This is a genomic window from Photorhabdus kayaii, from assembly GCF_025384895.1.
GTDB lineage: Bacteria > Pseudomonadota > Gammaproteobacteria > Enterobacterales > Enterobacteriaceae > Photorhabdus > Photorhabdus kayaii.
The window spans coordinates 1-56,188 of record NZ_JAJAFZ010000028.1; the positions used below are offsets into that span (position 1 = coordinate 1).

Genomic DNA, 56,188 nt, shown 5'->3' on the forward strand with positions numbered 1-56,188 from the left:
CTATACCCGTCATCTTTCAAGCTGCTTCTTTGTTGGCTGCACTCGCTCACCCCGGTCACATAGTTATCTATGCTCCCAGGGATTCTCTCCCTTGCCGTCGCGATGCAACTTGAAATCTATTGGGTATATGCTCCCGGGGATTCTCTCCCTTGCCGTCGCGATCCATCTTGAAATCCATTGGGTATATTAACTTGTAAATGAAATCAATAGAAATAATTTTAAAAAACAACTAATACACGGGATATATGTTTCAGCGAACAGAGAACAAAAGATAGAGCCAGCTCAGCTATTGGCAAAGGGCGCCAAGATTTGAATCCTAACGCCCCAAGTTTGCCTAGCACATATTTTCAGATAAATAATGAGCCACAGACTCTTCACAACAAGAACCAATAATATCGGCATCAGGAAGCGCTTGTTTTACCCTATTATGCGCCGTTCCCATGATGACCCCTTTAGCTACGGTTGAAAGCATTTCCACATCATTCATACCGTCACCAAATGCAATCGTTTTATTCATTGGGATACCAAGAAAACCAGCGAGCTGAATTAAAGCTTGCCCCTTCGAAACACCACTCCCCATTACCTCCAGACACCAAGGGAATGAAAAAGCAATACTGACATTATCAGAAAAGAGATCAATTAAATGGCGTTCTAATTTAACCAATGCATCATGATTTCTACTCTTATGAATGAAAAAAACTTTTTCAACTGCATCACAAGGCATTTCATCAACACACTTGAATGTTGGATTAAAATTATCATTCTGGCTAAAATCGCTAAAATTATGATTCACTTCATTGGTTAACCATTGAGAACCACAATACATATTGATCACTAAATCATTATCCGCCTGAGTTTCTTCAATCACTCTTTTTACGACGTGACTTGGCAAATGTTGTCTGATATCCAAGTTCTTACAAGCACTGGTTAATCTGGCACCATTCGAAGTAATCAAATGCACAGGTATATCAAAATCACCAATAATGGAATTTACATCAGCATGGTGCCTGCCGGTGGCAAATACAATTTGCTTTCCCATACTTGATAAATCAGTAAGCACTTTACGGGTAAACTTACCAATTGTATCTCCTTGAAGGAGAAGCGTTCCATCAAGATCTGTGGCAATGAGGTTATGCATAGAGGGCGTTCCAGTATTTAGTTATACCCGTCATCTTTCAAGCTGCCTCTTTGTTGGCTGCACTCACTCACCCCGATCACATCGTTATCTATGCTCCCGGGGATTCGCTCCCTTGCCGTCGCGATGCAACTTGAAATCCATAGGGTATATTATCTAAGCTTTATTAAGCAATTCGAGCGATGCCTGCTTGGTAAATGTCATCCTTTCTTCCAGACTATGATTATCCTTTTCATAATAAATTGTTGCCTCTGAATCAATCTGAGGTCTTGGTGTTATTTTTTCCAATATTAGCATCGTGTCAAGGAATAATTGTCTGGCATAGCAAATAGCCCGTGTATAAGTATCAATGACCTCTTCAAATTCAGGATAAATAGAAAACGAGATCTGATTCACAATCGGCCCAGCATCAATACCTTCGTTGATTTCATGGATCGTCACGCCATGCGATTGATCTCCATTTTTCAAAGCCCAATTAACCGGTCTTACGCCTCGATATTTAGGTAAATAAGACAAATGGATATTTAATATTTTCTTACACGAATTAATGAATTTTAAAGGCAATATCCGCTTATGAAATACGACAAAACATAAATCGCAAGTGAAATCACCATTTTCATAGCCGGGTAGATTTTCAACCTTATTATCTTCAATAACAGCAATATTATTTTGATAACAGAAATCAATTAACGTCTGATCAGTGCTTACAGGTTCGAATTTATCTGCCACCACGTGTGATATTTTATACTCTTTATGATTTAAGAAATATTGACAAATGAAAATTGCCAATTCTCCTTTACCACAAATTACCACTGTTTTGGGATTATTCATTCGCAAACCTCTTTAACTTTCTTGATCGCTTTAATATCATTAATGTTTATTTGCCATTGCATAATTGTACGTAATGTATTTATTAAAATTTCATTATCGCTTGGTGTTCTGCAAGAAATACGTAAATAGAGATCAGAGCCTGCATTCCCTTTACCAGAACACTCTTTCACATACAGCCCATGAATATCTAAAAGTAACCGTGATATCGTCTTCGCATCAGAAATATGTAATTTACAGTAAACAAAATTAGAGTCTGTCTCAAATGCGGTAATACCCTCTATTGAGTTTAATTCTTGCTGTAATTTTAACGTATCACTAATCACTTTTTCACAGCTTAATTTATAACTCTCTCTATATTGAGGTAATCTCAATAAAAACTCTTCAGCAAAACCATTAATATTCCAAATTGGTAACACAGCTCTTATTTTACCAAGTAATTCCTGATTTGCAGTGGCAATATACCCAATACGAATACCACCAATCCCAAAGGTTTTGCTCATGCTTCTAATAACAGATAAATTCTTATAGTTATCTAAATGCGTTAACATTGTGTCATCACGCATTTTAGAGAAATCCAAGAAAGATTCATCAACAATTAAGTGGATATTTAATGCCAACAATTCGCCAGCCAAATATAACAGACTATCAATAGGTGTCAATTTACCTGTCGGATTATTAGGTGATTCAATAACAACCACGCCTGGCTGTTCTTCCTTTACTAATGTTAATACTTCATCAATATCTATCTCAAACTGCCGATGCTCTTTGGTATAACTATATATTGTCCTTGCTTTTCCAAAGCAATTAGCATATTCATTAAATGATGGCACAGTAACTAATACTTTACCGGTATAAACATCAGGAAGCCGTTTAATTATCTCCGCAGCACCATTTGAAATACATAATTGCGTTCTTTCTATCCCGATAAATTCAGATAAAGCATGCTCGACTAAACGATTCCCGCCAGGATAATTTAACAATATTTCATCAAAATTATTCTTTATTTCATCTTTCAATTTTTTAGGTGGAAAGTTGAAATTGTAAATTAAGCCAAAGTCAATAATAGGGTAACGCCAGTATCCACCATGCCTATTTTGAACAAGATCTAATTTATTATTACTTGAAATGAAGTCACAAATAGCAAGATCATAAGTATTATCTACCTCATACCATTGAGAATGATCAACAATACTTGCTTTAAATTCAGCCATATTATTCAGTAAAGACTGTTTAAATATATCCTCATAATATAGCCCAGTCGATCCACCATTAATGTAACTTTCTAACTCTTTAGTAACATATTCAGCAAAATTAGCGGTGCAAATATTATAAATATTTACTGTTTTATATTGACCATCTTCAACCTGATAATGACTATCCTTAGTAGAATTTAATGCAATAATATTATCTTTATCTATTTTTGCATAAGTCCCTTCCATATTGCCACTAAGAGGAGAAACAAGGACATTGAGATCTCCTGCTTTTAACATGACAATTTCCAAACATTTCTTAGTAAAGAAGATATCCCCTTCAAGGATCAGCGTATCTTGCTTAATCCAATTCCTGGCAAGGTATAAAGAATAGATATTATTGGTTGATTCCCACTTTTCACTATTAACAAATTCAATATCCAAATTATATGTCTTTTGTTTAATATGAGACATTAAAACATCACTTTTATAACCCACCACAATAATCACTTTTTTAATACCGACAGATTCGATATTCCTCAGCGCATTATCGATAAATGATATCTGATTTGTTTCTACCAAAGGTTTTGGTTTATTTGATGTTCTAGTTGATAATCTACTGCCTCTTCCGGCACAGAGAAGTATTACTGTTTTCATATGCATAGTCTTAATAAATTATTTTATACCCGTTATCTTTCAAGTTGCCTCTTTGTTGGCTGCGCTCGCTCACCCCGGTCACATAGTTCGCTATGCTCCCGGGGATTCACTCCCTTGCCGTCGCGACGCATCTTGAAATCCATAGGGTATAAATGGCTGTTAAAAGGTTATTTTTATTGTTAAATAGGAATTAACCTAAAATATAGTTCATTAATGATATAAAATTTATTTTGAATTAAATATCAATTAAATACGATGTCATATATAACATGCTGATATACCCAAACCCCGTCAATTCTTCCATGAAAACTCGCCTCTCCACCATTTTCACCCCCCGTCTTGACACCCGATCCCAGACCAAATGTGTGAAAATTATTAAGTACTTCACCTGACGTCGATATAGGACTTAATTTTTCATTAGTTAGCAAACCATATCTATCACTTTTAAATTCAAAAGGAATATTATTTTTATCAATAATTTCGACAAGTTTTGAGTGATATCCCGTACAGTGAATCAATAAATCATCACAATTAATGAGTTTAATAACTTCATCATCAGAAATTTCTGAAATATTCAAGATAGAAATATTTTTATATTTTCTTTCTTTAAGTTCTTGTGCAAAAGCAAAAGAATCATATCTTAAACCTGAATATCTATTAACTCGGTTACTTAAAGGGCAAATATCTTCCTGTGTAAAATCGTAGTCGTAAGATTCTGCGCTTGAAGGCGAATCAAAAAACAACTTGAAATCTTTATTCACAAAAACATTTATTTTTCCTGCAAATTCTAATTGCTCAATAAGTCTAATCAAACAAGAAACTGAACTGTGTGATGAACCCAATATTGATATACTTTTTACATCACCTTTATTTATAACCTCATCATAAAAACCTTTAATAAAATCACCAGAGGTAATATTATTGCTATTATGCAATAATCTGGATTCGTTTGGATTTCCACCTATATTAAACAGTACTTTTCGCGCGGATACAATATAATCTTCATTATTTTTATGATAAGTTATATCATAGTTACCCTCTTCATTCTGCTTAATTTTTTTCACTTCCGCTTCAGTCAAAATATTAAACCAATCACCATATTTGTTTTCCTGAATAAAGCGGGCAATTCTCTCCAAATATTGGCCGACAAATCTCAATTCAACGGGCTTATCTTTATTGGCACTAAAATGTTCCCATTCCGATGTTGATCTTATATATTGACTAAGCTCATCATCACAACCGTCAAATTTCTCTAAAAATACACTACCTAAAGAGTTCGCGGTAATTTTATATTTCTTTAATGAACCAGAACCCACCATCTCTGTTTTTTCTAAAATCAGGCAATTTTTTATAGCTTCATCTTTTAATAAATCCGGGATTAATGAAATATTTGCAGGACCTGCACCACACATTACCACATCATAAAACTGCTTATTCATTGACAAACCCTAACATTTTTAACGAAATTTGTGTTTCAATAACATTCCCGGCAAACTCATGACGAGTCTGTTTATAACCAAGAGGTTGCTTATCTAAACCCGCCTTAATAACATCACGATGATTAATTGTTTTATTCTCATTGCGGGAATAAACCAACAGCTCCTTCTCATAATCAAATGCCAGACAAGGAATACAACTTAATTTTAGTGTCTTGGCTAATTCCAGTCTATGATGACCATCAATAACCACATACGTTGCTTCATCAATCCAGATTGGTTGAGTCCAAAAACCTTCAAGTTTAACTTTCTCTATTAACTGCTCAACACGAACAGGACAATGTAATTCAGTTGGTCTAAGATTTGAGACTTCTTCTAATATTAATTTCATGTTTATCCCTTAGTTTAAACATCCGACAGAAAATTACCAACATCAATACACTTAATATCGCTAATAATTGAAATAACACTCCACCATTAAATAATTGGATAACAGTACCACCAACCAATGGAGATATAGAAAAACCGATACTATAGAGTGACGCTGCACCAAAATATGCGCCACGTAAATCATTTGGTGCCAAACGATCAATAAAAACATTCACACATGGAAACAAAATAGTTTGACTGATACTCATGGTAAAAGCAGCTACATACCACAATAAATAAACATCATAATACTTGAATGAAATAAAGAACATTAATTCAGATAAAATGAGTAACACCGACCCTATATTTATTTTCGTTTCTAACTCCATTTTTTGCGTTAACATGGAAAACGGTAACTGCATAACGACAATGGTTATCGCATGTAACATAATAAGCGAAGCAATAAACTCAGCATACCCATTAAACCCTAATGAAGTAATTAACTGTGGCAAAGTTGAATCAAAATGACCAAAAATAAACATCATGAGAATATTATTGATGACCAACATCAAAAACACACGGTCATTTAATAAAACCTTCATCGTTCCTTTAAAGTCATCATTATTTGTTAAGTTTATTTTTATTTTCTTACCAAATAAATAAACAGGGATCATAAAAATGACATAGGATATCGAAACAATCAGAAAAGAGATAGAATGAATATCCATGCTTAATTTTACGCCTAAATAAGGCCCGACTACCGCACCCGCATTAAGAAATAAATACCTTAAGTACATGGCATTCTCTCTTACCTGCTTCTCCTCGATAACATCGCCGATAACGGCTTTTATTGGATTATTCACAAGCGCCCAAGAAATATTCGCTAATAAAGTACCAATAATAAAACCAGACTGATGTTCAGATAACCATAATATTAAATATGCCAATGAAGATATAAGACATCCAATGATGATTATCTTAGCCCGGCCAACTTTATCAGAGAAGTAACCAGCATAAAAACTTAATATTGATGAAATCGCAATGGATAAAGAGAGAACTAATCCAATCATCGATGCAGTAAAATGAAACTTGGTATATAGTATGATGGATATAAAAGGCCATACCATCATTGATGTTGATCTTGTTACAAAAGTCCCAAGAAATAGACCCCATATACATGCCGGTATGGATGTATAACTATTAAGAGAAAAATTTTTCATTGTTATTTTCTTATATTATTTATATTGGTATCTTTTAAACCAAGAACTTAAAATATTTATGAGAGCACATAAGATCCCCTTGCCTCTACAAAAATCAAATGTAGAAGCAAGAACTAGGATAATCTGTACGATAAAGTAAATTCAATGATATATAATTTATTTTTAATATATTATCAAACCAGATATTAATTGCAAACTAAATATGACATTTTTATTACATATTAAACGTAGATCAAATGCTGGTGATGTTAGTAAGCAACATAATGACATAAGTACTTAGCACTTTAACAGGCAAAAAAACAGGTAAAAAGGGTCCTTAATCTCAGATAAAAACCTTTCAGTTCAATCTTTATCTATACCCTATGGATTTCAAGATGCATCGCGGCGGCAAGGGAGCGAATCCCCGGGAGCATAGATAACTATGTGACCGGGGTGAGTGAGTGCAGCCAACAAAGAAGCAACTTGAAAGATGACGGGTATATTCAAATAGTCATCAATTAACTGAAAAACTCAGCTTAATTTAATCCCAAAATAAACTGTAATATTATGTTCAAAGTGAAACATATAAATAAAACTGTATTTTAGTTTAATAGCTAAACTCCGGTGGGGATAATTATTATTTATAGATTTATATGAAGTATCCGAGATTAAAACTGGAAACTATCTCACGGGCCCAAAATATTCACTAACTAAAATGGGGATTAGTAATGAGTTTATTCTTTAATTTATTTAATGAAGGTAATATACCCTATAGATTTCAAGATGCATCGCGGCGGCAAGGGAGTGAATCCCCGGGAGCATAGCAAACTATGTGACCGGGGTGAACGAGTGCAGCCAACAAAGAGGCAACTTGAAAGATGACGGGTATATAGGATTTATTCGCAATGAGCACCTGGCTTATCTATGCCTTATTATCAGCGTTTACTGCCGCTTTAGTCGCTATCTTCGGGAAAATCGGGTTGCAAAATCTTGATGCCAATACAGCAACAGCAATACGCGCAGTCATTATGGCGTTGTTTCTTGTCGGTGTCGTTGTAGTACAAGGAAAATTACATCTGGTTAGTGAAATACTGGCAAACCGCAAGGCGTTACTTTTTATCGTTTTAAGCGGTGTGGCGGGGGCATTGTCATGGTTGTTTTACTTTCTGGCAATTAAAAACGGTAACGTTTCTCAGGTTACCCCAATTGATAAACTCAGTGTCGTATTTGCCGTCATTCTGGCCGTTATCTTATTTGGTGAAAAGATATCACTGATGACCGCAGGTGGTGTTGCACTGATTACTGCCGGTGCATTAATGGTTGCTCTCGGCTGAAAAATAAAAAATCCGCAAAAGTTGTTATCACTGTTGCGGATTCTTTTTAATCAGCCAAAAAGATCAACCGGCGGCAAAAACCTGGTTAACGATATCCAGTGCTTCCTGCTCAATTTTCTGCCGGTGTTCAGGGCCAAGGAGGCTTTCACAATAAATTTTGTAGGCTTCTTCTGTCCCCGATGGGCGAGCAGCAAACCAGCCGTTTTCTGTTATCACTTTTAGACCCCCTATTGACGCTCCGTTACCAGAAGCTTTTGTCAACCGGGCTGTGATTGGATCACCGGCAAGCTTATCCGCTTGCACCATTTCTGGTGATAACTTGGCTAATAATGCTTTCTGCTGATAAGTTGCCGGTGCCTGGATGCGGCTATAGCTTGGCGTACCGAAGCGAGCTGCCAACTTATTGTAATGCTGCTGCGGATTTTCCCCTGTCACTGCGGTCATCTCTGCCGCCAGCAAACACAAGATAATCCCATCTTTATCTGTAGACCACGGCGTACCATCAAAACGCAGGAAAGAAGCCCCCGCACTCTCCTCTCCACCAAAGCCTAATTCACCTTTATGTAATCCATCAACAAACCACTTAAAACCCACCGGTACTTCTACCAATTTACGGCCAAGATCGGCGACGACCCGATCAATCATGGCACTGGATACCAATGTTTTACCTATCGCAACACTTTCTGACCATTGCGGACGATGGCGGAATAGGTAATTTATCGCCGTTGCCAGATAGTGGTTCGGATTCATCAAACCAACGGGAGTGACAATACCGTGGCGGTCATAATCAGGATCGTTTGCAAAAGCCAGATCAAACTTATCACGCATGGCTAACAAACCCGCCATTGCCCAAGGGGATGAGCAATCCATACGAATGACGCCATCATGATCCAAGTGCATAAAACGGAATGTCTGATCAACTTGATCATTCACCAATGTCAGATCCAAATTGTAGCGCTCACCGATACGCTGCCAGAACGCAATGCCAGATCCCCCCAAAGGATCAATACCGATTTTCAGCCCGGCCCGCTGGATAGCGGCCATATCAACCACATCACCCAACGCGCTAACATATGGTTCAACTAAATCCTGCTGATGCAAATATTCGCTGTTCAATACCTGAACAAATGGCAAACGTTTAACGCCTTTCAGACCTTCTGTAAGCAACTCATTAGCACGACGTTCTATAATTGCTGTCAAATCCGTATCTGCGGGACCACCATCAGGTGGATTATATTTAATCCCCCCGTCTTCTGGTGGATTATGGGAAGGGGTAATAACAATCCCATCAGCCAACGCTTTCCCCAAGCGGTTATAACAGAGGATGGCATGAGAAATCGCAGGTGTTGGCGTAAATCCATTATTTTCCTGCACAATCACATTCACGCTGTTAGCCGTCAAGACTTCCAGTACGGAAATAAATGCCGCTTCTGATAAAGCATGGGTATCTTTACCCACATAACAAGGGCCATTGATTCCCCGTTGCTTGCGAACTTCCGCAACAGCCTGAGTAATTGCCAGAATATGCGCTTCATTAAAACTGTGACGCTGAGAACTGCCACGATGACCGGATGTACCAAATTTAACTTTATGCTCTGAGTTTTCCGGCTGAGGATGCAAGGTGTAATACTGTGATGTAAGCTGCGCTACATTTATCAGATCACTTTGGCGGGCAATCTGCCCCGCACGCGGATGATTTACCACTTTAAATCTCCCCTGGACAAGAGCTGCACTAAACTTTATCCGTCAGCACAGCCTCAATCAGTTAAATTGTGCCACACACCTTGTCGATAAAATTGGCTGAGAATTTCATATCCTGCATAATTTGCTCAACCATACTACGCTTACGGTCAGTGTTAGTGTTAGTAATGACCCAAAAAGGCGTGCCCGGAATGTGACGAGGTTTGGTTTGTTTGCCACTGGCGAGCAATGTCTGTACATCACCGGCAAAATAAACACGGGTACGACCGTGCATGGCATCAGTCGTCTGGGAAAAACTTTCACTGTTCAAGCTGTATAATGTAGACAGGATCAACATAAAACGCTCAACAGATTTTTTCTTGTCAGAATAGTCATCTGAAAGTAATAATTCGCGTATCACACGGACAGAATCACGCTGGCGGGCGACTGGCGCTTTCTCCACAGCACTGATAGGCTGCACATTTTGTACTGGCTGCTCGGCGTTAAATTTCAACATTCGCCGTAAAATATCAGATGCACTTTCACCAATATGTTGTGTGTGGCTGGCAATATAGCGGTAAAGGTCTTCATCAACTTCTATCGTTTTCATTTCTATCCAGTACTGTTCTAAATAAAAAATTTTGACAGATTATAAAGTATAAAAAGAGAAAACAAAACAATTAAAATTTCAATAAGTTAAAAGTATTTAAACATGAAAAACAGCATAATAAAATATCCGCTTTTCATCTAAAATAAATCAATCAGTTACATAAATATTGTGAATATAAATCTCATTGTCATGTTAAATACTTCCCACAATTAGCACTTAAAAATGAAATAGATTTTCATAGCTTTCAATATTAATATAAATTTTCAATGGCGATATTTTAAAAAATTCCAGTCAGATATATACAATCATTAATGTCAAGATGTATATACCCGTTATCCTTCAAGTTGCCTCTTTGTTGTCTGCACTCGCTCACCCCGGTCACATAGTTACCTATGCTCCCGGGGATTCACTCCCTTGCCGTCGCGATGCATCTTGAAATCCATAGGGTATATATCTGCCTTATAATTTAATCAATAAGTGAAAGTTGTTGCCGTAAATAGGTACCTGAACCTAATAATCCTGGTTGTGGATGAGTAATCAAATAAACAGGAATCTGCTGTACTAACGGTTTAAAGCGCCCTTTATCTTCAAATCCCTGAAGAAAGTTCGATTGCTTAAAGAAATCAAGAAACCGCGGCACTATACCGCCAGCGATATACACACCACCAAAAGTCCCCATATTTAACGCTAAATTGCCGCCAAATCGTCCCATAATTTCACAAAATAGTGTCAGAGCACGATGGCAATATTGGCAACTTTCATCCAATGCCCGTTGCGTCACGGTTTCTGGTTCTAAATCTTCCGGCTGACGATGATCCAAAATGGCAATGGCCTGATAAAGGTTTACCAACCCACTACCGGACAAGATTCTTTCTACCGAAACATGTCCAAGTTTACGACGTAAAACAGCCAATATTGCATCTTGTTCTTCACTATTCGCGGCAAAATCTACATGACCACCTTCACCAGGTAAACTGACCCATTGCTTGCCTGCTTTGATCAAATGAGCTACACCAAGGCCAGTCCCCGCACCGTAAACCGCTATCGGTTTGTCTTTAACCGCTTCTCCTCCTCCTAATTGAACCTTGTATTCTTCTGTTAACATTGGAATCGCCATAGATACAGCCGTGAAGTCATTAATCACATCTAATTTTTCTAGCCCAAGTGTCTGTTTCAGCTCACGAATAGAAAATGCCCATTGGTGATTGGTCATTTCTACCCAATCACCATTTATCGGGCAAGCAATAGCAATACATGCATAAGTCACCACTGTTTTTTGCGCAGCCAAATAGTGACTGATAATAGATTCTAATCCGGTGTGTTGTTTTGCACTATACGTTTCGATCCACTCAATAGCCCCATTTTCCAAATTGCAAAGTGCTAATCTGGCATTAGTGCCGCCAATATCAGCAACAAGTCCGTAGAGATTCATTTTTATATCCTAATAATCAGCTAGTACAACAATTAGGTGAAGCTTATCCTATCTGGCATTATTGGTATAGATCGTTTAACCAACCTCACCAGTTGGTTTTTTACATTTATATACTATGCAGCTAAGACTATATGGTTAAGCAGCTTTATGACGTTTATTGGATTTTCTTTTTTCACTTTTCATTGCCTTGCTGTGAGCTTCGGCGAGTACCCGTTTTTTCTCACTATTGGCAAAACGATTTAAAACTTGCCTGATTAATGGCTGATAACCTAGGCCATTAAGGTCTGCTATCATTTTCAAGTCTTCAATCAGAGACCGATTTAATCTGATTGAAATGGGCTGTAACTCCAGCGCTTCGTTAATCAGATCTTCTGTTACATCATCAGATACTTTAACGTGAGCTTCACTACAACCAAGCTCACCGTTCTCCCATGCTTCATCAGTGGAAGCTATCAGGTTATTTGCTCGCTTATCAGTTTGTTTGCTCATTTCTCTGTTCCCAAACCGTATTTTCGGTAAATTCTCAATTCATCTTCATTAGGTGTATAAGCTGTCTTTAACAGGCGGTTTTTGCCTGCTAATTTCAATTTGATGTTTGATGATATCAAGAGCTTCATGTGCTTCGGAGTTTTTAACTCATGGTTAATCTGTATATACAAAATACTCCGCCAGACAGATCTAAGCAACTCAAAATGACTCACAAAATAGCAATGGACTTTGTATCACTAATAGATAAGATATATTATTTTAGCGTGAAATTTGTATATACATATAATGATGAAGCTCATGCTAAGAATATTGATACTATTCTGCAATTTCACAGCACAAATACAGTACACGAAAATCTAGCCGTGGTAATAAAATTACTAAAAGATGAGGTGTAACATGAATTTTTTTGACGAATTGAAAGCATCCCTAGAAGAAGCAGTTGAAATTAAACAAGGTAATAAAGCCGCAGCGCGTGTGACCCGATATGAAGTTGCCGACGTTAAAGCTATCCGTGCTCAACTTAACATTTCACAGGCAGAGATAGCGGAGGCTTTAAGCACCAGCCTTGATACAATTAAAAGCTGGGAGCAGAAGCGTCGAAATCCGACAGGACTAGCGGCAAAAGTGTTAGCTATCATCCAAGAAAACCCTAATTTCTATAAGGCTCTGGCGACCCATTGATTAAAAGCCAACTACTCTACCGACTGAGCTGACGACTTACTCTAGGGAAATTGGTTTTGAATGAAGCTTTAAGATGGTGGGTCGTGCAGGATTCGAACCTGCGACCAATTGATTAAAAGTCAACTGCTCTACCGACTGAGCTAACGACCCATCTATAGGAGAACTACTCTGAATATCTTTTGGAGTGGTGGGTCGTGCAGGATTCGAACCTGCGACCAATTGATTAAAAGTCAACTGCTCTACCGACTGAGCTAACGACCCGCACCAAAGATATGTGATACCGCCTGAAACAATCTTAATGAAGTGGTGGGCGATACCAGATTCGAACTGATGACCCCCTCCTTGTAAGGGAGATGCTCTACCAACTGAGCTAATCGCCCACTTCATGATGACTATTACTGCTTCTATACCACTGAATCTATGATTGGTGGGCGATACCAGATTCGAACTGATGACCCCCTCCTTGTAAGGGAGATGCTCTACCAACTGAGCTAATCGCCCAATCATAAAATCATTCTTATCACAACGAGATGGTGGGCGATACCAGATTCGAACTGATGACCCCCTCCTTGTAAGGGAGATGCTCTACCAACTGAGCTAATCGCCCCGTCGTGATGGAGTCGCATTATAGGGATAGTTCAGAGTGAGTCAACGCTTTTTCTAGAGAAAAATATCGTTCGTCTCAAAATTAAACAAGGGTGAGATAATTATCGTCACTATAGGGTGCAGTTTAGACAAATACACTGACTTTCCTCAATAACTTCCCGTTAACAGCATTGAGGAATTAAGGTGCAGTGATAAAATGACCCCCACTTTTATTACTTTAAATCACCAATAACGTTCATTGAAAAGTGAAACGTAATTAAGGCAATCCCCGATGAGTAAAATTAAAACCCGTTTCGCACCAAGCCCAACTGGCTATCTCCATGTTGGTGGTGCTCGTACCGCACTTTATTCCTGGCTGTATAGCCGCCATAACAAAGGCGAATTTGTATTGCGTATCGAAGATACTGACCTTGAACGCTCAACTCAGGAAGCTATCAATGCCATTATGGACGGTATGAACTGGTTAAATCTGAATTGGGATGAAGGCCCTTATTATCAGACGAAACGTTTTGATCGTTATCATCAGGCAATTGATCAAATGCTAGAACAAGGGAGTGCCTATCGCTGCTATTGTTCTAAAGTGCGTCTGGAAGAATTGCGGGAAACTCAAATGGCAAATGGCGAGAAACCGCGTTATGACGGCCGTTGCCGTGACAATCTGTGTCAACATAACCCAGATCAACCCCATGTCGTCCGTTTCCGCAATCCACAGGAAGGTTCTGTTGTTTTTAATGATCGTATCCGAGGCCCCATCGAGTTCAGTAATCAGGAACTTGATGATCTGATTATCCGTCGTACCGATGGCTCACCAACGTATAATTTCTGTGTTGTTATAGATGACTGGGATATGGAGATCACCCATGTCATCCGCGGTGAAGACCATATCAATAATACACCTCGCCAAATCAATATCCTGAAAGCACTAGGCGCTCCCGTGCCAGAATATGCACACGTTTCGATGATTCTAGGTGATGACGGTAAAAAATTATCCAAACGTCACGGTGCAGTGAGCGTTATGCAATACCGTGATGATGGCTACCTGCCAGATGCACTGCTGAATTATCTGGTTCGTTTGGGTTGGTCGCACGGCGATCAAGAAATTTTCAGCATTGAAGAAATGACTGAGCTGTTCAGCCTGGATGCCATCAATAAATCCGCCAGTGCATTCAATACCGAAAAATTGCAATGGTTGAACCATCACTATATTAATACCCTGCCGCCAGAGAAAGTTGCCGTTCATCTAGCATGGCATATTGAGCAACAAGGTATTGATACCCGTCATGGTCCACAGTTGGTTGATCTAATTAAATTACTGGGCGAACGTTGTAAAACTCTAAAAGAGATGGCGGAATCCTGCCGCTACTTTTATGAAGATTTTGCTGAATTTGATGCCGATGCGGCGAAGAAACATTTGCGCCCAGTTGCCCGTCAGCCTCTTGAAGTTGTCCATGCAAAGCTGGCTTCAATTACTGATTGGACACCAGAAAATGTGCATCATGCCATTCAATCCACCGCTGATGAGCTAGAAGTCGGTATGGGTAAAGTCGGTATGCCATTGCGTGTTGCAGCTACCGGTGCAGGTCAATCCCCAGGTGTGGATGTCACTATTCACGCTATCGGGCAAACCCGTACTCTCTCCCGTATCAATCAAGCGCTGGAATTCATTGCTCAACGTGAAACTCAATCCTAATTAATGCACCCAAGGCATCACTTATCACATGTGATGCCTTTTTATTTCAACCCATTGCTCAGTCTCTATTTTGCTAATTGATTATAAAATTGATGGCTTTTTCAACGCTTGTTGTGAGAATGATAAGTTAGCCGTTGACAGTATTTGCAGGGTTTCATATTATGCGCCCCGTTCCATAATTTTGATTGGGGCTATAGCTCAGCTGGGAGAGCGCTTGCATGGCATGCAAGAGGTCAGCGGTTCGATCCCGCTTAGCTCCACCAAATCCTTTATATTGAAATAAGGTATTTGGTACTAAATTAGGAAATACCACACTCGTGGGGCTATAGCTCAGCTGGGAGAGCGCTTGCATGGCATGCAAGAGGTCAGCGGTTCGATCCCGCTTAGCTCCACCAAAATTATCAGGCCCTGAAAGCTATGCCTTCAGGGCCTTTTGGTTATTACCCTATCTAACCACCATCATCGATTAAAAAACAAACGCCAACCTTAGCTAGCCTTTTTTCAATGGCTTCACCAACGAATCTAGTCCCTCTAGTTTTATTGCTAAAGTCATCTCCATCAGCGCACCCAATTTACCTTGTGGAAATTCACCCTTACGAGCGAACCACAATAAATACTCTTCCGGTAAATCAATGAGCATACGCCCTTTGTATTTACCGAACGGCATTACAGTATTAGCAATTTCTATCAGGTTCTCTTTTTCCATAATTTGCACGTCTATAAGGAGAAATAGGTGAAAAGGAAATGGCATCATCCATGATGCAACATTCCATGATAAAACGTTATCTTTTACAGTACCAAACCTGCAATAGCCGCAGACAAGAAACTGACAAGCGTTGAACCAAACAGTAGTTTCAAACCAAAGCGGGAAACGACATTACCCTGTTTCTCATTCAAGCCTTTAATCGCACCTGCCACAATCCCAATGGAAGAGAAGTTAGCAAAAGAAACCAAGAATACCGACAAAATACCCTGTGAACGAGGAGAAAGTTCTGTCGCAATTGATTGTAAGCTGTGCATTGCTACAAATTCGTTAGCAACTAATTTGGTTGCCATGACGCTACCAACCTTCAATGCTTCATCTGTAGGAATCCCAATCACCCAAGCAAATGGATAAAACACATAACCGAGCATTTCCTGGAAGCTCTTCTCAAACACCATGCTGAACAACGCATTAACAGCCGCAATCAGGGCAATGAAACCAATCAACATAGCAGCAACAATGAGCGCCACCTTGAAACCCGCCAAAATATATTCACCTAGCATTTCGAAAAAACTTTGGCCTTCGTGAAGATTGCTCATCTGAATATCTTCTTCACTGTCAACAGCATACGGATTAATCAATGATAGGATGATAAAGGTACTGAACATATTAAGCACCAATGCTGCTACAACATATTTAGGCGCTAAAATTGTCATGTAAGCACCAACGATTGACATAGAAACCGTTGACATTGCAGTCGCCGCCATCGTGTACATACGGCGCTCTGACATTTTTCCCAGTACGTCTTTATAAGCAATAAAGTTTTCAGACTGCCCAAGTATCAGAGAACTCACTGCGTTAAATGATTCCAGTTTACCCATACCGTTGACTTTAGACAGCAGAGTACCAATAACACGGATGATGATTGGCAATAGTTTGATATGCTGCAAAATACCAATCAGCGCAGAAATAAAGATAATCGGGCACAATACATTCAGAAAGAAGAATGCCAGTTTTGCATCCATCATGCCGCCAAAAATGAATTCAGTCCCTTCACCCGCATATTTCAATAAATGCTCAAACAAACCAGCAAATCCCATGACAAATTCTTGACCAATACCAGAATTCAGGAAAAACCAAGCCAAGATAAGTTCAATAACAAGCAATTGAATAACATAGCGAGGGCGAATACTTTTACGGTCACTACTCGCCAAAATAGCAAGGCCGCCAATGACAATCAAAGCTAAAAAGAAATGCAGGATCTGAGACATATCAACTCCAAACACGACAGAAAGCGAGTTTTTATCAACGCATTCTATGTAATAAAAGGCGATCAAATAAGGATAGATATCACATTAGACTGAAATAATTCTTACTGTAAACCTTTACTTAATGTATCTGATCACATTTTTAGCTGAATCGTATAACATAAGCTTTAAAGAAACCTTATCGCACATAACTGATTATTGAGAAAAGCTCTCAATAATCAGTATGTAAACAAAAAGTTATTCACCCAACAAACGGATCATTTCTTCTTCATCAATAACCGGAATATTTAACTCATTAGCTTTAGCTAATTTTGAACCGGCGGCTTCACCCGCAATCACCAAATCTGTTTTCTTAGAAACGCTGCCCGTCACCTTTGCCCCAAGTGCAACAAGTTTAGCTTTGGCTTCATCCCTAGATAGCTGATGCAATGAACCTGTCAGTACAACTGTTTTACCCGAAAATGGACTATCAATCTTCTCAGCTTTCGTTACGACGACCGGTTCCCAGTTGATACCGATATTATCAATCAGATCGTCAATAACTGTTTGGTTATGAGGTTCAATGAAAAAGTTAACAACATGTTTCGCCACCACTTCGCCAACATCCTGAACCTCTTTCAATGCTTCCTCATCAGCGGAACGTAAGTTATCCAGTTCGCCAAAGTGAGCAGCCAAATTAGCAGCGGTCGCTTCCCCAACTTCACGGATACCCAATGCATAAAGGAAACGGGCAAAGGTAGTTTTTTTAGCTTTTTCTAACGCATCTACTACATTCTGGGCAGATTTCGGCCCCATGCGATCAAGCCCAGTCAACTTGCCCGCCGTCAGCCTGAAAAGATCTGCTGGGGTTTTGACATACTCTTTATCCACTAGCTGATCGATAATCTTTTCGCCCATACCGTCAACATCCATCGCCCGACGGGAAACAAAATGCCTAAGCGATTCTTTACGCTGAGCACCACATACCAATCCCCCCGTACAACGCGCGACAGCTTCCCCTTCAATCCTTTCAATATCTGCCCCACATACCGGGCAATGTTCAGGGAAAACAACGTCATTACTGTCCTGTGGCCTTCTCTCTTCCAAAATACCGACAACTTGTGGAATCACATCACCAGCACGGCGGATAATAACCGTATCGCCAATCCGCAAACCTAAACGTTCAATCTCATCCGCATTGTGCAATGTTGCATTACTGACAATTACACCAGAGACCTGCACTGGCTCCAGACGTGCTACCGGTGTGATTGCGCCAGTACGACCAACCTGAAACTCAACATCACGAACAATCGTCATTTGCTCCTGTGCAGGAAATTTGAATGCCGTAGCCCAACGGGGCGCACGAGCAACAAAGCCTAATGTTTCCTGCAATTCCAGCGAATTGACTTTGACAACAACACCATCGATATCAAACCCCAATGCGGAACGCTGGTTTACAATATTATGATAAAAATCAATAACCTGTTGACTATCGGTACAAACTTTAACTTTATCGCTGACCGGCAATCCCCATTTCTTAAACTGTATCAATCGCTCGTAGTGACTGGTTGGTAACTCGCCCCCCTCCAATATACCAACACCATAACAGAAGAAAGCCAATGGGCGTTTAGCCGTAATACGAGGATCGAGCTGACGTAGAGAGCCCGCCGCCGCATTACGTGGATTAGCAAATACTTTTGCACCCGTGCGGCGTGCTTCCTCATTCAGTTTCTCAAACCCTTTTTGCGGCATGAAAACTTCACCGCGAATTTCAATACGAGCTGGAATATTTTCGCCGAATAGACGCAGTGGAATTGCGCCGATAGTCCGTATATTTGATGTAATATTTTCCCCTGTTGTACCATCACCACGAGTTGCAGCCCGTACCAATTCACCATTTTCATACAACAGGCTAACCGCCAAGCCATCCAGTTTCAGCTCACAGCACACAACTAAATCCTGGGTCTCTTTCAGGCGGTCACGCACCCGCTTATCAAACGCCAGATAACTCTCTTCATCAAATACGTTATCTAGTGACAACATAGGAATTTCATGGCGGACTTGTTCAAAAGCCGTCAGAGGAGCAGCGCCAATCCGCTGCGTTGGTGAATCCGATGTAATCAACTCAGGGCATTGTTCTTCAAGATCCTTCAATTCCTGCATTAACCGATCATATTCTGCATCAGGGATCTCTGGTGCATCCATGACGTGATACAGATATTCATGATGACGCAGGGTTGTTCTGAGCTTTTCTATTTGTTGAGCAGTTGATTTCATGATTTATAACCAGCGATAAAAAGCCCCCGACTGGCGGAGGCTTGAACATTCGATAAATTGATTATACCTGAACACCAAGTGTGCTGCGAATACGTGCCTTATACAATTCGATTTTTTGCGGTGTCAGCATTTTTCGCTCATCATCAAGCACCACACCCCCAACATCAGAAGCAATACGCTGGGCCGCCTGCAACATCAGTTTAAAATTCTGACTAGATTCTCCGTAAGAAGGGACCACCATAAACATGGAAACCCCTGGAGTCGTAAAATCAACCATTGTTTCAGGATTAAATGAACCCGGTTTCACCATATTTGCCAGACTAAACAGGACCGGGCCACTACCTGATGGGTTCACGTGACGATGAAAAATCTGCATTTCCCCAAACTGGAAGCCAGATTGTAAAATACTTTGCAGCAAGGATTCACCATTCAATTCCTGACCGTGGTGTGCTGCTACGTGAAGAACCAAAACAATTTCTTTCACTTTAGTCTGAGCTTCTTTTTCGCCAGCCGCTTCCTGTGATTTTCCTTCAATCACAGATCCGTTTCTTTCAGACTCATTCTGCCCTTCAAATTCAAACAGACCAAGTTGGGGTTCCTGCTCTTCTACGACGGCTTTTCTCGCTGTCATTTCAGGTTGACGGCCCGCCAGCAATGGATCATCGCTTTCTTCAGGCGTTGCAGCATCAATTTCAGTCAACTTTTGCTGACGGCGTTTGATAGCTGACTCAGCGTTATACTCCTGATGAGATTTCACCTGCTTATGGGCATAAGGCTTTTGCTGATTGTCGAACGCTCCATCATCACTGTCATCGACGAAACTATTCTGACGATCATGTTTATGACGTTTAACTGGGCGATTACGAAAAAGCGAAGAACGCTCTTTACGGCTGGTCCACAACCCATGTAACAGCAAAGCTATTATTGCTATCGCACCAACAATGATTAATATCAGACGCAAATCCTGCATCATTGCTATCTCTGTTGTTTAATTAAGTATGCCACCACGGCGGAATATTTTCTGTATTAACTGTATTTGTCAAATAACACAAGTGCAAGCTTATACACACTTTTCTTATCAGAAAAATGCCTAATAAGCCTCTTTTGCATTTTTTTTATACAGAACAATACTAGTCAGTCGAAAATCCTGCCTATATGATAGCGTTTCAATCACACAGGAGAGAATAGGAAGTATGCTGAATTTGACAAAATCGCCAAAAAATTTGAGCGGCTTTCAGTATTTGGTGCAAGGTTGCAAATTAATGACTCGCCCAGGCATTAAAAGATTTGTCTTATTGCCTTTGTTGGCAAATGTTTTGTTTCTCGGTGGTTCATTTTGGTGGCTCTACCAAAAACTGGAGAATTGGCTCCCTTGGATAGTGAGCAAAGTACCAGATTGGATGCAATGGCTCAGTTATATTTTATGGCCGCTGGCCGTGATCTCTGTTTTGCTGATTTTTACTTACTTCTTTAGCACAATAGCGAATTTTATCGCAGCACCATTCAATGGTCTGCTGGCAGAGAAATTGGAAGCGGATTTAACAGGAACCCCCGCGCCGGATACCGGCGTTATCGCACTCTTCAAAGATGTTCCACGTATCCTGAAACGGGAATTAGTCAAGCTGCGCTACTATATTCCACGCGCTCTGGTCTTATTGATACTCTATTTTATTCCTGTCATCGGGCAGACTGTTGCACCTGTGCTCTGGTTTATTTTCAGTGCCTGGATGTTATCGATTCAGTATTGTGATTACCCCTTTGATAATCACAAAGTCAGTTTTCCAACAATGCGTAGCGCCCTTCGCCAAAACAAAATAATTAATCTGCAATTTGGCGCAACAGTGAATATTTTAACCATGATACCCATTGTCAATTTGGTAATTATGCCTGTTGCCGTATGCGCAGCGACGGCAATGTGGGTCGATCGTTATCGAGATCAACACGCTCCTGGTATTATGCCGTGATATTCATTTAAGTTATTCTTTTAGACAATAAAAATATATTTAAGTCATATTTCCATTAACCTGTTGTTGGCGTATTGTTGACCGGATATCACTAAAGGGAGTTGAAAGACGAGTATGAGTAAAATTTACGAAGATAATTCTTTGACTATTGGTCGTACCCCGTTAATTCGCCTAAAACACTTTGGCAATGGGCGTATTCTGGCAAAAGTAGAATCCCGTAACCCAAGTTTTAGTGTAAAATGTCGCATTGGTTCCAACATGATTTGGGATGCTGAAAAACGCGGTATCCTACAACAAGGGAAAGAATTGGTAGAACCTACCAGCGGTAATACCGGGATAGCCCTTGCTTATGTTGCCGCCGCTCGGGGCTACAAATTAACGCTGACTATGCCAGAAACCATGAGTATTGAGCGCCGCAAGCTATTGAAAGCATTGGGAGCACAACTGGTACTGACGGAAGGCGCTAAAGGCATGAAAGGTGCCATTGAGAAAGCCAATGAAATTAAAGCTAGCGATCCCGATCGTTATATTATCCTGCAACAGTTCAGCAATCCGGCAAACCCGGAAATCCATGAAAAAACCACAGGCCCGGAAATCTGGGAAGACACAGACGGTGAAGTGGATGTATTTGTTACCGGTGTAGGGACTGGCGGTACATTAACAGGTGTCACCCGTTACCTGAAAAACACCAAAGGTAAAAATATCACCGCGGTTGCCGTAGAGCCTGAAGAATCACCCGTCATCAGCCAGACTCTGGCCGGTGAAGAAGTGAAACCGGGTCCCCATAAGATTCAAGGTATTGGTGCAGGTTTCATTCCAGATAACCTTGATTTGACACTGGTTGATCGCGTTTTCAAAATCAGCGGTGAGGAAGCTATCAAAACCGCGCGTGAAATCATGGTGAAAGAGGGCATTTTGGTCGGTATCTCCTCTGGTGCCGCCGTTGCAGCAGCAGTGAAACTTTCTCAGGAACCAGAATATAAAGACAAAAATATCGTCGTCATTCTGGCTTCATCAGGCGAACGTTATCTAAGCAGTGTACTGTTTGCTGACTTGTCTGATGAATAAAAGTTTTTAAGTAAGTTACTTAGATTTATTGATAAAAAAGCACCTAAATGGTGCTTTTTCTGTGTGGTAGATCAAATTTTTACACTTTGCCAGATGATTTCTTACAATGGGTCTAGTATTTAACCAATAATAATTATTTCGATGCTCGAAATTAATTAGTAGAAGTAGTAGTTTCAGTTAAGTAGTTCCGTGATCTATCTTTACTTCAAACTATCAATCAGAAGCATCGGAAAGAACAATTTTTCTGATAATGAATAAAAATTTTTATTACATTATCAACCTGAGAGTCTATCTCAGTAGACGTCGTTAGTGCTGTTCATTCTTACCAGTAAAAGTGAATACAGACAGCACACATGACTCGGAACTTACGGGTCGTACTAAAGAGCGTTTAAGAGCTATTTATCGCTTTTGCCAGAACATGACTCAGTTCGCTCTTTAGGTAAATAAAATCGTCTTAAATGGGATAGGCAGTGAATAAACACTCAAGTTAAAATTTGTCCATTACAAATTCTTAACTTACATAGCAAAAATCTAAGTTATTGAGGAAACGTTATGTTCCAGCAAGAAGTCACTATTACTGCGCCAAATGGCCTACACACCCGTCCCGCTGCACAGTTTGTTAAAGAAGCCAAAAGTTTCTCCTCCGACATTACTCTGACTTCCAGTGGTAAAACTGCCAGTGCCAAAAGCCTATTTAAGCTACAAACTTTGGGACTCACTCAAGGCACTGTAGTGACCATTTCTGCTGAAGGTGAAGATGAGCAAAAAGCAATCGAGCATCTGGTTAAATTAATGGCAGAACTGGAATAACTTTCCATTAACCGTAAAGCCAGTCAAGATTCAGAGATTGTGAATATACCCTATGGATTTCAAGATGCATCGCGACGGCCAGGGAGTGAATCCCCGGGAGCATAGGAAACTATGTGACCGGGGTGAGCGAGTGCAACCAACAAAGAGGCAACTTGAAAGATAACGGGTATAAACAGGTATTCACTTAGCCGTTCCTCATCCCCGGATAAACTTTTATCTGGGGATATCAGTTTAAATGCATGTCCTAAAACAGCAAACCATCTGCGGGCTGGCTCTTTAAAGAATAATTATTAGTAGTTAGGTAACATCATGATTTCAGGCATATTAGTATCACCAGGCATTGCTTTCGGTAAAGCACTATTACTGAAAGAAGACTCAATCATTATCAATCAGAAAAAAATTAGCCAAGAGCAAGTCGAACAAGAAATTTCCCATTTCATGCAAGGTCGTGAAAAAGCCTCATCTCAGCTAGAAATCATCAAGAATATAGCAGCAAAAAACCTCGGAGAAGAAAAAGCTGAAATCTTCGAAGGGCATATTATGCTATTGGAAGATGAAGAACTTGAGCAAGAAATTATTGCGTTAATCAAAAACGATTTCAAAACCTCAGATGCCGCGGTTTATTCTGTTATTGAAACCCAGGCCCAAGCCCTTGAAGAATTAGATGATGAATACCTGAAAGAACGTGCCACAGACGTGCGTGATATCGGTAAACGCTTGCTGAAAAACATTCTGGGGATGCCCATTGTTGATCTTGGCTCAATTTCAGAAGAAGTCATTCTGGTTGCCAACGACCTGACTCCATCTGAAACCGCACAACTCAATCTGGAAAAAGTACTCGGTTTTATTACCGATTTAGGTGGCCGAACTTCTCACACGTCAATCATGGCCCGCTCTCTTGAACTGCCCGCGATAGTGGGTACCACCCAGGCGACGGCGACAATCCAGAATGGTGACTACCTAATCCTGGATGCAGTAAATAACCATATTTACATCAACCCGTCTGATGCAGAAATTGAACAACTTAAAAAGACCAAAAACGAATATTTGTCAGAAAAAGCTGAACTTGCAAAGTTGAAAGATCTCCCGGCAATGACTCTTGATGGTCATCAGGTTGAAGTCTGTGCCAATATCGGTACCGTCCGTGATGTGATCGGCGCTGAACGCAATGGTGCCGAAGGTGTCGGTTTATACCGTACAGAATTTCTGTTTATGGATCGTGATGCACTGCCAACAGAAGAAGAACAGTTCCAAGCTTATAAAGCCGTTGCCGAGGCAATAGGCAGCCAAGCGGTTATTATACGTACGATGGATATCGGTGGTGATAAAAATCTGCCCTATATGAATCTACCGAAAGAAGAGAACCCATTCCTTGGTTGGCGTGCAATTCGTATTTGCCTTGATCGAAAAGAGATCTTACATTCTCAGTTACGTGCTATCTTACGTGCATCTGCTTTCGGTAAATTACGTATTATGTTCCCAATGATTATTTCTGTAGAAGAAGTACAGGAATTGAAAGTAGAACTTGAATTGCTGAAAGGCCAGCTTCGCGAAGAAGGTAAAAAATTCGATGAAGCAATCGAAGTGGGTGTGATGATAGAAACACCAGCTTCAGCAGTTATTGCTCATCACCTGGCAAAAGAAGTTGACTTTTTCAGTATTGGGACAAACGATCTAACTCAGTATACTCTTGCTGTAGACCGCGGTAACGAGTTGATTTCTCATCTTTATAACCCGATGCTACCAGCAGTATTGAGCCTGATTAAGCAAACCATCGATGCTTCACACGCTGAAGGTAAATGGACGGGGATGTGTGGCGAGCTTGCAGGTGATGAACGTGCTACCTTGTTGCTATTAGGCATGGGGCTGGATGAGTTTAGTATGAGTGCGATTTCTATTCCCCGCATCAAGAAAATCATTCGTAATACTCGTTACGAAGATGCAAAAGCGTTAGCTGAGCAAGCCCTTTCTCAGTCTACCGCTAAGGGGTTGATAGAATTGGTTGATACCTTCATCAAAGAAAAAACACTTTGCTAACAATATCGGTTAAAACGCGGTCCAATATAAACAATTAGGAGAAGATTCATGGGTCTGTTTGATAAACTGAAATCTCTAGTTTCAGATGATAAAAAAAACAGCGGCACTATTGAAATTATCGCGCCTTTATCTGGTGAGATTGTCAATATTGAAGATGTTCCAGATGTTGTCTTCGCCGAGAAAATTGTCGGCGATGGTATCGCTATAAAACCCGCCGGCAACAAGATAGTTGCACCAGTTGATGGAACAATCGGTAAAATATTTGAAACCAACCATGCATTTTCTATCGAATCGGACAGCGGTATTGAGCTATTTGTCCATTTTGGTATTGATACGGTTGAGCTTAAAGGCGAAGGCTTTAAACGTATTGCTGAAGAAGGTCAGCGTGTACAAAAAGGTGATTTAGTTTTGGAATTCGATCTTAAATTCCTTGAAGAGAGAGCAAAATCAACCCTGACACCTGTTGTTATTTCCAACATGGATGAGATTAAAGAGTTATCCAAGTTGAGTGGTTCTGTCACTGTTGGTGAAACCCCCATTATGCGTATTAAAAAGTAGCAACACTTTAACTGTTACAGTATCATTTTCATATTAAAAAACGGCCGACAATCGCGGCTGTTTTTTTATCCCTTATTTTCAATTTACATCGTTTTCTATTTAGAAATTGGCTAGTGTGAGCAGAGCTTACCCACCTCTTTTACTCTACTCACGCTGAATGTATACCCAATGGATTTCAAGATGCATCGCGACGGCAAGGGAGCGAATCCCCGGGAGCATAGATAACGATGTGACCGGGGTGAGTGAACGCAGCCAACAAGGAGGCAACTTGAAAGATGACGGGTATATAACCAGATTAATTAAATACCCCGGTAGAAAGGTATCTGTCACCACGGTCGCAGATAATGGTAACAATGACAGAACCTGGATTTTGTGCCGCAACACTTAATGCTCCGGCAACAGCACCGCCGGAACTAACCCCACAGAAAATCCCTTCTTTCTGAGCTAACAAACGCATGGTATCTTCAGCTTCTTTCTGAGTGATATCCAACACTTGATCAACTAACTCCTTGCGAAAAATGCCAGGCAAATAAGCCGACGACCAACGGCGAATACCTGGAATATGGCTATCCGCCGCTGGTTGTAAGCCAATAATCTGTACACTATTAGACTGGCTTTTTAAATAGCGGCTAACACCGGTAATAGTTCCCGTCGTTCCCATACTGGAAACAAAATGTGTAATACGCCCTTGCGTCTGCTGCCAAATTTCCGGCCCTGTCGTCGTAAAATGCGCTAAAGGATTATCCGGGTTATTGAATTGATCAAGTACTTTACCTTCACCATTACGCTCCATTTGCTGAGCTAAATCACGTGCACCTTCCATGCCCATTGCGCTACTCACCAAAATCAGTTCTGCACCATAAGCTCGCATAGAAGCTTGACGCTCAAGGCTCATATTATCAGGCATCAGTAATTTAAGATGATAACCTTTTACTGCGGCAATCATTGCTAACGCAATACCCGTATTTCCGCTAGTAGCTTCAATTAATACGTCACCGGGAGAAATCTCACCCCGCAATTCAGCTTGCTGAATCATTGATAGCGCTGTTCTGTCTTTTATCGAGCCTGCCGGATTATTACCTTCAAGTTTCACCCATATTTCTACACCTAGCCTATCGGTCATTCGTTGTAATTTTACTAGTGGGGTATTCCCTATAAAATGTTCCAAACTTGCCACAGTTATTACCCAAATTTTATTTAATAGAAATGCGAAATAACCATATTCAGACATATATCGCAAGACCCTAAATAAAAAATGCCCATCCCTGGCGGTAAGGCGATGAGCAAAATGGTACCAACCAAATTCAAATAATTATCAGGCAGTTTGGGCTAAACTCAGTGTTTGCAATTGCTTATCACCCGCATATAAACGCGCCTCAGTGCCACCAATAAAATAACAGTTTCCTCTTGTGGGTACTGAAGTTTCATCAAACCAAATAACAGCAACCGATTCATGATGCCAGCCTAGGGGCTGAACCGAAAGCTGCCAGAAATGCCCTCTAGGACTGACCTCAGTCACCTGTACTGGCAATGGACTAGAAAGTGTCGGTTGCGAGTTCATCATGATATCCCACGGACGCAAGAATACATCAACATTCCCCTGATGGATTGGCGTCACATTGAGAGGCAAGTGCTGCCCGCCAATCAACAGCTGAGAGCCTTTAATTTCCCCACTAAAATGATTGACCTCACCCAAGAACTCCATCACAAAACGGCTTGCCGGATAACGCCATACATCTTGTGGCGTACCTACCTGTTCAATATTCCCTTGCCTCATGACAACAACCCGGTCAGCCACTTCCATCGCTTCTTCCTGATCGTGAGTGACAAAGACACTGGTAAATTTAAGCTCTTCATGGAGCCGGCGTAACCAACGGCGTAATTCCATTCTTACCTGAGCATCCAGTGCACCAAATGGCTCATCGAGTAATAGAATTTGTGGTTCAACAGCCAATGCTCTTGCCAACGCCACCCGCTGTTTCTGCCCACCAGAAAGTTGTGATGGATAGCGTTCAGCAAAATGCGTCAATTGCACCATCTCCAGCAACTCCATAACCTTACGGCGGATAGCCGCCATATTCGGACGCCTACGTCGTGGCAGTACTGTCAATCCAAAAGCAACATTATCAAACACAGTCATATGCCGAAACAGTGCATAATGCTGAAATACGAATCCAACTTGCCGATCTTTAGCATGCATACGGCTAACATCTTGCCCGTGGAAACTCAGCTTCCCCGCAGTTTGTTGTTCCAGACCAGCAATAATTCTCAACAAGGTTGTTTTACCGGAGCCTGACGGACCAAGCAGAGCAACCATTTCTCCAGAAAAAACATTCAGAGTGATATCGCTCAGAACCTGAGTCCGACCAAAATATTTACTGATATTATTAATTTCAATACTCATATTCTGCTCCTACCTTAACCATGTTGACGACTTAACCGCCACTGCAAAGCACTTTTAACAATCAAAGTGATAATTGCCATCAATGCCAACAATGCCGCCGCAGTAAATGCCCCTACGGTGTTGTAATCTTGATGCAGTAATTCAACCTGCAACGGCAATGTGTAAGTTTCACCACGAATAGCACCGGATACCACTGAGACAGCACCAAATTCACCAATTGCCCGGGCATTGGTCAAAACCACACCATATAACAACGCCCAACGGATATTAGGTAACGTCACCCGCCAAAACATTTTCCAACCAGACGCCCCCAATAAAATTGCAGCTTCATCCTCCTGGCTCCCCTGACTAAGCATCATTGGCACCAGCTCTCGAACAACGAAAGGACAAGTCACAAATATCGTTACTAAGGCCATTCCCGGCCAGGAAAACATCAATTGGATATCATAGGGTTCCAACAAACTTCCGGCCCACCCATTCGAACCATAAAACAATAGGTAGATCAAACCAGCTACGACCGGCGAAACAGCAAACGGAATGTCGATCAATGTCAATAAACATTGCCGCCCGGGAAACTGAAAGCGCGTTACCAGCCAAGCGATCATGACGCCAAAAATTAGGTTTACCGGAACGGTAATTAACGCGATCAGTATCGTTAACCAGATGGCATGCAACATATCAGGATCTAAAAGATTCTCAGTGACTATCTCAACGCCTTTAGAAAAGGCAGTCATAAATATCCAGACAATGGGGATCACTAACAGTAAGATTGAAAACAATACGCCTGTTATGATCAACGTCCATTTCGCCCAATTTACAGGTGGTCGTTGTGCTACACAAAATTCAGATAATTCAACCATTAATGCCCTCCAATCCGCCGACCAAAGCGGCTTTGCAGAGTATTAATGCTAAAGAGTAATATCAGGGATATTGCCAATATAACTGATGCGATGGCACTGGCTGCGGGGTAATCAAACTCCTGTAAACGGATGAAAATCATCAGCGATACCACTTCTGTTTGCCATGCAATATTACCGGCAATAAAGATCACTGCACCAAACTCCCCCAAGCTGCGGGTAAAAGAGAGTGCGGTGCCCGCAATTAAAGCCGGAGATAATTCTGGCAATACAACCCGCAAGAAAGTTTGCCAACGATTAGCACCTAATGTTTGAGCTGCTTCTTCATATTCTGGCCCTAACTCTTCAAGTACCGGCTGAATCGTTCGCACTACAAATGGCAGACTTGTAAACGCCATTGCTACCGCAATACCCAACCAAGTATTCACTACTTTCACATCAAAGTGCCCAAGCAAAGAGCCATACCAACCACTCACAGAGAATAGCGTTGCCAATGTCAATCCCGCTACCGCAGTAGGTAACGCAAAAGGGAGATCCATCAAACCATCCAATAAGCTACGGCCTGGGAAACGATAGCGGGTTAAAACCCATGCCATCAACATACCAAACACCGCATTAAACAAGCTGGCAACCGCTGCTGCTAGCAATGTCACTTTATAAGCTGCTACAACTTGGGGATTAGCAATCACCTGCCAATACTGTTCCCAGGTCATACTGGAAAGCTGCACAACTAATGCACTCAGGGGTAACAATAAAATCAAGCAGGTATAGAACAAACTACTGCCTAAGCTCAACCCAAAACCAGGCAATACTCGCTTACTGGATCTCGAAAACATTACTTATGCCCCTCGGCCAGCAATTGATCCAGCATACCGCCAGTATTGAAGTGAGTTTTCATCACTTGTGACCAACCACCAAATTGATCTTCCAATCGAAACAGATTAGTTTCCGGAAAACGGGCCCTCTGTTGAGCCATCACGTTTTTATTACTGACACGATAATTAAAGCGAGTAATGATCTGCTGTGCCTGTGGGCTATAAAGATAATTCAGATAAGCTTTAGCCGCTTTCTCTGTACCGTTTTTCGCAATATGCTTATCAATCCAAGCCACAGGGAATTCTGCCAGAATACCTACCGGTGGAACGATCACTTCATATTTATCATCACCATACTGCTTGCGAATGTTGTTCACTTCAGATTCGAAACTGATCAGTACATCGCCCAAACCACGCTCAATAAATGAAGTTGTTGCCCCGCGACCGCCAGTATCAAACACAGCGACATTTTTCAGGAAACGTTTCATCCATTCGCGAGTTTTACCCTGATCTCCACCATTTTCCTGTTGAATAGCTCCCCAGGCGGCCAAATAAGCATAACGACCATTACCGGAGGTTTTAGGGTTTGGGAAGACTAATTTGACATCCTGACGCACTAAATCATCCCAATTACGAATATTTTTGGGGTTACCTTTACGCACGAGAAACGCCATCGTGGAATAGTAAGGTGAACTGCTATTTGGCAGGCGGTTCTGCCAATCAGCCGAGAGCAGATTGCCACGATCATGCAAAATTTGCACATCCGTTACCTGATTGTAAGTCACCACATCAGCCCGCAATCCTTGAAGAACTGCCAGTGCTTGTTTGGAGGAGCCAGCGTGGGATTGTTTGATTATCAACTTATCTTGTGGATACTGCTCATTCCACTGTTTTTCAAATTCAGGATTCAGCGCAGAAAATAGCTCACGCGCAACATCATAAGAGCTGTTTAATAGCTCTACAGCAGAGGCATGACTGCTGCCTAATAAAGTTACTACTACTAGTCCGTTTAGTATCGTATTTTTTATCGAATACTTTTTCATTTTTCACCTTATCCGTTATTCCATCAAATAACGCTCCAGTGACTAATGTACCCAGTTTATTTATAACAAGGTAGATAACTATCGCCGTTTAATATACCAAATTGCACTTAGAAAGTATGAAATGCAATAAGATGACAGGAGTAATAAGGTTTTTAAATGAAAAATGCGGGCCTGTTACGGCTCCGCAAGAAAAACATTCAATTCACTAAACTGGCTCAGTTTATGTTTTTAATCAGAAACTCTCATCGTTTCCAGACGATACGTTCCACTTTCCATTTTTTCAGTACATCATCAGAAGGAATCAAACCTTCAGGGCCATTCCAATGACCTGTAAACAGATAACTGACATGTTTGCTCTGTGGGGATACGCAGACAATAGCGCTCTTCTCTGACTCACTCACCGTATTTCGGCAAACATCAAATGCCTTGCTATAAAGTGCTGAAAATGGCATGCCGACCTTTGTTCCCCAGACGGTTTCAATATCTTCATCCAGCACTTCAATGCGACTGATTTTTCCATCGGCCTGACCAAATAACGCTATCTTCAATTGATCACCATCCATTGCTTGAAATACTGTCACCAATTGGCCATTTTTTGTTTCCATGCCACTGCGTAAGTGATACTTTCCATCCAACCCCTTCTCTATTGCCTCTTTATTCATTGCTGTCAGACCATTTATTTCTCCCACACCCTGATCCGAGATTTTTAAGGGGCTACCAAACCAGCTAATAGGAGACAAATCCGACCATGAAAAACCCGATGAACCCGTACAACCGGCCAGCAACAATGCACCACTTATTGTGACAAAGCGCAATCCTGACAACATGCTAGTTAAAGTATACTTCTGCATAACTGGTTCCCTTATGACTCAATACAGAGATAGGCACTGAGACATCACATCTGATTGTTAGTTTCAGAGAATATTTAAATTAATTACTTTAGATTAATATTTTATTGACAAAATGCAACTTAGCGGTACCATTACCCCCTAAAATCATTACCATTAGTAAGGTCAATATGATGAAAAAAATATTTATAACCACCGCCTTGATTACTTTATTCAGTATGCCGTCAATGGCTCAAACCTCACAGACGCAATTTGGTGGTTTTTCTGGTCCTGATTCAACACAGCCTCCGGTCCAAGCAGCACCACAAGGTGGTTTTGTCGATCAAAATGCAAGAGTTTCCACCACCCAACAAGTTAAAAATATGAGAGATGACAGTTGGGTCGTGCTGGAAGGGCATATTGAATCCCGTATCCACAGTGATCACTTCATATTCCGCGATAATGCAGGAATTGTTGAAGTCGAAGTTGATCATAAATACTGGAATGGTCAAACGATAACACCTCAAGATAGAGTCCGTCTTGAAGGTGAAGTCGATAAAGAGTGGAATGGTATGACTGTTGATGTGAAAAAAGTCACCAAATTGAACTAATGGCTTGTGGCTGAGTGGGATTCTTTCACTCAGCCATATCTGAACTCAATATTCCTGATCAACAATCAAACGCTTACTGAAAATAACACTCTCTTGATGACGATCTTCATATTCCAGTTTTTCACACATATAGATAGTAGCATCGTTATCTTCAGGAACAATAAGAACTATTTTTGGGCAACCACGGGCAATCAATTTCTTCTCCAACCGGGCAATTAATGCATTCGCAATTCCCCTACCGCGAAATTCAGGATGAACTCCCAAATAATAAGCTGAACCACGATGACCATCATAACCACCCATAATCGTCCCAACCACTTCACCAACCACTTCCGCAACTAAAAACAGGTCAGGATCATGCGTCAATTTACGCTCGATATCCACTTCAGGATCAACACCAGGATTAAGTAAATCGCAGCGTTCCCATAAGGTGATCACTTCTTCAAAATCATCTTGTCGAAATACCCGAATTTCCATCCCTAACCAACCTGTTTTTATTGAAATAACTATTTTCTCATTATCTCCGCTTTAACACCGGAATCAATACGAAAATGCGTTCTCTTCCACTAATAGCTATAATATAGCGCTCACCACACCATAATGGGAAAAGAACCATGAATACACCAAACATTAATCAGATTAAATCTTTTTTCCTTTCATTACAGGATGAAATTTGCCAACAATTGGAACAAATAGATGGCAAAGAGAAATTTACTGAGCAGTGCTGGCAACGAGAAGAAGGTGGCGGAGGCCGTAGTCGAATTATGAAAGAAGGCACGATATTCGAACAAGCAGGCGCTAATTTTTCTCATGTATCAGGAGATATGCTTCCTTTATCAGCAACAGCTCACCGTCCTGAACTGGTCGGACGTCATTATCAGGCCATGGGCGTCTCTCTAGTTATTCATCCTTTGAATCCCTATATACCAACCAGCCATACGAATGTTCGGTTCTTTATTGCAGAAAAAGAAGGTGAAGCGCCAGTGTGGTGGTTCGGTGGGGGTTTTGATTTAACACCTTATTATGGTTTTAAGGAAGATGCTATTCATTGGCACACCACTGCCAGAAATATATGTCGCCCCTATGGAGAAGATGTTTACCCAAAATATAAAGAATGGTGTGATAATTATTTCTATATTAAACATCGTAACGAAGCCCGTGGAATTGGTGGCTTATTCTATGACGACTTGAATACACCTGACTTTGAACATTGTTTTAATTTTACTCAAGATATAGGTAAAGGTTTCCTTTCTGCCTATCTACCTATTGTAGAAAAAAGGAAGGAGATATTATGGGGTGAACGTGAACGACAATTTCAATTATATCGCCGTGGTCGCTATGTAGAATTTAACCTCGTTTGGGACAGAGGAACCTTATTTGGATTACAAAGTGGGGGACGAACAGAATCTATCTTAATGTCCATGCCACCATTAGCTCGCTGGGAACATGATTATCACCCTGAACCAGAATCTACAGAAGCCGCTTTATATACCGACTTTCTACCAGCAAAAAACTGGATATGATTTTCCATCATGTTAGGAATATTATAAAAAACTATTCCTAACTATTTATATTTTTATTACAGCCAATGCAAAAATCCCTCACATAAAAAAACTTAACATTTTGTTAACAACCCCTTAACATAAAAGAAGCAGGTTAGCCCTGATGACTATCTGTTGGAAACGTGTTTAATATGAATCCGTACTTAAAGAGTACCTCTAATTAAAACTAAAAATTTATTCCAGGAGATATTTTATGCAAATACAAAACAATAACTACAGAGGCTTAATACCACCGTACATTCTTCAAAATATTTATAATAATGATAACGAAAAGAAGAAAGTATTAATGACATTAAATCATACTAAGAGTTTAATGTTGGACAATGTTATTAAAGAATCTTCTGATGATTCCGATGATGATAAAGTTACTAAGACAACTATACATCGTTCTATTCACGATGCAGAAAATAAACGCAAGTTGCCAGGCAAATTAGTACGAGATGAAGGAGAACCAGATAACGGAGATAAATCAGTTGATAACGCATATAAATATTTAGAAGCAACTTATAATTTCTATAAAGAAGTTTTTAGTCGCAATTCATTAGATGATAAAGGAATGAAATTGATTGCCACTGTGCATTATGGCGAAGAATATATGAATGCATTCTGGGGCGACGGGCAAATGGTATTTGGCGACGGAGATGGCAAACTTTTCAATGATTTCACAACATCTATTGATGTTATCGGCCATGAATTATCTCATGGTGTTATCGAAAAAACAGCAGATTTGGTCTATTTCTTCCAGTCTGGAGCATTGAATGAATCAATAGCAGATGTTTTTGGCACATTAGTAAAACAACATTATCTGAAACAAAAAGCTGAAGACGCTGATTGGATTATAGGTAGTGAGTTACTGGGCAAAGACGTTAAAGGTGTAGGGATTCGTTCAATGAAAAACCCTGGCAGTGCATATGATGATAAGGATCTCGGTAAAGATCCACAGCCGGGTCATATGGATGATTATAAAGACTTGCCGATTTATAGAGACAATGGTGGTGTTCATATAAATTCAGGTATTCCTAATAAAGCCTTCTATAATCTGGCGATAAAATTAGGTGGATATGCCTGGGAAAGAGCAGGAAAAATATGGTACAACACATTGTTGGATAAAGATCTTGCACGTGATACTAACTTCTTATCCTTCGCTAAATTAACAATTAAACATGCTCGTGAGCTATTTGATGAGGATGTTGAAAAAGCAACTATTGATAGCTGGACAGAAGTGGGCGTTAAAGTGAAGGAAGATAAAGACGATAAGGGCGGCGATAAGGACAAAACTAAAGATAAAACTGAAGATAAAACTGAAGAGTAATCTATAAACATATCGCTGGTTTAACGCCAGCGATATTTTATTATTTGTAATACCTGACTAGTAAAAAATATATCTAATAAAAGATGCTAAAATTGTTAACGACGAATTTCACGCTATACTAAAGAGACCTGAAAAATAACCGTAAAAAATTGGTATATCATGAATAATAAAACGCTCAAACTCACAACTGATAGTAAAATCACAATTTCCCTACAAGGAGGATTTGCCGCTACACCTGGCCTCAACCAAGATAAAACAGTGGATTTAGAATCATTGTCTTCACACCAACAACAGTTATTTCTTCAAGCCATAAAACAAGACTTTTCCGATTCTATGCCATCAGCAGCATATCCTGATCAAGATTATTATCTGCTCAGTATCGTCAATGGAAATGAAGAACACCACTTCACCCTTCCTGAGTCAGATGCACCGGAAATCATTACCCAGATCTGGAACACCGACAAAAAGGGTGGTTAATCACCACCCCTTTTCCTATTAGCATTAACGCTTTTTCAGATGCGCCATTAGACGTTTACGTTTACGCATTTGATTTGGTGTCAACGTATTACGTTTGTCAGCATAGGGATTCGCCCCTTCTTTAAACTGAATCCGAATGGGCGTTCCCATCACCTTTAGGGATCGGCGGAAATAGTTCATCAGATAACGCTTATAAGAATCAGGCAAATCTGTTACCTGATTACCGTGGATCACAACAATTGGTGGATTATAACCACCAGCATGAGCATATTTCATTTTCACCCTGCGACCACGGATCATCGGCGGTTGATGATCTTCTTCGGCCATATGCATGATACGGGTTAGCAGTGAAGTATTGACACGACGAGTGGCGCAATCATAAGCCTCAAGGATCGAGTCAAACAGATTCCCCACCCCACTACCGTGCAAAGCAGAGATAAAATGTACTCTGGCAAAGTCAACAAAACCAAGACGATAATCCAGCATCTCTTTCACACGCTCTTTATCTTCCTGTGACATGCCATCCCATTTATTGACCGCAATGACCAATGAGCGCCCGCTATTGAGAATAAAACCCAATAATGACAAATCTTGATCGGAAATACCTTCTCGCGCATCGATCACCAGTAATACAACGTTAGCATCTTCAATCGCTTGAAGGGTTTTTATGACTGAAAATTTTTCAACCGTTTCAGTGATCCTACCCCGCTTACGTACCCCCGCGGTATCAATAAGGATATATTCACGGCCATCGCGCTCCATTGGAATATAAATGCTGTCACGGGTAGTTCCTGGCATATCGTAAACCACAACCCTTTCTTCACCCAAGATACGGTTAGTCAATGTAGACTTGCCCACATTTGGCTTACCGACAATGGCTAATTTCAATGGCAGAGTTGATGGATCAAAATCCTCCTCCTCTTCTACCAACTCAATTTCATTCTGTTCCTGCTCTGCCCAATAAGCGGCGTTGGCCTCTTCCTCAGTCAACTCAACCACATCTTCTTCACCTTTACCGGAGAAAGGTAACAGTACTCGTTCGATAAGTTGGGTGACACCACGACCATGAGAAGCCGCGATAGAATAGATATCCCCCAATCCGAGGGAATAAAATTCAGCAGTAGCGGTATCAATATCAACACCGTCGGTTTTATTCGCGACCAAAAAAGTAGCTTTTTCTCGGCCACGTAGATGTTTTGCTATCGCGTGGTCTGCTGGCATAAGTCCGGCACGAGCATCTACCATAAACAGAACTATATCGGCCTCTTCAATCGCCATCAAAGATTGAGCTGCCATATGGGTTTCCACACCCTCTTCGGTGCCATCGATACCACCGGTATCAATGATGATAAACTCCTGCCCTTCAACCTCAGCTCGACCATATTTACGGTCGCGAGTCAGACCTGGAAAATCCGCTACCAGCGCATCTCTTGTACGGGTTAAACGGTTAAATAATGTGGACTTACCCACATTTGGGCGCCCTACCAGGGCGACGACAGGTATCATTTGTTGATGCCTCATGACTTAATTTGAAATTAGTACTCCGCTGTTCACCACAACAGAACACTAAAAAGACGAAACGGCTCCTGTTCTTTTTCTATCCAGGAGCCGTAGGATAACTAACGCTTTACTTTATTTCCGGTAAACAGGCAGTAAGCAATACTCAACGGGTAAACAGATAAACCGTACCGTTTTTCGCCTGTACCATCAATTTATCACTGGCAACAACCGGACGACTCATTAAACCGGAACTATCAACTTTATGTTGAGCAACAAACTTACCGTCATCCATATTCAGCCAGTGCAGATAACCTTCACTGTCACCGACAACCAGATAGCCATTATACATTTCAGGCGCGGTTAAATTACGGTGTTGCAATTTTGTCTGAGTCCACAAAGTGACACCATCACTTTGACGCAGACCCATAACACGATCATTTTGGTCAACAATATAGATATTATCACCATAAACAACCATCTCGTTCACTGAACCCAAATCACGCTTCCAGAGGATCTGACCTGAACGCATATCAAGCGCCACCAGATTACCGTTATAAGCTATTGCATATATCACGCCCTCAGAAATAACCGGTGTCGTATCAACATCATTAAGACGACCGATTTCTGTAGAACTGGTTACCTGAGAAATACGTTGTTGCCAAATCAACTGCCCCTGAGAAATCAAGACGGCGTTGACACGGCCATTATCCCCACCTACGACGGCAGCACCGTAAGCCACGGCAGGCGCCGATTCACCACGCAATGATAATGACGGTGAATCCAAATTAACGGACCATTGCACTTTACCATCTGACTCACTTAATGCCTGCAACATCCCATTACTGGTATGAATCAGCACCAGACCATCACTCACCACAGGACGCGACAACGCTTCACCGGCAACGTCGGATTGCCAGGCAACTTGGCCGTCTTTGGTATTCAATGCAATAACTTTGGCACGTTCAGTACCTACATATAGATGATCCCCAGCAACGGTCAGACCACCAGAGAGCAATGCAGGTATACGAGAAGAGAGGAAACCCGCTTTTTCCGCCAGATTCACCGACCATATCTCTTTACCACTATCAATGCCCAACGCCTTAACGATGCCATGACGATCAGCAACATAAACAGCGGAGCCCTGCCAAGTTGGCGTCAAGTGAGAATAATAACGACCTACACCATCACCTACAGATTTATCCCAAACTTCGCTTGGATTAAATTGATTTTCGACCTGTGGCAATGGTGACATCGTTACTGTGTCTTGCTCACTTGAACAACCGGCTAGCAGAACGGAAGCCACCAAACCAACCAAGAGTGTTTTACGCAGTTGCATTGAAAGAATTCCCCTTAGCTGGATAAGTTATTCAATTTAAGATTTAACATCGATTTGATCGCCTGTGGTGAATTTGAGCTCAAACCTTTGGTATACGCTGCGCGGGCGCCGGCAATATCACCTTTTTTCAACAGGGCATCACCGCGGATATCCTCTGCAACGGCAACCCAACCGGAACCTTTAACCTGTTCCAATGTTTTCAGCGCGGCATCCGCTTTATCTTCCGCCAATTGAACCCTGGCTAGGCGAATATTCACCAGAGACAGCAAATCTTCACTTTTTACCTGACCGGCCGCCGCAGATAAAAACTTATCTGCTTTAGTTAATTCATTCTTTTCAACAGCAAGTTGAGCCAAATGCATATGCGTCATCACGCCATAACTATTATTAGTTTCACTGGCAAATTTTTCGGCAGCAACATGACTCTCTTTTGTACTGGTAATTAATCCTTGATCTACTCGTTCAAAAGCTTCTGCACTTTCCTGCAACTGATTTGTCTGATGAGATTGCCAGTAACGCCAGCCAATCAGCACCCCGGCACCCAACACCAGCCCAAAAACCAAGGCTTTACCATTATTGGCAAAAAAGCGACGAATTACGTCTACTTGTTCGTTTTCATTGGTATAGACTTCCACAGAGTCTCTCCTTAACCTAACAGTTCAACCAAGCGAACCGCAATTTCGCTTTGCGGCAACGTTTGTTGTTCACCTGTACGTAAATCTTTAATGGCTACTTGACCAGAACGAACTTCATCCTCACCGAGAATCAGTGCAATTTTGGCGCCTTGTTTATCCGCACGCCCCAGTTGCTTCTTAAAGTTCCCTCCCCCGTGGTTCATCATTAAACGCAATTGGGGCAACGTATCACGTACCTGTTCAGCCAAAATTAATGCCGCTTGCTGACTACCTTCACCAAAAGAAGCGAGATAAACATCTGCAACTGTCCGCTCCGCGACAAATGCTGGATTAATTTCTTGCACCAGCAAAATCAAACGCTCCATCCCCATGGCAAAACCCACAGCAGGCGTTGGTCGGCCCCCCAGTTGCTCAACCAGCCCATCGTACCGACCACCGGCACAGACCGTCCCTTGAGCCCCGAGTGCCGTTGTCACCCATTCAAATACTGTGCGGTTATAATAATCCAAGCCACGAACCAAACGCTGATTAATCCGATACTTGATACCCGCCCCATCAAGAAGTGCACACAGGCTGTCAAAATGTTCCTTTGATTCGGCATCAAGATAATCAAACAGTTCCGGCGCATCATTAAGCAGTTGCTGAACCTCTGGATTTTTTGAATCCAGAACACGTAATGGATTACTGTACATACGGCGTTTGCAATCTTCATCCAGCTTATCTTTGTGCTGCTCAAGAAAAGCCACCAACGCTTCGCGGTAATTGGCACGTGCCGCCAACGAACCAATGGAATTCAGTTCAAGCGTCACATGCTCAAAAATACCGAGCTCACGCCACCAGCGAGCAGTCAATAAAATAAGTTCGGCATCAATATCAGGCCCTTGAAGACCAAAAACTTCAGCACCTAATTGATAAAATTGGCGGTAACGGCCTTTTTGTGGACGCTCATAACGGAACATTGGCCCTAAATACCATACGCGCTGTTCCTGATTGTACAGCAGACCATGTTCAATACCGGCACGCACACAACCTGCGGTATTTTCAGGGCGTAGGGTCACACTTTCACCATTGCGATCATCAAAGGTATACATCTCCTTTTCAACCACATCAGTGACTTCCCCAATAGCCCGTCTAAATAACGGGGTCTGCTCTACAATCGGTGTGCGGATCTCGCTATAACCATAACCCGCCAGTACTCGTTTCAAAATAGTTTCGATACGCTGCCAGATAACCGTATCTGCCGGCAAGTAGTCATTCATGCCTCGAATAGCTTGGATATTTTTTGCCACGTCTTATCTCTAGTTAATGATTCAAAAATGATATTGATTGAAGCGAATACCGACGAGCTTCAATTAACAAACAAAACAACGCTGGCTCATCATCACGATGAGCCAGTATCAGATACATTATTTGTCCAGTTGACTTATGCCAATGCGCATATTTTCATCGAGCATTGATGCTTTAGCACGGATCTTAGCCTCAAGCTGATCGATCATATCAGCATTATCGAGACGCACTTTCTGCCGTATCCCATCTTCATAAAAACCACTTTTCGTTCTGGCGCCGGTGACACCCAAAGTAGAAACCTCCGCCTCTCCGGGTCCGTTAACCACACAACCAATAATAGAAACATCCATCGGTGTGAGTAAATCTTCCAAACGCTGTTCCAAAGCATTAACTGTGCCAATAACATCAAACTCCTGACGGGAACAGGTTGGACAAGCGATAAAATTTATACCACGGGAACGAATACGTAATGCTTTCAGAATGTCAAAACCCACTTTAACTTCTTCGACAGGATCGGCAGCCAAAGAAATACGCAGGGTATCACCGATACCTTCTGACAGGAGGATACCCAAGCCAATGGCAGATTTTACAGAGCCTGCACGCGCACCACCCGCCTCGGTAATACCAAGATGCAATGGCTGATCAATCTTCTGAGCTAACAGGCGATAGGCACCAACCGCCAGAAAGACATCTGACGCTTTTACACTGATTTTAAACTGATCAAAATTAAGTCTGTCAAGAATATCCACATGGCGCATAGCCGATTCCACCAACGCTTCTGGGGTGGGCTCACCATATTTTTCCTGAAGATCCTTTTCCAATGATCCGCCATTTACACCAATGCGGATTGGGATATTTTTATCACGGGCAGAAGCCACAACCTCACGGATACGTGCTTCATTACCGATATTTCCAGGGTTAATCCGCAGGCAATCGACACCATACTCTGCAACTTTAAGCGCTATACGGTAATCAAAATGGATATCTGCAACCAAAGGAACACTCGCTTGCTGCTTAATCAACTTAAATGCTTCCGCGGCGTCCATCGTTGGTATTGATACGCGAACAATATCAACGCCAACACGCTCAAGCGATTTAATCTGTTTAACAGTCGCTTCCACATCTGTAGTACGTGTGTTTGTCATTGACTGCACCGAAATGGGTGCACTATCCCCGACAGGCACATTGCCTACATAAATACGCGTAGATTTGCGTCTTTTTATCGGCGATTCATTATGCATACTGGTGTTTCTCCCAGACTTCCATGTGCTTACTGATAAAATTACAACTATGCCCTACTGTAACAGGCCTTTCATTATGCTGCCGGTACTTTAAGACGTGCGATACGACCCTCTTTAATAAAGCGGCTTAAATCAACAGATTGCCCCCGGAACCGTACATCCACAACAGCCGGAACACCGATAGTTAACTCATAAGGTAATGAGCCAGAGAGACTCAGATGGTCACCCTTATGTTTAGTTCCACTAAATAATTTCTTTCCTTTTGCATCAATAACTTGCAACCAACAGGATGCTTTAAAATTCATCATCAGATTATTACTGTCAGCGACTGCCGTTGAATTATTTTCAGACACACTCGGTACTTGAGCTGTCCCTTGATTGGCTGACAACGGAGCAGTCTGAGTTTGTGGCCCGTTACCTGCTAATTGAGTTTCAGGTGTTTTCACCACTTGATTTTGCGTTGATGGCGCAGATTGGGCCACTTCCTCACTATGCCCACTAGGACCACCAGTATTATTCGCTGCCACTGCATTTTCGGTTACAGCGGCAGATGATGATGGCTCACTTGTTGCCTGTTCGCGGGTTGGTAACTGTGTCACCTGATCGTGATTTTCAGTGGGTAAATCCTCTGAACTGGCTTTTTTCTGAGCAACCTTAGCCGCAGAATGATCAGCCATCGAAATCAATTCCTTCTGTTGAGCTATGTGGTTTTGCCACCACCATGCTCCCGTCAAACTAATTACGACTAAAATAATCAACCACGTAATCCACATCAACCAACTTTCGCGTTTTTTACGTTTTTTACCCAACGAAAAACTCTGCATCGGTGAAACTTTCGCGGTTTTTGCCGGGGTATGCTTATCCAGAATTGCCAGAATTTCTGCTTCTGGAATTTGTACCAACTTAGCATAAGAGCGAACATAACCACGCAGGAAAGTCGGTACCATAGTGGCTGGAATATTGTCCTCTTCAATATCACGGATAGTAGAAAGTTTTAAACACAAGCGATCAGCTACAGTCTGCTGGGTTAGCCCGTGTTGTTCACGAGCCTGACGCAGGAGCTGACCTGCGGTTAAATAAGCTTGTTCTGGAGTCGTTTCAGTATTCATTAGCAAGAAGACGCGGTACTTGTTCAGGTTGTGAAAAACTTCGCGCCGGCGCCTTGCTATAATCTTTAAATTACACAATGGCCTGCGCGGCGAAATAGATTTGCTATTTTACTAGCGGCAAATCACTGATAACAAACACGCCTGTCAGCATGGCTCCCAGTAAACAGAGTCTTGACTTCTTCATACTGCTCCTGCTCACAGAGAAAAACGCTGTAATGATACAATACCGTATCATTTCCTGGCGCGTACTGCATCGCCATTTTGTAACGTTGACGAGCGGCTTCCGGCTGACCAGAATATTGCTCATACAACGCCATACCTAATTGAGCCTGATAATGGTCTGGCTTTACCAGTAAAACCTTATCAAAGTGATATCTGGCGGCAGGTAAATTACCTTTAGCCAAATAGGCCATTCCCAATTGAATCCGGGTTTCTGCTGCGACTTTTCGCTGTTGATTGCCGTTTGTTGGTTGATTGGAACATCCTGCCAACAACATAGCAACCACCACGGCAACAACCATCATTCCCGATAACGATTTCCTTATCATTTCCATCCCCACCGACCAAAGATATGTCATTGTAACGATCATTTCACTTATGCATTTCCGTTACTGCATGACAGGACATACCAACATTCCCATTCAGACTGTTCTTATCTGAATAGGTTCACCGGCCTGACGTTTTTTCAATGTACGTTTGGTACGATCAATTACATCACCGGCAAGTTGACCACATGCGGCATCGATATCATCACCGCGAGTCTTGCGGACAATAGTAGTGAAACCATATCCCATCAACACCTTAGCAAAGCGATCAATCCGGCTGTTGGAACTACGGCCATATGGCGCCCCCGGAAACGGGTTCCATGGGATCAGATTGATCTTACTCGGTGTGTCTTTCAAGCATTCAGCTAATTGATGTGCCTGTTCCACGCTGTCATTAATATGATCCAGCATGACATATTCCACGGTTACACGGCCCTGATTAGCATTAGATTTAGTCAAATAGCGGCGCACACCAGCAAGGAACTGCTCGATATTATATTTACGGTTGATAGGAACAATGTCATCCCGTACATCATCTGTCGGTGCATGCAGGGAAATTGCCAAAGCAACATCAATCATATCGCCAAGTTTATCCAGTGCCGGCACTACACCGGATGTGGATAACGTCACACGGCGCTTTGACAAACCGAAACCAAAATCATCCATCATGATTTCCATGGCAGGCACCACGTTATTTAGGTTAAGCAGCGGTTCTCCCATCCCCATCATCACCACATTGGTAATCGGGCGACGACCACTGGATTTCAGTGAACCAATAATTTTTGCGGCACGCCAAACTTGACCAATAATTTCAGAAACCCGCAAATTACGGTTAAACCCTTGCTGAGCAGTGGAACAGAATTTACACTCCAGTGCACAGCCTACCTGAGAAGAGACACACAAAGTTGCGCGATCATCTTCCGGGATATAAACCGTTTCAACCTGCTGATCGCCAACAGTGATCGCCCATTTAATCGTACCATCGGCCGAACGTTGCTCTTCTGCGACTTCAGGTGCACGGATCTCTGCAACTTGTTGCAATTTTGCTCGCAGAATTTTGTTAATATCTGTCATCTGCTCAAAATCGTCATAACAGTAGTGATATATCCATTTCATCACTTGATCAGCACGGAAGGGTTTTTCTCCCATCTCAATGAAAAACTGGCGCATTTGCTTGCGATTCAGATCAAGCAGGTTAATTTTACCGCCTTTCTTTTCTGGAGTTTCAGACACGACAGAAGCAGCAAATTGTGCCGCAGTATTTGGTTGGGACATCTTTTTATATCGCCTCGTTGTAACACTTTCGGCTCTGCGTTAATGAACTCAACGCGAAGTTTCAATTCAGGTCACTATCAGTTTAGTATAATAGCAAATAATAAGCGCCCCGTTGAATTAACAACGGGGCGCCGCATTGTACAAACTTTAATGCCATGATGCTACGGGTAACGGCAAATCAATTAACGTGGGCAAATTTCATCTTCTGTGAAGAAATACGCAATTTCACGGTTTGCAGATTCAACCGCATCAGAGCCGTGAACCGCGTTTTCAGTGAAGCTATCTGCATAATCAGCGCGCAGAGTACCTGCCAATGCATTATCAGGATTAGTTGCCCCCATCAGATCACGGTGACGCTGTACTGCATTCTCGCCTTCCAACACCTGAACCATAATCGGCCCAGAAGTCATAAATTCCACCAAACCATCAAAGAAAGGGCGGCCTTTGTGCTCCGCATAGAAGCCCTCAGCCTGTTCACGGGTCAGGTGAAGCATTTTGGCGGCAATAATTCTAAACCCAGCACTTTCAAAACGAGCATAAATAGCCCCGATGGCATTTTTCTTCACAGCGTTAGGCTTAACAATAGAAAAAGTACGTTCAACCGTCATAGATAACCTCTTGGTTCTTCTTGCAGCAACTGATAATTTTAATTTTTCCCGATAAGTTAATCGGTTAATACTCATTCCGCAACCTTAGCGGAGATAAAAACGGCGTTGATTATAGGGGTACGAATAGCAGTTGCCTACAGAAAACATAACATTCCATTAAATTTTCCTTAGCGAAAATTACCATTTTTTCGTACAAATCACACTTTTACCTGAATCGTTTACTTCAAGGTAAAATTGACAGAATCAACTTGTCCGCCAAAATCTAAAACACTAAGCTGATATTTACCCGGCTGAGTCAATGTCTGAACAAATCCCCGATTATTTTCTGTGGTCATTACCTGTTCTCCATTCAGAAACCACCATTGTTGCCCACCACTACCGCCCTGAGTGGTGACAGGTAAATCAAGGCTGCCAAAACCAGGAAGCCGTTTCAATACATCTCCATTATGAATACCCGCGATCAACAAAGGTGCTTCATCTGATTTCAACGGTGGACACTCAGAATTAACCGGTGGCAGACGCTGTGCCCGCCGCTCTTGTGCTGGTAACCATGATTCGAGGGTAATCGGCCATAGAGCGATATTTTTAGCCTGAGCGCCGGGACAATCAGGAGCCACGCGCAAACCGTTTTTATCCAACCACACCTGTTCATTGATGCCTGAAATAGCCTCTTGCCCCACCGCAGGCAGCGTAGGCGGAATAGTGTTACTCAGTATCCAACTCAGACGCCGCTGACGGCAATTCTTCTCTCCCTTCGGCAAACTCTGCCCTCCCGGCCAACAGATGATTGCCCGACTCACACTTGCTGGACGCGGATCAACCGGAATCCGTTTAGCCCCATTTCGCATATTGGCGAATAACAGATTATTGACCTGATTCATGATGGGAACCGCCGTAGCATAGCCGAACTGCCCGACAACTGGCGTGCCATCCGGCCGACCAACCCAAACACCAATGGTATAACGCGCATTTAAGCCAATGGCCCAAGCATCACGATAGCCATAGCTGGTACCGGTTTTCCAAGCCAGCGGCACTTGTGCCGGCAAAACATCATCAGGTTGCGGCAGAGCTTCTCCAGCCATAATTCGCCTCACTATCCATGCCGCGCCGGGGGAAAAAAGTTGCCGATCACGCAATGTCTGCTGCGGAGTGAATCTCAAGGGGGAAACTTTCCCCTGACGGGCAAACGCCGAGTAAGCCGCCACCAGTTGATCCATCCGGGTTGCCGTACCACCAAGAATCAATGATAAATTGGGTTCACTGCCGGGAGGAAAACGCAATACGGTTCCCACATTACGCATATTGGCGGTAAACCGCTTGGCGCCATAGGCTTCAAGCAGTTGCACGGCGGGTAAATTCAGTGAACGAACCAACGCCTCACTGGCGCTGACCAGCCCATGAAAGCCACTGTCAAAATTTCCGGGACGATAATAATCAAAACGGCGAGGCACATCCTGTAACAATGATTCCCCATGAATTAACCCATCATCCAGCGCCATGGCATACAAAAATGGCTTCAAGGTTGATCCCGGCGAACGCCATGAACTTATCATATCGACATGACCAAAACGGCTATCATCCCGTAGATCCAGCGAGCCGATATAGGCTTTTACCGCCATGTCTGTATGATCAACCACTAACACGCCAATCGACGTTTTTTCTGGTAACTGATACTTCCAATTCACCGCCATATCTTCAAGCTGACGCTGTAATCCCACATCAAGGGTTGTTTTGATGATCTCCTGACGAGTACCTTTCGCCATTCGTCTGGCAAGTAAAGGGGCAAGCTGTGGCACCTGCCGAGGAGCCAACCACAACGTTTCTTGCCGAATATCAGCAATCGTCTGTTCCGGCCAGATTTTATAGTGCTCCAACCGTTGCAACACCTTATCACGAGCAGCCTGTGCCCGTTCAGGATAGCGATCTGGCCTTAAACGGCTAGGAGCCTGTGGCAGAACAGCCAGTAAAGCCGCTTCTCCCGCTGAAAGTTCAGAGGGCGGTTTAGCCAAATATGCCCAACTCGCCGCACCGACACCTTGTAATGTGCCACCAAACGGCGCACGGTTCAGATACATCTCCAGAATTTCATCTTTAGAATAGTGCCATTCAAGCTGCAAAGTACGCCAGATCTGTTTCAGCTTCCCGCCGAAAGTGCGTGAATGGGGGTCAATCAACCGGGCAACCTGCATTGACAGCGTACTGCCGCCGGACAAAATTTTACCTGCCAGAATATCCTGCCAGGCAGCCCTGACCAGAGAAATCGGGTTAATCCCTGGATGCTGGTAGAACCAACGATCTTCATAAGTCAGCAAAGCTTGAATATATTCCGGCGACACTTGACCCAACGTCACCGGATAACGCCAAACACCTTCATCATCGGCAAAACGCCAAAGTGGCGTACCATCCTCACTCACGACAATGCGCGCCATTTTGACTTCACGCAGTGGCAGAGGCCAGATTTTATCTGCCAGCCATAAACCCGCCGGGAGCAAAAACAACAACAGTACAATCAGCCACATAAGGCGATGCGTTTTCTTCATCTATGAACACCAAGAGAGAAACCAGCCCTTACACCAGAGCATAAGGGCTGACAAATTTAGCGGACAACTTCCAGTTTTTCAGGTGTAGAACCCACTGCACGCCAGTAAGGCACATACATAGATTCCACCTGTGGTGCAGGAATGGTGTAAACACCCGGAGTTACAGCACGTGCCAGATAGAGCAACGTCACTGGCTGAGACGGATCAACCGCTACTGCCGCCACATATCGATCATCACGATATTCAATATGATGAATCGTCGCCTGTTGCATATCGCCAATCAACTCCTGAAGATTAGCGGCACTCTCACTCAACTTGGCACTGCTGTTAGCCAAATTCTGGTTTTCCAGCTCCAAGCCGGCGGGCAATAAATCAACAACCAAAGCATCCTGTACGGGTTTATCTGAGCTCACCATCAGCTTCACAACCACCATTTCACCGCTTTTCAGATGGTCAATGGAAACCGGATTACCTTTCATATCCAGATAGCTACGCTGAATTTTCAGCACATTAGCGTAAGGTTTCGGAGAGCGCAGTGGGTAGGCCACCACATTCACTCGTGAATAGAGCGTGCTGTCACCAAGGTTACTGATACTCACACCTTGCTGAATATCCTGTGGATACAGCATCTCACTATAGGGCTTATCTCTACTTATTGGTGAAGTCCGCTGATTAATCACCGCTTTCCACGGCTGCACTGATGTATCAATAAAGAAACGTCCCGCCAAGTAGAGTGAATGACTCTCCTGAGTTGAGAAATAATTGCGGGATGTCAATTCATCAGACAGAGCCAGCAATTTCTCATCACGTTCCTTTATTAACATGTTATTTTCAGTCAACAGAGCAACAATCATTGCGTTGTCACGGATGTCACTGCCGTAATCACCTAAATCTAAATCATCATTCCGGTTTTTACTGATCCCCAAACGAACCGCTTCATCTGCTCGGGTGTTATCCCCCATCAATTTCAATGCGACTCCCAGTTGTACCAGTGACAAGCCATTGCCTGCTTGCTGACGGCGTTCATAAACTTGTCTCAGAGCGCCCAATGGTGCTTTCTGTTGACTGGCAAGCACCAGACCAGCATAAGACTGAACCGAGAATCGCATTGCTTCCTGATTCTGGCTGTAGGGATAGTTAATAACACTCTTATCCTGTAAATAACGTAACAGACGGTTATTGGCAGAAGTCAACACCTCTTTAGGGATGCTGAAACCTCGTTGACTTGCACGGAATAGAAAATCGGTGGCATAAGCCGTTAACCAATATTCTTCATCACCGGTTTTATCCCATAAAGCAAAGCTACCGTCATGACGCTGCATACTCAACAGATGAATAATTCCCTCATCAATACTTGCCCGGCGTTTATTATCATCTTCCGCCATGATACCCAAACTATTCAGCTCTGATTTGTTCGAATAGAGTGACGGATAAAGCCCACTGATTGTCTGTTCAAGACAGCCATATGGGTAGGCGTACAATTCACGAATATAGCGTGAAATCTGTAACGGTGGACGGCTGCTCAGTAGCAACTGCCCCTCGGTGCCTTCTGGTGATAAACCCGATAAGGCATTTAACGGCAACTGCCACTCTTCTCCCGGATGAATAACATTAGCGAACAGAACAGTTTCCGCTGGCTGTGCCTGACGCACACCAATCTTCCAACTATTTTTATACGGTTTCAGATTTTCACCGGGTAAATTCAGACCATCAATCGTCAGGGAAACCTCTCCTTGACCAACCCCCAAATCCGCTGTGACCGGAATCTCTACTGTGGTGCGTTTGCCTTTTTCCAATGTTATCGCTTTGCTAATATCCCCCTCTAACTTAATCAGGTCATTAGCAGCAAAGTTCAAGGTCAAGTTCTGCGTCTGTTCAGTCAAGTTAGTCAAATCCAACGACAACAATGCATGATCACCACTCGCCATAAAGCGAGGTAGTGCCATCTGTGTAATCACCGGCGCAGCAATGACAACTTTATTTTCACCGTGGCCGAACTCATCTTCACTCCACACTTGAGCCATCAACCTCAATTCACCATTGAAATCAGGGATTGGCAAAACAATCTGCCCTTCGCCATTTTCATCCAGCGTCACTGGCTGTGCTTGTTCAGCGATAATCTTAACTTCAGTTAATGGCTTTCTGCCTCCACGATCAAGGGCGCTATCATCACCATCACCGCCAAAACGCAGATTCGCCAGACGGCCTTCACCTTCAATCAACTGACCATACACATCATATTGATCGACACTGTAACGCTTACGACCAAAGAAAGCCTCATAGGGGTCCGGCGTTTTAAAATTCGTGACATTCAGCACCCCCGTATCGACAGCAGAAAGCAGCACATTAACCTGCTTGGGTAATTTCCGCCCTTGCTGTGGTGTCGCCTTGACTTTAACAGTAAGATTCTGATTCGGACGCATTTTTTCCGGTGCGGATAGCGTCAAATCCAGCTTACGATTTTCATCAGCCAACGGCAGGTGCAACACGCCAATGGCCCGTTTCGGTGTCACCTGACGAGATTTATCCTCTGGACGCACCACCACAGCGGTTAAATAAAGATCATGACGACGCCACTCTTTATTTACCGGCACTTCCACATCCAAACCTTGTTCTGGCACATCAATTTTTTGCCACCAAAGTGGCCCTTCACTGGATTCCACCAACAGATAACCTTTACCGGCCTGTGGTGCAACCATATGCAGTTTTATCTTCTCACCTACCTGATAAGCGGGTTTATCCAGAGATAACTTCACCTGATCAGGACGAACAGCCCCTGTACCACCGGTATTGTCCTGCCATGAGTAACCTGCCCAGAAATTAACGCTGGTCACTAATTGATTTTCAGGATTAACCACTTCAATACGGTACGACCCCCAATCAACCGGAAAACTGACCTTTGCCGTACCATCTTGAGCAATCTGGATATGTTCATCCGCCATCACCAAATCTTTCTGGTCATAGCCTGATTGCCAACCTTCACCATCCGACCAACGCCAATAATAGTCACGGCGTTCATAAACCAGACGGGCAGTTAAATCTTTTGCAGCATATTTTTTTCCATTGGCATCGGCATACACCACCGCAAATTGCGCCAGTGAATTTTCATCCACATTGTAACGACTTTGGTAACGACCTACGCGATAGTCATAAATCTCTTTCTGATTAAACAACGGACGGATACCAACCAGCTTTTCTGCCGGCCAAACGGCCTGTTCAACTCGACGAGTTACCGGGCGGCCACCAGATTCAAGCAAACCTGCCTGTACAATGACGTTTACCGGCGAAGAGACCGAACTCCAGTTGTCGGCACTGACATTAATTACGGCTTTACCCTCATTACCTAAAACCAAGTCAAACTCATCCAATGTGCGACTAAGATTGTCTTCTGTAACCGCACCAAACTCATAGCCAGGTAATTTTGCTATCGCATCCCGAGCTGGACGCAGAAATAATTGCCCTTGCAAGCGATTATATGCGGCAGGTGCTCCATATAGATAACGGCCTTTAATCGCGAAATCCACATCGTGGTCTTTCATCACGGGTTGCGACTCACTACTAATTTCCAGAGCCATGCGCTCCGGCATAAAATCTTCGACATTAAACTTGTAATAACGGGGTTTGTTATCGCCCAAATCAAAACGTAGCGACCAGAGCCCGGTAGCCGCTGACTGGGGGATCGCATAGCGATACTGATACAACCCATTTTCGGGTTGCCAGACAAAACTACGAACAACCTGACCATCGGTTTTCAGTACATCCACTTTAACTGGCTGACTTTTCATTGCACGGCCATCACCATCACGCAACAGGCCATTGACAATCAACGTTTCACCCGGACGATAGAGATCACGAGGTCCAAAAACAAAAAACTGTTTGCTGTACCCTTGTAGACCAGAGATATCAAATTCAGACAGATCCAGCGCCGGTGATACCAAATCAATCATACTGGTTTGGTGATCATGAGTAGCGAGCAATAGTTTCGCTTTCGCATTTTTTTCTAAGCTGACGTGCCCATCATCGTCCGTTGTTGCCTTTGACAATAATTGCCCTTTCTCATCCAACAGCCGTATTTCCACCCCTTTCAGGCTGCTACCTTGCGCCAAAGATTGGGTAAACACATCCATCTTATCCAGATAGCTGTGCATAGAAACACCAATATCACTTAAGGTAAACATTGTTGCTGGATTGGAATCAGCGTATTTACCCGTTTGTTGCATCACCGCCAGATAAACGCCATCTTGCTGTAACTCTTTGATATTACTTAATGGCAACAGTAATTTTTCGCGGGTATTCAGTGTTGGATTCAGATCGAAACGGCCGGTATAAACCAGTTCCGCATCTTTGAGCATCTCTTCAGATTCCCAAGAATTCATATTATTGCGATATTGCCACTGTGCAATAAAAACCGGTAATGCCACCTCTTTTATCCTGAAAAAATTAACATCAACACGATTAACATTCAGAGCCAATACCGGCAAACCTTCAGCAACTTTACTGGGTAACAAAGAGCCTTTGCTGGCAAAACCGACAGACGGAGAAATCGTCGCGGTGGTCAGCGTTTTCTCATAAGCCGTTTCGAGTTGACGATCATTGATACCTTTAACATCTTTATCTACGGTCAATTGCAACTTACGGGAGGGCGGCAAATGGCGCAAGCGAAGTTCCATCATGTTATCTGACAGTTCCCACGCCCCATCAAGTTTGCCCTCTTTGACATCCACCAAACGGACATTCTGCGCAAAATCCTGATTCGGATCTAAAGGAACAGAAAATGTCACCACCATTGCACTAGCGCCATCAAGCTGAACTTCCGAGGCATCCAGAATCTTCACTGGTTTACCGGCATAACGTTTTACTAATTCAGCCAGTGATGCTGCATCTTTCGGTTTTACTGATTTTGGGGGAGTATTTGATTGTTGAGGTGCTTTTTCACTTTGAATTTCCGTGGACTGCGGTTGAGCAGCTTGCTTATTATCAGTGCTATCAGATTGATCACAACCAGAAAGCATCAACAAAGACGCTAAAATCACCGCCAAATAACGTTTGTTTCTTCTTGGCCGTTGCCAGAATTGACCTTGATTCATAACCATAACCCCTGTCTTAACTCCGGCCAACTGGTGGCAGGATTTAATGAATAACTTTATATACCCGTATCTTTCAAGTTGCCTTTTTGTTGGCGGCACTCACTCACCCCGGTCACATCGTTATCTATGCTCCCGGGGATTCGCTCCCTTGCCGTCGCGATCCATCTTGAAATCCATTGGGTATAAATCAATATATTAAATTTAAATTAAACAGATGAATCAACTATATACCGCCTATTTATATAAGCAACGTAAAGACATTAAGTTCATATAATAGCCTGTTATTTTAATGAATTAAACATCACAGAAACGATAAATAAACCTAAATTTATCGATTCAATTTTTCATTAAGAACTCTATATATCTTGTAGAATTATTTTTTAAAATGAATTTTCGTCATTTCTCTCAGTGGCCGAAGATAGAACTTTACTGCACCATCTATTTGATAATTTACAAGCAATAAAACAAAAACAAAAACAAAAACAAAAACAAAAACAAAAACAAAAACAAAAACAGAGAGAATAGATACAATTAACAACAATTAACTCCATTATTAGCATCATACCTAATTTTATTTTCAGATTTAACTATAAAATAAAACCAGCAATAAAGAACATATAAATATCATAACACTCAAAATATAGAGATATAGAAAATCCACTCAATAGAATTACAAAATTAAAATCCAACAAAATAGAGATTAAGGAAAATCATAATATATTGATATAGAGTGCCACTTTCTTACCAAAAGTGGCCATAATAACTTGCGTGAAATACTGAATATACAAATTGTTTTTTATAAAATAACAATAAATCCTCAACCCCAACGCTGCCGCAAATGGGGTAATAACCTGATGAACATCCATTTTCTCAATGACTTTCATTATGTTACTCGACTAATAATACCTGTCCTGTTTTTAGCTGTTTGACATTTGGTAACCAAAGTCTTCCCCAGCTACCAGTACAATGACATCCATAAACCTCTTTTATGTTTTCTTTTATGAAAAATTCTCTGATCTTCAATAACTCCGTCGGTAACGCTCTCCTTAAATGCAATCCGCCTATTACTGCGAATACTTTGTCCACACCGGTAATCCTTTTAGCGTGGTTAATAATTTCACAAATACCAGAATGACCACAGCCAACGATAATCACCAATCCATTATCGCTTTTCCAAATTAACGCACTATCATCCAATATATAATCATTGTCCCAAGAGCTCTTTCTAATTAACCCAAAGGATTTTCGATGATCATTTGCTATTTCCCCTGAAAAAATAAATCGCTCACTTATCTTCATATGCGATTTCGTTAAACGAAAGAAAACTCTCTTCTTGACTCGTTTATTAATTTTACCCGACATTTTTTTAAATTTTAACGCCATTTTCCTGAACATGACACCATAATATTTCTCATTTAATGCATCAGGATGACATATTAATTTAGCATTATGGGGAAAATAGTTAACACCACCTATATGGTCAGAATGCCCATGAGAGATAACAATTTTGGATATATCATCAATAGATATCCCCATCCTGTTTGCATTCTCAATATAGCTACCATCCGGGCCGGTATCAAAAATTATCTTCTCTTCACCATCTTCAAGTAAAAGACTCAAACCAGGCTTAGCTATCAAATATGAATCAGATGTTTTATTTTCCAGTAGTACAGTTATTTTTAACGACATAGCATATCCATTAATTTTGTTGAAGTCATGCTTCTATTAAACGGTACAGGTAACAATAGCATTGACGTACATCAATAAAATAATGAAAAGCCATTATATCGTCACATTTTTATAAGCAGATCACAAATTCCCTCCCCTCTACTGACAGTTAATTTTTCAACATGAAATGATTATATCTCTATCATATTTATTGTCTTGCAATATTAACACACAAATATTATACCTTGCTGTACAACATATTTTTAAAAGCAGAGATGAATACATTATTAATAAATAAAACTCAACGGTAGGCTATTCAACTAATTTAATCAAATAGACTATACCCGTCATCTTTCAAGTTGCCTCTTTGTTGGTTGCACTCACTCACCCCGGTCACATAGTTATCTATGCTCCCGGGGATTCGTTCCCTTGCCGTCGCGATGCATCTTGAAATCCATAGGGTAAATACTAATGCCTAACGTAATTGACAATGATTAATTTGAAATATCACTATAAGACCAGAAATTGACTTACATTACCACTCTCATTTTATCCACATTATAATATATTTATCAAATATAATTTGAATTTATATTATATAAAAATTTAAATATAGAAATAAATAATTGTCTTTATATAGAAAAATAACCTATCATTATAAACATAATATATCTATTTATATCTAGCCATTATTAACACCTTTATTAATAATACGATAAAAAACATATTATTTTCATGTAAAAATAGAATTAATATATTTAAAAATAATTGGTAGACCGAATTTTTCGGGAGATTACTTAATCGGTTTACCACAAAATTTATTTCCTATTCAGAGACTTCATTAAATTTAGTTCCCTTTAGAAAGCATTGCCTGATTACCCCATTGATATTTTCATTGCTCCCCCTTTCCCAAGGTGAGCAATGACGCCAATAAATCATGCTATTTATCCCATATAATTATAAAGGATTTAGGTTAAATGATTTTCTGGCAAATCGAACGGCGGGTAAAAAGCAAGATTGACATGGATAAATCCTCATATAAGTCAGAAAAGGTAATTCCTCATCACAAATTAACGATATTCGTCACATTTTATGTAGTTTCATACCGAAACAAATCATCATAAATGTGATGCGAATCACATAATAAAAATAAAACAATAAAATTTATTTGAAATTATTAATGCTGGTTATTAAATGATTAATATTAATCTATTTTTTATACAATATTGTCACAAAATAATCACATTGGCCTGTTTTTTGCCTTGCAATATAACCCTTTGTTTTTGCTGCCATCTTAACCAACCCCCTATTTTAGTTGCCCGGTTGATAATCAACCCTAAACATTGATCACTAAGCTAAATTTGTGGTTAATACTGCTTCGGCATTGTGGAATAGAAAGTCAATGAAAAGCAGTATTGTAGTATTAATAGTTTTTTGTAGCGCAGT

The 56,188-nt window shown here is 41.7% G+C and carries 48 protein-coding genes, 7 tRNA genes and 1 pseudogene; 16 read left to right on the forward strand and 40 right to left on the reverse strand.

The genetic code is table 11. The features are described 5' to 3' along the window. Positions 1-334 precede the first annotated feature (334 nt). From LGZ98_RS12180 to LGZ98_RS12205, 6 genes are all read right to left on the reverse strand, one after another. Complete coding sequence (locus LGZ98_RS12180) at positions 335-1,138, reverse strand: Cof-type HAD-IIB family hydrolase (protein ID WP_113043629.1); 804 nt, start codon at positions 1,136-1,138, stop codon at positions 335-337. A 153-nt stretch (positions 1,139-1,291) separates the two neighbouring features. Then, positions 1,292-1,966: a formyl transferase gene (locus tag LGZ98_RS12185; protein ID WP_113043630.1), complete on the reverse strand. Its 675-nt coding sequence runs from the start codon at positions 1,964-1,966 to the stop codon at positions 1,292-1,294. Beyond that, positions 1,963-3,813 carry an aminotransferase class I/II-fold pyridoxal phosphate-dependent enzyme gene (locus LGZ98_RS12190; protein ID WP_191214879.1) on the reverse strand — a complete coding sequence of 617 codons (1,851 nt, stop codon included), beginning with the start codon at positions 3,811-3,813 and terminating at the stop codon, positions 1,963-1,965. Before LGZ98_RS12190 ends, LGZ98_RS12185 begins: the two co-directional genes overlap by 4 nt. Before the next feature lie 242 nt (positions 3,814-4,055). After that, complete coding sequence (locus LGZ98_RS12195) at positions 4,056-5,252, reverse strand: SidA/IucD/PvdA family monooxygenase (protein WP_113043632.1); 1,197 nt, start codon at positions 5,250-5,252, stop codon at positions 4,056-4,058. Continuing rightward, positions 5,245-5,640 (reverse strand): ParB N-terminal domain-containing protein, encoded by a 396-nt coding sequence (locus tag LGZ98_RS12200; protein ID WP_113043633.1) that lies wholly within the window; start codon positions 5,638-5,640, stop codon positions 5,245-5,247. The genes LGZ98_RS12195 and LGZ98_RS12200 overlap by 8 nt, the downstream gene beginning before the upstream one ends. After that, positions 5,606-6,838, reverse strand: coding sequence for an MFS transporter (locus tag LGZ98_RS12205; RefSeq protein WP_113043634.1), 1,233 nt, complete (start codon positions 6,836-6,838; stop codon positions 5,606-5,608). The genes LGZ98_RS12200 and LGZ98_RS12205 overlap by 35 nt, the downstream gene beginning before the upstream one ends. 811 nt (positions 6,839-7,649) lie before the next feature. Between LGZ98_RS12205 and LGZ98_RS12210 the strand changes: the two genes are divergently transcribed. Both LGZ98_RS12210 and LGZ98_RS12215 read left to right on the forward strand, forming a co-directional pair. Next, entirely contained in the window at positions 7,650-7,811 is a 162-nt protein-coding gene (locus LGZ98_RS12210; protein WP_229015579.1) for a hypothetical protein, read from the forward strand. Continuing rightward, positions 7,780-8,151 carry an EamA family transporter gene (locus LGZ98_RS12215; protein ID WP_229015581.1) on the forward strand — a complete coding sequence of 124 codons (372 nt, stop codon included), beginning with the start codon at positions 7,780-7,782 and terminating at the stop codon, positions 8,149-8,151. Before LGZ98_RS12210 ends, LGZ98_RS12215 begins: the two co-directional genes overlap by 32 nt. A 63-nt stretch (positions 8,152-8,214) precedes the next feature. Here the strand turns inward: LGZ98_RS12215 and pgm are convergent, their stop codons facing one another. The 4 genes from pgm to LGZ98_RS12235 form a co-directional block, all read right to left on the reverse strand. Beyond that, entirely contained in the window at positions 8,215-9,855 is a 1,641-nt protein-coding gene (gene pgm / locus LGZ98_RS12220) for a phosphoglucomutase (alpha-D-glucose-1,6-bisphosphate-dependent) (RefSeq protein ID WP_113043636.1), read from the reverse strand. Positions 9,856-9,916: 61 nt separating this feature from the next. After that, complete coding sequence (gene seqA / locus LGZ98_RS12225) at positions 9,917-10,441, reverse strand: replication initiation negative regulator SeqA (RefSeq protein WP_113043637.1); 525 nt, start codon at positions 10,439-10,441, stop codon at positions 9,917-9,919. A 466-nt stretch (positions 10,442-10,907) separates the two neighbouring features. Next, positions 10,908-11,873: a glucokinase gene (glk, locus tag LGZ98_RS12230; RefSeq protein ID WP_113043638.1), complete on the reverse strand. Its 966-nt coding sequence runs from the start codon at positions 11,871-11,873 to the stop codon at positions 10,908-10,910. Between the two features lie 135 nt (positions 11,874-12,008). Further along, positions 12,009-12,362: a hypothetical protein gene (locus LGZ98_RS12235; RefSeq protein WP_113043639.1), complete on the reverse strand. Its 354-nt coding sequence runs from the start codon at positions 12,360-12,362 to the stop codon at positions 12,009-12,011. Between the two features lie 396 nt (positions 12,363-12,758). Here LGZ98_RS12235 and nadS point away from each other — a divergent pair, with 396 nt between their 5' ends. Further along, on the forward strand, positions 12,759-13,043 hold the full coding sequence (nadS, locus tag LGZ98_RS12240; RefSeq protein WP_113043641.1) for a NadS family protein: 285 nt from the start codon (positions 12,759-12,761) through the stop codon (positions 13,041-13,043). Between the two features lie 74 nt (positions 13,044-13,117). Here nadS and LGZ98_RS12245 read toward each other — a convergent pair. From LGZ98_RS12245 to LGZ98_RS12265, 5 genes are all read right to left on the reverse strand, one after another. Next, a tRNA-Lys gene (locus LGZ98_RS12245) sits at positions 13,118-13,193 on the reverse strand. Between the two features lie 35 nt (positions 13,194-13,228). Next, a tRNA-Lys gene (locus tag LGZ98_RS12250) sits at positions 13,229-13,304 on the reverse strand. Positions 13,305-13,347: 43 nt separating this feature from the next. Further along, positions 13,348-13,423, reverse strand: a tRNA-Val gene (locus LGZ98_RS12255). Positions 13,424-13,468: 45 nt separating this feature from the next. After that, positions 13,469-13,544, reverse strand: a tRNA-Val gene (locus tag LGZ98_RS12260). 30 nt (positions 13,545-13,574) lie between these two features. Further along, positions 13,575-13,650: transfer RNA gene (locus LGZ98_RS12265), tRNA-Val, on the reverse strand. A 270-nt stretch (positions 13,651-13,920) separates the two neighbouring features. Between LGZ98_RS12265 and gltX the strand changes: the two genes are divergently transcribed. The 3 genes from gltX (at position 13,921) to LGZ98_RS12280 (ending at position 15,734) form a co-directional block, all read left to right on the forward strand. Further along, complete coding sequence (gltX, locus tag LGZ98_RS12270; RefSeq protein ID WP_113043642.1) at positions 13,921-15,339, forward strand: glutamate--tRNA ligase; 1,419 nt, start codon at positions 13,921-13,923, stop codon at positions 15,337-15,339. A gap of 187 nt (positions 15,340-15,526) precedes the next feature. Continuing rightward, a tRNA-Ala gene (locus LGZ98_RS12275) sits at positions 15,527-15,602 on the forward strand. 56 nt (positions 15,603-15,658) lie between these two features. Next, a tRNA-Ala gene (locus LGZ98_RS12280) sits at positions 15,659-15,734 on the forward strand. A 95-nt stretch (positions 15,735-15,829) separates the two neighbouring features. Here LGZ98_RS12280 and LGZ98_RS12285 read toward each other — a convergent pair. The 4 genes from LGZ98_RS12285 to zipA all read right to left on the reverse strand — a co-directional run bounded on the left by LGZ98_RS12285 (position 15,830) and on the right by zipA (position 20,539). Continuing rightward, positions 15,830-16,045: a DUF3820 family protein gene (locus LGZ98_RS12285; RefSeq protein ID WP_113043667.1), complete on the reverse strand. Its 216-nt coding sequence runs from the start codon at positions 16,043-16,045 to the stop codon at positions 15,830-15,832. Between the two features lie 83 nt (positions 16,046-16,128). Continuing rightward, a complete protein-coding gene (locus tag LGZ98_RS12290) occupies positions 16,129-17,313 on the reverse strand; it encodes a NupC/NupG family nucleoside CNT transporter (RefSeq protein ID WP_113043643.1) in 1,185 nt (394 codons plus the stop codon). Positions 17,314-17,547: 234 nt separating this feature from the next. Continuing rightward, entirely contained in the window at positions 17,548-19,566 is a 2,019-nt protein-coding gene (gene ligA, locus LGZ98_RS12295; RefSeq protein ID WP_113043644.1) for an NAD-dependent DNA ligase LigA, read from the reverse strand. Between the two features lie 61 nt (positions 19,567-19,627). Beyond that, complete coding sequence (zipA, locus tag LGZ98_RS12300; protein WP_262978127.1) at positions 19,628-20,539, reverse strand: cell division protein ZipA; 912 nt, start codon at positions 20,537-20,539, stop codon at positions 19,628-19,630. A 220-nt stretch (positions 20,540-20,759) separates the two neighbouring features. Between zipA and cysZ the strand changes: the two genes are divergently transcribed. The 6 genes from cysZ (at position 20,760) to LGZ98_RS12330 (ending at position 26,391) form a co-directional block, all read left to right on the forward strand. Then, the gene (gene cysZ / locus LGZ98_RS12305) at positions 20,760-21,530 is read left to right on the forward strand and encodes a sulfate transporter CysZ (protein ID WP_228899766.1); all 771 of its coding nucleotides are present in this window, start codon (positions 20,760-20,762) and stop codon (positions 21,528-21,530) included. A 114-nt stretch (positions 21,531-21,644) separates the two neighbouring features. Then, on the forward strand, positions 21,645-22,598 hold the full coding sequence (gene cysK / locus LGZ98_RS12310; protein ID WP_262978128.1) for a cysteine synthase A: 954 nt from the start codon (positions 21,645-21,647) through the stop codon (positions 22,596-22,598). Positions 22,599-23,150: 552 nt separating this feature from the next. Then, positions 23,151-23,408 carry a phosphocarrier protein Hpr gene (gene ptsH, locus LGZ98_RS12315; protein ID WP_112895210.1) on the forward strand — a complete coding sequence of 86 codons (258 nt, stop codon included), beginning with the start codon at positions 23,151-23,153 and terminating at the stop codon, positions 23,406-23,408. Between the two features lie 309 nt (positions 23,409-23,717). After that, entirely contained in the window at positions 23,718-25,445 is a 1,728-nt protein-coding gene (gene ptsI / locus LGZ98_RS12320) for a phosphoenolpyruvate-protein phosphotransferase PtsI (protein ID WP_112895211.1), read from the forward strand. A gap of 48 nt (positions 25,446-25,493) precedes the next feature. Further along, complete coding sequence (gene crr, locus LGZ98_RS12325) at positions 25,494-26,003, forward strand: PTS glucose transporter subunit IIA (RefSeq protein WP_011145700.1); 510 nt, start codon at positions 25,494-25,496, stop codon at positions 26,001-26,003. Positions 26,004-26,160: 157 nt separating this feature from the next. Further along, entirely contained in the window at positions 26,161-26,391 is a 231-nt protein-coding gene (locus LGZ98_RS12330; protein ID WP_146748119.1) for a hypothetical protein, read from the forward strand. Here LGZ98_RS12330 and cysM read toward each other — a convergent pair. The 6 genes from cysM to LGZ98_RS12360 all read right to left on the reverse strand — a co-directional run bounded on the left by cysM (position 26,299) and on the right by LGZ98_RS12360 (position 31,973). Then, on the reverse strand, positions 26,299-27,180 hold the full coding sequence (gene cysM / locus LGZ98_RS12335; protein WP_113043668.1) for a cysteine synthase CysM: 882 nt from the start codon (positions 27,178-27,180) through the stop codon (positions 26,299-26,301). The two genes, LGZ98_RS12330 and cysM, sit on opposite strands and share 93 nt — an antisense overlap. A gap of 138 nt (positions 27,181-27,318) precedes the next feature. Further along, positions 27,319-28,407, reverse strand: a complete 1,089-nt coding sequence (gene cysA / locus LGZ98_RS12340; RefSeq protein WP_113043648.1) for a sulfate/thiosulfate ABC transporter ATP-binding protein CysA — start codon at positions 28,405-28,407, stop codon at positions 27,319-27,321. A gap of 14 nt (positions 28,408-28,421) precedes the next feature. Next, positions 28,422-29,267, reverse strand: coding sequence for a sulfate/thiosulfate ABC transporter permease CysW (gene cysW / locus LGZ98_RS12345; protein ID WP_262978129.1), 846 nt, complete (start codon positions 29,265-29,267; stop codon positions 28,422-28,424). After that, complete coding sequence (gene cysT, locus LGZ98_RS12350; RefSeq protein WP_113043650.1) at positions 29,267-30,100, reverse strand: sulfate/thiosulfate ABC transporter permease CysT; 834 nt, start codon at positions 30,098-30,100, stop codon at positions 29,267-29,269. The genes cysW and cysT overlap by 1 nt, the downstream gene beginning before the upstream one ends. Beyond that, positions 30,100-31,122: a sulfate ABC transporter substrate-binding protein gene (locus LGZ98_RS12355; RefSeq protein WP_262978130.1), complete on the reverse strand. Its 1,023-nt coding sequence runs from the start codon at positions 31,120-31,122 to the stop codon at positions 30,100-30,102. The genes cysT and LGZ98_RS12355 overlap by 1 nt, the downstream gene beginning before the upstream one ends. Before the next feature lie 242 nt (positions 31,123-31,364). Then, positions 31,365-31,973 carry an RpoE-regulated lipoprotein gene (locus LGZ98_RS12360; RefSeq protein ID WP_228899750.1) on the reverse strand — a complete coding sequence of 203 codons (609 nt, stop codon included), beginning with the start codon at positions 31,971-31,973 and terminating at the stop codon, positions 31,365-31,367. Positions 31,974-32,143: 170 nt separating this feature from the next. On the opposite strand from LGZ98_RS12360, the gene LGZ98_RS12365 reads away from it, so the two are divergent. Continuing rightward, entirely contained in the window at positions 32,144-32,560 is a 417-nt protein-coding gene (locus tag LGZ98_RS12365) for a YgiW/YdeI family stress tolerance OB fold protein (protein ID WP_390904679.1), read from the forward strand. Positions 32,561-32,605: 45 nt separating this feature from the next. Here the strand turns inward: LGZ98_RS12365 and LGZ98_RS12370 are convergent, their stop codons facing one another. Next, positions 32,606-33,037: a GNAT family acetyltransferase gene (locus LGZ98_RS12370; protein ID WP_011145692.1), complete on the reverse strand. Its 432-nt coding sequence runs from the start codon at positions 33,035-33,037 to the stop codon at positions 32,606-32,608. A gap of 137 nt (positions 33,038-33,174) precedes the next feature. Between LGZ98_RS12370 and hemF the strand changes: the two genes are divergently transcribed. The 3 genes from hemF to LGZ98_RS12385 all read left to right on the forward strand — a co-directional run bounded on the left by hemF (position 33,175) and on the right by LGZ98_RS12385 (position 35,911). Further along, positions 33,175-34,083 carry an oxygen-dependent coproporphyrinogen oxidase gene (gene hemF, locus LGZ98_RS12375; protein WP_113043654.1) on the forward strand — a complete coding sequence of 303 codons (909 nt, stop codon included), beginning with the start codon at positions 33,175-33,177 and terminating at the stop codon, positions 34,081-34,083. Between the two features lie 232 nt (positions 34,084-34,315). Next, positions 34,316-35,434 (forward strand): metalloprotease PrtS, encoded by a 1,119-nt coding sequence (gene prtS, locus LGZ98_RS12380; RefSeq protein ID WP_262978131.1) that lies wholly within the window; start codon positions 34,316-34,318, stop codon positions 35,432-35,434. Positions 35,435-35,593: 159 nt separating this feature from the next. After that, on the forward strand, positions 35,594-35,911 hold the full coding sequence (locus tag LGZ98_RS12385; protein ID WP_228899746.1) for a protealysin inhibitor emfourin: 318 nt from the start codon (positions 35,594-35,596) through the stop codon (positions 35,909-35,911). A 24-nt stretch (positions 35,912-35,935) separates the two neighbouring features. On the opposite strand, the gene der is transcribed toward LGZ98_RS12385, so the two are convergent. From der to LGZ98_RS12455, 14 genes and pseudogenes are all read right to left on the reverse strand, one after another. Further along, positions 35,936-37,417, reverse strand: coding sequence for a ribosome biogenesis GTPase Der (der, locus tag LGZ98_RS12390; RefSeq protein ID WP_113043657.1), 1,482 nt, complete (start codon positions 37,415-37,417; stop codon positions 35,936-35,938). 157 nt (positions 37,418-37,574) lie between these two features. Continuing rightward, positions 37,575-38,747, reverse strand: a complete 1,173-nt coding sequence (bamB, locus tag LGZ98_RS12395) for an outer membrane protein assembly factor BamB (protein WP_113043658.1) — start codon at positions 38,745-38,747, stop codon at positions 37,575-37,577. A 14-nt stretch (positions 38,748-38,761) separates the two neighbouring features. Beyond that, entirely contained in the window at positions 38,762-39,382 is a 621-nt protein-coding gene (locus LGZ98_RS12400) for a YfgM family protein (RefSeq protein WP_113043659.1), read from the reverse strand. Between the two features lie 11 nt (positions 39,383-39,393). After that, positions 39,394-40,671, reverse strand: a complete 1,278-nt coding sequence (hisS, locus tag LGZ98_RS12405; RefSeq protein WP_112895224.1) for a histidine--tRNA ligase — start codon at positions 40,669-40,671, stop codon at positions 39,394-39,396. Between the two features lie 117 nt (positions 40,672-40,788). Further along, positions 40,789-41,910, reverse strand: a complete 1,122-nt coding sequence (ispG, locus tag LGZ98_RS12410) for a flavodoxin-dependent (E)-4-hydroxy-3-methylbut-2-enyl-diphosphate synthase (RefSeq protein ID WP_113043660.1) — start codon at positions 41,908-41,910, stop codon at positions 40,789-40,791. Between the two features lie 74 nt (positions 41,911-41,984). Further along, on the reverse strand, positions 41,985-43,019 hold the full coding sequence (gene rodZ, locus LGZ98_RS12415; RefSeq protein ID WP_262978132.1) for a cytoskeleton protein RodZ: 1,035 nt from the start codon (positions 43,017-43,019) through the stop codon (positions 41,985-41,987). Between the two features lie 122 nt (positions 43,020-43,141). Continuing rightward, positions 43,142-43,567: a tetratricopeptide repeat protein gene (locus LGZ98_RS12420; RefSeq protein ID WP_229015580.1), complete on the reverse strand. Its 426-nt coding sequence runs from the start codon at positions 43,565-43,567 to the stop codon at positions 43,142-43,144. A 93-nt stretch (positions 43,568-43,660) separates the two neighbouring features. Next, positions 43,661-44,839 carry a dual-specificity RNA methyltransferase RlmN gene (locus tag LGZ98_RS12425; protein WP_113043663.1) on the reverse strand — a complete coding sequence of 393 codons (1,179 nt, stop codon included), beginning with the start codon at positions 44,837-44,839 and terminating at the stop codon, positions 43,661-43,663. Positions 44,840-45,021: 182 nt separating this feature from the next. Beyond that, complete coding sequence (gene ndk, locus LGZ98_RS12430) at positions 45,022-45,447, reverse strand: nucleoside-diphosphate kinase (protein ID WP_112876258.1); 426 nt, start codon at positions 45,445-45,447, stop codon at positions 45,022-45,024. Positions 45,448-45,665: 218 nt separating this feature from the next. Next, positions 45,666-47,987, reverse strand: coding sequence for a peptidoglycan glycosyltransferase PbpC (gene pbpC, locus LGZ98_RS12435; RefSeq protein ID WP_113043664.1), 2,322 nt, complete (start codon positions 47,985-47,987; stop codon positions 45,666-45,668). Positions 47,988-48,043: 56 nt separating this feature from the next. Continuing rightward, positions 48,044-53,074, reverse strand: coding sequence for an alpha-2-macroglobulin family protein (locus LGZ98_RS12440; RefSeq protein ID WP_262978133.1), 5,031 nt, complete (start codon positions 53,072-53,074; stop codon positions 48,044-48,046). Positions 53,075-53,130: 56 nt separating this feature from the next. Further along, a complete protein-coding gene (locus tag LGZ98_RS12445; protein WP_262978134.1) occupies positions 53,131-53,265 on the reverse strand; it encodes a hypothetical protein in 135 nt (44 codons plus the stop codon). Between the two features lie 697 nt (positions 53,266-53,962). Next, a complete protein-coding gene (locus tag LGZ98_RS12450; RefSeq protein ID WP_113043666.1) occupies positions 53,963-54,763 on the reverse strand; it encodes an MBL fold metallo-hydrolase in 801 nt (266 codons plus the stop codon). An 807-nt stretch (positions 54,764-55,570) separates the two neighbouring features. Continuing rightward, positions 55,571-55,678 (reverse strand): annotated as a pseudogene (locus tag LGZ98_RS12455) (IS30 family transposase); the annotation flags it as partial. Positions 55,679-56,188 lie beyond the last annotated feature (510 nt).

Coding starts and splice junctions, on each gene's coding strand:
- glk (WP_113043638.1), bottom strand. CDS start 11,873: ATGAATCTCTACGGACTTGTTGCTGATATTGGCGGCACTAATGCCAGA.
- LGZ98_RS12360 (WP_228899750.1), bottom strand. CDS start 31,973: ATGCAGAAGTATACTTTAACTAGCATGTTGTCAGGATTGCGCTTTGTC.
- nadS (WP_113043641.1), top strand. CDS start 12,759: ATGAATTTTTTTGACGAATTGAAAGCATCCCTAGAAGAAGCAGTTGAA.
- LGZ98_RS12420 (WP_229015580.1), bottom strand. CDS start 43,567: ATGATAAGGAAATCGTTATCGGGAATGATGGTTGTTGCCGTGGTGGTT.
- LGZ98_RS12185 (WP_113043630.1), bottom strand. CDS start 1,966: ATGAATAATCCCAAAACAGTGGTAATTTGTGGTAAAGGAGAATTGGCA.
- zipA (WP_262978127.1), bottom strand. CDS start 20,539: ATGATGCAGGATTTGCGTCTGATATTAATCATTGTTGGTGCGATAGCA.
- LGZ98_RS12200 (WP_113043633.1), bottom strand. CDS start 5,640: ATGAAATTAATATTAGAAGAAGTCTCAAATCTTAGACCAACTGAATTA.
- seqA (WP_113043637.1), bottom strand. CDS start 10,441: ATGAAAACGATAGAAGTTGATGAAGACCTTTACCGCTATATTGCCAGC.
- cysT (WP_113043650.1), bottom strand. CDS start 30,100: ATGTTTTCGAGATCCAGTAAGCGAGTATTGCCTGGTTTTGGGTTGAGC.
- ligA (WP_113043644.1), bottom strand. CDS start 19,566: ATGAAATCAACTGCTCAACAAATAGAAAAGCTCAGAACAACCCTGCGT.
- LGZ98_RS12330 (WP_146748119.1), top strand. CDS start 26,161: ATGTATACCCAATGGATTTCAAGATGCATCGCGACGGCAAGGGAGCGA.
- ndk (WP_112876258.1), bottom strand. CDS start 45,447: ATGACGGTTGAACGTACTTTTTCTATTGTTAAGCCTAACGCTGTGAAG.
- LGZ98_RS12235 (WP_113043639.1), bottom strand. CDS start 12,362: ATGAGCAAACAAACTGATAAGCGAGCAAATAACCTGATAGCTTCCACT.
- LGZ98_RS12205 (WP_113043634.1), bottom strand. CDS start 6,838: ATGAAAAATTTTTCTCTTAATAGTTATACATCCATACCGGCATGTATA.
- prtS (WP_262978131.1), top strand. CDS start 34,316: ATGCAAATACAAAACAATAACTACAGAGGCTTAATACCACCGTACATT.
- LGZ98_RS12190 (WP_191214879.1), bottom strand. CDS start 3,813: ATGAAAACAGTAATACTTCTCTGTGCCGGAAGAGGCAGTAGATTATCA.
- LGZ98_RS12425 (WP_113043663.1), bottom strand. CDS start 44,839: ATGTCCCAACCAAATACTGCGGCACAATTTGCTGCTTCTGTCGTGTCT.
- LGZ98_RS12355 (WP_262978130.1), bottom strand. CDS start 31,122: ATGAAAAAGTATTCGATAAAAAATACGATACTAAACGGACTAGTAGTA.
- LGZ98_RS12370 (WP_011145692.1), bottom strand. CDS start 33,037: ATGGAAATTCGGGTATTTCGACAAGATGATTTTGAAGAAGTGATCACC.
- hemF (WP_113043654.1), top strand. CDS start 33,175: ATGAATACACCAAACATTAATCAGATTAAATCTTTTTTCCTTTCATTA.
- LGZ98_RS12180 (WP_113043629.1), bottom strand. CDS start 1,138: ATGCATAACCTCATTGCCACAGATCTTGATGGAACGCTTCTCCTTCAA.
- gltX (WP_113043642.1), top strand. CDS start 13,921: ATGAGTAAAATTAAAACCCGTTTCGCACCAAGCCCAACTGGCTATCTC.
- LGZ98_RS12450 (WP_113043666.1), bottom strand. CDS start 54,763: ATGTCGTTAAAAATAACTGTACTACTGGAAAATAAAACATCTGATTCA.
- ispG (WP_113043660.1), bottom strand. CDS start 41,910: ATGCATAATGAATCGCCGATAAAAAGACGCAAATCTACGCGTATTTAT.
- cysZ (WP_228899766.1), top strand. CDS start 20,760: ATGCTGAATTTGACAAAATCGCCAAAAAATTTGAGCGGCTTTCAGTAT.
- pbpC (WP_113043664.1), bottom strand. CDS start 47,987: ATGAAGAAAACGCATCGCCTTATGTGGCTGATTGTACTGTTGTTGTTT.
- LGZ98_RS12385 (WP_228899746.1), top strand. CDS start 35,594: ATGAATAATAAAACGCTCAAACTCACAACTGATAGTAAAATCACAATT.
- LGZ98_RS12440 (WP_262978133.1), bottom strand. CDS start 53,074: ATGAATCAAGGTCAATTCTGGCAACGGCCAAGAAGAAACAAACGTTAT.
- ptsH (WP_112895210.1), top strand. CDS start 23,151: ATGTTCCAGCAAGAAGTCACTATTACTGCGCCAAATGGCCTACACACC.
- LGZ98_RS12290 (WP_113043643.1), bottom strand. CDS start 17,313: ATGTCTCAGATCCTGCATTTCTTTTTAGCTTTGATTGTCATTGGCGGC.
- cysK (WP_262978128.1), top strand. CDS start 21,645: ATGAGTAAAATTTACGAAGATAATTCTTTGACTATTGGTCGTACCCCG.
- LGZ98_RS12195 (WP_113043632.1), bottom strand. CDS start 5,252: ATGAATAAGCAGTTTTATGATGTGGTAATGTGTGGTGCAGGTCCTGCA.
- rodZ (WP_262978132.1), bottom strand. CDS start 43,019: ATGAATACTGAAACGACTCCAGAACAAGCTTATTTAACCGCAGGTCAG.
- cysW (WP_262978129.1), bottom strand. CDS start 29,267: ATGGTTGAATTATCTGAATTTTGTGTAGCACAACGACCACCTGTAAAT.
- cysA (WP_113043648.1), bottom strand. CDS start 28,407: ATGAGTATTGAAATTAATAATATCAGTAAATATTTTGGTCGGACTCAG.
- LGZ98_RS12365 (WP_390904679.1), top strand. CDS start 32,144: ATGAAAAAAATATTTATAACCACCGCCTTGATTACTTTATTCAGTATG.
- ptsI (WP_112895211.1), top strand. CDS start 23,718: ATGATTTCAGGCATATTAGTATCACCAGGCATTGCTTTCGGTAAAGCA.
- crr (WP_011145700.1), top strand. CDS start 25,494: ATGGGTCTGTTTGATAAACTGAAATCTCTAGTTTCAGATGATAAAAAA.
- der (WP_113043657.1), bottom strand. CDS start 37,417: ATGATACCTGTCGTCGCCCTGGTAGGGCGCCCAAATGTGGGTAAGTCC.
- bamB (WP_113043658.1), bottom strand. CDS start 38,747: ATGCAACTGCGTAAAACACTCTTGGTTGGTTTGGTGGCTTCCGTTCTG.
- LGZ98_RS12285 (WP_113043667.1), bottom strand. CDS start 16,045: ATGGAAAAAGAGAACCTGATAGAAATTGCTAATACTGTAATGCCGTTC.